The organism is Pseudomonas sp. D47, assembly GCF_045447305.1.
Lineage (GTDB): Bacteria > Pseudomonadota > Gammaproteobacteria > Pseudomonadales > Pseudomonadaceae > Aquipseudomonas.
The window spans coordinates 1-48,175 of sequence record NZ_JBJGXU010000044.1 but is presented as its reverse complement, the minus strand read 5'-3'; the positions used below and the strand labels follow the sequence as shown (position 1 = coordinate 48,175).

General features: G+C 60.4%; 45 protein-coding genes. 24 read left to right on the top strand and 21 right to left on the bottom strand.

Features of this window, described 5'->3' with window-relative positions; translation table 11 throughout:
• Positions 1–171: 171 nt before the first annotated feature.
• On the bottom strand, positions 172–975 hold the full coding sequence (locus ACI77I_RS23415; RefSeq protein WP_263274558.1) for a SirB1 family protein: 804 nt from the start codon (positions 973–975) through the stop codon (positions 172–174).
• Between the two features lie 187 nt (positions 976–1,162).
• Here ACI77I_RS23415 and ACI77I_RS23410 point away from each other — a divergent pair, with 187 nt between their 5' ends.
• Positions 1,163–2,182: a Glu/Leu/Phe/Val dehydrogenase dimerization domain-containing protein gene (locus tag ACI77I_RS23410; RefSeq protein ID WP_094951396.1), complete on the top strand. Its 1,020-nt coding sequence runs from the start codon at positions 1,163–1,165 to the stop codon at positions 2,180–2,182.
• 55 nt (positions 2,183–2,237) lie between these two features.
• On the opposite strand, the gene ACI77I_RS23405 is transcribed toward ACI77I_RS23410, so the two are convergent.
• Positions 2,238–2,498 carry a YebG family protein gene (locus tag ACI77I_RS23405; protein WP_003188807.1) on the bottom strand — a complete coding sequence of 87 codons (261 nt, stop codon included), beginning with the start codon at positions 2,496–2,498 and terminating at the stop codon, positions 2,238–2,240.
• 273 nt (positions 2,499–2,771) lie between these two features.
• Here ACI77I_RS23405 and ACI77I_RS23400 point away from each other — a divergent pair, with 273 nt between their 5' ends.
• Together ACI77I_RS23400 and ACI77I_RS23395 are read left to right on the top strand one after the other, a co-directional pair.
• A complete protein-coding gene (locus tag ACI77I_RS23400; RefSeq protein ID WP_242154578.1) occupies positions 2,772–3,032 on the top strand; it encodes a DUF6124 family protein in 261 nt (86 codons plus the stop codon).
• 284 nt (positions 3,033–3,316) lie between these two features.
• The gene (locus tag ACI77I_RS23395; protein WP_094951395.1) at positions 3,317–3,805 is read left to right on the top strand and encodes a phosphate-starvation-inducible protein PsiE; all 489 of its coding nucleotides are present in this window, start codon (positions 3,317–3,319) and stop codon (positions 3,803–3,805) included.
• On the opposite strand, the gene ACI77I_RS23390 is transcribed toward ACI77I_RS23395, so the two are convergent.
• From ACI77I_RS23390 to ACI77I_RS23380, 3 genes are all read right to left on the bottom strand, one after another.
• A complete protein-coding gene (locus ACI77I_RS23390; protein WP_094951394.1) occupies positions 3,802–4,116 on the bottom strand; it encodes a DUF3509 domain-containing protein in 315 nt (104 codons plus the stop codon). The two genes, ACI77I_RS23395 and ACI77I_RS23390, sit on opposite strands and share 4 nt — an antisense overlap.
• A 286-nt stretch (positions 4,117–4,402) precedes the next feature.
• The gene (locus ACI77I_RS23385) at positions 4,403–5,689 is read right to left on the bottom strand and encodes a serine/threonine transporter (protein ID WP_406998524.1); all 1,287 of its coding nucleotides are present in this window, start codon (positions 5,687–5,689) and stop codon (positions 4,403–4,405) included.
• A 61-nt stretch (positions 5,690–5,750) separates the two neighbouring features.
• Positions 5,751–7,127, bottom strand: coding sequence for an L-serine ammonia-lyase (locus tag ACI77I_RS23380; protein WP_094951392.1), 1,377 nt, complete (start codon positions 7,125–7,127; stop codon positions 5,751–5,753).
• Positions 7,128–7,264: 137 nt separating this feature from the next.
• Here ACI77I_RS23380 and ACI77I_RS23375 point away from each other — a divergent pair, with 137 nt between their 5' ends.
• Complete coding sequence (locus ACI77I_RS23375) at positions 7,265–8,212, top strand: LysR substrate-binding domain-containing protein (RefSeq protein WP_094951391.1); 948 nt, start codon at positions 7,265–7,267, stop codon at positions 8,210–8,212.
• 213 nt (positions 8,213–8,425) lie between these two features.
• Positions 8,426–8,836 carry an HPF/RaiA family ribosome-associated protein gene (locus ACI77I_RS23370; RefSeq protein ID WP_406998523.1) on the top strand — a complete coding sequence of 137 codons (411 nt, stop codon included), beginning with the start codon at positions 8,426–8,428 and terminating at the stop codon, positions 8,834–8,836.
• 59 nt (positions 8,837–8,895) lie between these two features.
• On the opposite strand, the gene ACI77I_RS23365 is transcribed toward ACI77I_RS23370, so the two are convergent.
• Positions 8,896–10,407 (bottom strand): MFS transporter, encoded by a 1,512-nt coding sequence (locus ACI77I_RS23365; RefSeq protein ID WP_406998522.1) that lies wholly within the window; start codon positions 10,405–10,407, stop codon positions 8,896–8,898.
• 106 nt (positions 10,408–10,513) lie between these two features.
• Between ACI77I_RS23365 and ACI77I_RS23360 the strand changes: the two genes are divergently transcribed.
• Complete coding sequence (locus tag ACI77I_RS23360) at positions 10,514–11,386, top strand: LysR family transcriptional regulator (protein ID WP_094951388.1); 873 nt, start codon at positions 10,514–10,516, stop codon at positions 11,384–11,386.
• A gap of 110 nt (positions 11,387–11,496) precedes the next feature.
• Here the strand turns inward: ACI77I_RS23360 and fecA are convergent, their stop codons facing one another.
• The 3 genes from fecA to ACI77I_RS23345 form a co-directional block, all read right to left on the bottom strand.
• The gene (fecA, locus tag ACI77I_RS23355; protein WP_406998521.1) at positions 11,497–13,833 is read right to left on the bottom strand and encodes a TonB-dependent Fe(3+) dicitrate receptor FecA; all 2,337 of its coding nucleotides are present in this window, start codon (positions 13,831–13,833) and stop codon (positions 11,497–11,499) included.
• 90 nt (positions 13,834–13,923) lie between these two features.
• Positions 13,924–14,865 (bottom strand): FecR domain-containing protein, encoded by a 942-nt coding sequence (locus tag ACI77I_RS23350; protein ID WP_406998520.1) that lies wholly within the window; start codon positions 14,863–14,865, stop codon positions 13,924–13,926.
• Positions 14,862–15,350, bottom strand: coding sequence for a sigma-70 family RNA polymerase sigma factor (locus ACI77I_RS23345; protein WP_406998519.1), 489 nt, complete (start codon positions 15,348–15,350; stop codon positions 14,862–14,864). The genes ACI77I_RS23350 and ACI77I_RS23345 overlap by 4 nt, the downstream gene beginning before the upstream one ends.
• 170 nt (positions 15,351–15,520) lie before the next feature.
• Between ACI77I_RS23345 and ACI77I_RS23340 the strand changes: the two genes are divergently transcribed.
• The 6 genes from ACI77I_RS23340 to ACI77I_RS23315 all read left to right on the top strand — a co-directional run bounded on the left by ACI77I_RS23340 (position 15,521) and on the right by ACI77I_RS23315 (position 21,772).
• Entirely contained in the window at positions 15,521–15,823 is a 303-nt protein-coding gene (locus ACI77I_RS23340; RefSeq protein ID WP_094951384.1) for a DUF3649 domain-containing protein, read from the top strand.
• Entirely contained in the window at positions 15,820–17,394 is a 1,575-nt protein-coding gene (locus tag ACI77I_RS23335; RefSeq protein ID WP_406998518.1) for a PepSY-associated TM helix domain-containing protein, read from the top strand. Before ACI77I_RS23340 ends, ACI77I_RS23335 begins: the two co-directional genes overlap by 4 nt.
• The gene (locus ACI77I_RS23330; RefSeq protein ID WP_094951382.1) at positions 17,395–17,721 is read left to right on the top strand and encodes a DUF3325 domain-containing protein; all 327 of its coding nucleotides are present in this window, start codon (positions 17,395–17,397) and stop codon (positions 17,719–17,721) included. It begins immediately after the preceding gene.
• Positions 17,722–17,728: 7 nt separating this feature from the next.
• Complete coding sequence (locus ACI77I_RS23325) at positions 17,729–18,307, top strand: RNA polymerase sigma factor (RefSeq protein ID WP_094951381.1); 579 nt, start codon at positions 17,729–17,731, stop codon at positions 18,305–18,307.
• Complete coding sequence (locus ACI77I_RS23320; protein ID WP_406998517.1) at positions 18,304–19,281, top strand: FecR family protein; 978 nt, start codon at positions 18,304–18,306, stop codon at positions 19,279–19,281. Before ACI77I_RS23325 ends, ACI77I_RS23320 begins: the two co-directional genes overlap by 4 nt.
• Positions 19,282–19,531: 250 nt before the next feature.
• Positions 19,532–21,772, top strand: a complete 2,241-nt coding sequence (locus ACI77I_RS23315) for a TonB-dependent receptor (RefSeq protein WP_406998516.1) — start codon at positions 19,532–19,534, stop codon at positions 21,770–21,772.
• Positions 21,773–21,846: 74 nt separating this feature from the next.
• On the opposite strand, the gene ACI77I_RS23310 is transcribed toward ACI77I_RS23315, so the two are convergent.
• Together ACI77I_RS23310 and yejK are read right to left on the bottom strand one after the other, a co-directional pair.
• On the bottom strand, positions 21,847–22,197 hold the full coding sequence (locus tag ACI77I_RS23310) for a glutaredoxin family protein (protein ID WP_064450852.1): 351 nt from the start codon (positions 22,195–22,197) through the stop codon (positions 21,847–21,849).
• Complete coding sequence (yejK, locus tag ACI77I_RS23305; RefSeq protein ID WP_048720332.1) at positions 22,197–23,201, bottom strand: nucleoid-associated protein YejK; 1,005 nt, start codon at positions 23,199–23,201, stop codon at positions 22,197–22,199. Before yejK ends, ACI77I_RS23310 begins: the two co-directional genes overlap by 1 nt.
• Positions 23,202–23,597: 396 nt before the next feature.
• Here yejK and ACI77I_RS23300 point away from each other — a divergent pair, with 396 nt between their 5' ends.
• On the top strand, positions 23,598–23,879 hold the full coding sequence (locus ACI77I_RS23300; RefSeq protein ID WP_003188840.1) for an HU family DNA-binding protein: 282 nt from the start codon (positions 23,598–23,600) through the stop codon (positions 23,877–23,879).
• A gap of 116 nt (positions 23,880–23,995) precedes the next feature.
• On the opposite strand, the gene rlmF is transcribed toward ACI77I_RS23300, so the two are convergent.
• Positions 23,996–25,015, bottom strand: a complete 1,020-nt coding sequence (gene rlmF, locus ACI77I_RS23295; RefSeq protein ID WP_094951378.1) for a 23S rRNA (adenine(1618)-N(6))-methyltransferase RlmF — start codon at positions 25,013–25,015, stop codon at positions 23,996–23,998.
• A 249-nt stretch (positions 25,016–25,264) separates the two neighbouring features.
• Here rlmF and ACI77I_RS23290 point away from each other — a divergent pair, with 249 nt between their 5' ends.
• Complete coding sequence (locus ACI77I_RS23290; protein WP_406998515.1) at positions 25,265–25,696, top strand: hypothetical protein; 432 nt, start codon at positions 25,265–25,267, stop codon at positions 25,694–25,696.
• 617 nt (positions 25,697–26,313) lie between these two features.
• Here the strand turns inward: ACI77I_RS23290 and ACI77I_RS23285 are convergent.
• The 4 genes from ACI77I_RS23285 to ACI77I_RS23270 form a co-directional block, all read right to left on the bottom strand.
• Positions 26,314–29,160, bottom strand: coding sequence for a valine--tRNA ligase (locus ACI77I_RS23285; RefSeq protein ID WP_094951377.1), 2,847 nt, complete (start codon positions 29,158–29,160; stop codon positions 26,314–26,316).
• 211 nt (positions 29,161–29,371) lie between these two features.
• Positions 29,372–29,767: a DNA polymerase III subunit chi gene (locus ACI77I_RS23280; RefSeq protein ID WP_406998514.1), complete on the bottom strand. Its 396-nt coding sequence runs from the start codon at positions 29,765–29,767 to the stop codon at positions 29,372–29,374.
• Positions 29,768–29,774: 7 nt separating this feature from the next.
• Entirely contained in the window at positions 29,775–30,203 is a 429-nt protein-coding gene (locus tag ACI77I_RS23275) for a DNA polymerase III subunit chi (protein WP_094951375.1), read from the bottom strand.
• A 51-nt stretch (positions 30,204–30,254) separates the two neighbouring features.
• Positions 30,255–31,745 carry a leucyl aminopeptidase gene (locus ACI77I_RS23270; protein WP_094951374.1) on the bottom strand — a complete coding sequence of 497 codons (1,491 nt, stop codon included), beginning with the start codon at positions 31,743–31,745 and terminating at the stop codon, positions 30,255–30,257.
• Between the two features lie 282 nt (positions 31,746–32,027).
• On the opposite strand from ACI77I_RS23270, the gene lptF reads away from it, so the two are divergent.
• The 10 genes from lptF to tadA all read left to right on the top strand — a co-directional run bounded on the left by lptF (position 32,028) and on the right by tadA (position 42,465).
• Entirely contained in the window at positions 32,028–33,146 is a 1,119-nt protein-coding gene (gene lptF / locus ACI77I_RS23265; protein WP_094951373.1) for an LPS export ABC transporter permease LptF, read from the top strand.
• Positions 33,139–34,218 carry an LPS export ABC transporter permease LptG gene (gene lptG / locus ACI77I_RS23260; RefSeq protein WP_094951372.1) on the top strand — a complete coding sequence of 360 codons (1,080 nt, stop codon included), beginning with the start codon at positions 33,139–33,141 and terminating at the stop codon, positions 34,216–34,218. The genes lptF and lptG overlap by 8 nt, the downstream gene beginning before the upstream one ends.
• Positions 34,219–34,369: 151 nt before the next feature.
• Positions 34,370–36,169: a translation elongation factor 4 gene (gene lepA, locus ACI77I_RS23255; RefSeq protein ID WP_094951371.1), complete on the top strand. Its 1,800-nt coding sequence runs from the start codon at positions 34,370–34,372 to the stop codon at positions 36,167–36,169.
• 5 nt (positions 36,170–36,174) lie between these two features.
• Positions 36,175–37,029 (top strand): signal peptidase I, encoded by an 855-nt coding sequence (gene lepB / locus ACI77I_RS23250; protein WP_094951370.1) that lies wholly within the window; start codon positions 36,175–36,177, stop codon positions 37,027–37,029.
• A gap of 152 nt (positions 37,030–37,181) precedes the next feature.
• Entirely contained in the window at positions 37,182–37,871 is a 690-nt protein-coding gene (gene rnc, locus ACI77I_RS23245) for a ribonuclease III (protein ID WP_094951369.1), read from the top strand.
• Positions 37,864–38,766 carry a GTPase Era gene (gene era / locus ACI77I_RS23240; RefSeq protein ID WP_032886448.1) on the top strand — a complete coding sequence of 301 codons (903 nt, stop codon included), beginning with the start codon at positions 37,864–37,866 and terminating at the stop codon, positions 38,764–38,766. Before rnc ends, era begins: the two co-directional genes overlap by 8 nt.
• 194 nt (positions 38,767–38,960) lie before the next feature.
• A complete protein-coding gene (recO, locus tag ACI77I_RS23235; RefSeq protein ID WP_094951366.1) occupies positions 38,961–39,650 on the top strand; it encodes a DNA repair protein RecO in 690 nt (229 codons plus the stop codon).
• Between the two features lie 51 nt (positions 39,651–39,701).
• Positions 39,702–40,445: a pyridoxine 5'-phosphate synthase gene (gene pdxJ, locus ACI77I_RS23230; RefSeq protein ID WP_094951365.1), complete on the top strand. Its 744-nt coding sequence runs from the start codon at positions 39,702–39,704 to the stop codon at positions 40,443–40,445.
• Positions 40,446–40,591: 146 nt separating this feature from the next.
• Positions 40,592–41,968, top strand: coding sequence for a multicopper oxidase family protein (locus ACI77I_RS23225; RefSeq protein ID WP_406998513.1), 1,377 nt, complete (start codon positions 40,592–40,594; stop codon positions 41,966–41,968).
• Positions 41,968–42,465, top strand: a complete 498-nt coding sequence (gene tadA, locus ACI77I_RS23220; RefSeq protein ID WP_406998512.1) for a tRNA adenosine(34) deaminase TadA — start codon at positions 41,968–41,970, stop codon at positions 42,463–42,465. Before ACI77I_RS23225 ends, tadA begins: the two co-directional genes overlap by 1 nt.
• 138 nt (positions 42,466–42,603) lie before the next feature.
• On the opposite strand, the gene cmoB is transcribed toward tadA, so the two are convergent.
• From cmoB to lon, 5 genes are all read right to left on the bottom strand, one after another.
• Positions 42,604–43,560 carry a tRNA 5-methoxyuridine(34)/uridine 5-oxyacetic acid(34) synthase CmoB gene (gene cmoB / locus ACI77I_RS23215; RefSeq protein WP_094951362.1) on the bottom strand — a complete coding sequence of 319 codons (957 nt, stop codon included), beginning with the start codon at positions 43,558–43,560 and terminating at the stop codon, positions 42,604–42,606.
• A complete protein-coding gene (gene cmoA, locus ACI77I_RS23210) occupies positions 43,557–44,300 on the bottom strand; it encodes a carboxy-S-adenosyl-L-methionine synthase CmoA (RefSeq protein WP_094951361.1) in 744 nt (247 codons plus the stop codon). The genes cmoB and cmoA overlap by 4 nt, the downstream gene beginning before the upstream one ends.
• A 36-nt stretch (positions 44,301–44,336) precedes the next feature.
• On the bottom strand, positions 44,337–44,993 hold the full coding sequence (locus tag ACI77I_RS23205) for a lysoplasmalogenase (RefSeq protein ID WP_094951360.1): 657 nt from the start codon (positions 44,991–44,993) through the stop codon (positions 44,337–44,339).
• 1 nt (position 44,994) lies between these two features.
• Positions 44,995–45,384 (bottom strand): protease inhibitor I42 family protein, encoded by a 390-nt coding sequence (locus ACI77I_RS23200; protein WP_094951359.1) that lies wholly within the window; start codon positions 45,382–45,384, stop codon positions 44,995–44,997.
• A gap of 181 nt (positions 45,385–45,565) precedes the next feature.
• Positions 45,566–47,989: an endopeptidase La gene (lon, locus tag ACI77I_RS23195; RefSeq protein ID WP_406998511.1), complete on the bottom strand. Its 2,424-nt coding sequence runs from the start codon at positions 47,987–47,989 to the stop codon at positions 45,566–45,568.
• Positions 47,990–48,175 lie beyond the last annotated feature (186 nt).

Genomic DNA, 48,175 nt, shown 5'->3' with positions numbered 1-48,175 from the left:
ACTTTTGGGGCTCTTTTCCAAAAGTGACCCGCTGTAAGAGCGGAACCAATAGCAGCCGTTACCCAAATAACGGATATGTACCCAGCGCCCCCGCGACAACCAAAGAATTCAACCCATAAAAAGATGTGTAGATACCTATGCTGCAATGGCGGTGCATCAGCCACTGATGTGTTAATGCACCACTGAGTTGGGCGGCAGGTGCCCCAGCCGCTCGGTCAGGCGCAGGCGTTGAATCGGGTCTTCGCTGAGCAACAAGGCGTGTTCCAGGTCAAAGCGCTCGGCGCTTGGGCAATCCAGGCGCTGGTACAGACTGGCCCGCGCCAGGTAGTCGGCGGCGCTGGCATTGCCCAGCTCCAACACACGTTCGGCATCGACCAGAGCGGCCAATGGGTTATCGTTGGAGAGGTGCAACTGGCGCAGGTTGCGTGACAAACGTTGCAGGATCGAGCGTGGTTCGGCGCTGAGCAGATGGTCGGCCTGCAACTTCAGATTCGGTCCGTACTGACGGTGCAGCAACTCGCGGCAGTCATTGGGGTACAAACGCCGCCCACCGCACGGGTCCAGCAGGTGATCGGCACCGGGCACCCGCAGCAGGAAATGCCCCGGGAAGTTCACGCCCGCCATCGGGATATCCAGGCGCCGCGCCATCTCCAGCGCGATCAGCCCCATCGCCAGCGGCTGCCCGCGTTTGCGCTGCAGCACCTTGTCGAGCAGGGCGGCGGCGGGGCGCAGGGGGGTGAAGTCGTCCTGGGCGAACCCCAGGTCATTCAGGCGCCGCAGCAGCGGCTGGCCGAGTTCATCCGCCGGCAACATGGGCATGCCCACGCTGACCTGTTGCTGCAGCACGGCGAGGTCTTGCAGGATCACCTGCGGCTGCACGGCCGGGTCATGCTCGGCAGCAATCCACAGCGCCGCTTCAAACAGCGCAGGGGGTGAACGGTCCAGGCAGGCGAAAAAGGCTGTGCGGGGATTCATTGCATTCTCCGACGGATGCCCCTGTTTTAGCCTTGCGGTGAATTTTCGTCCAGTGACTTAAGCAATATCCGACCTGCTTATGTCGCTGGGGCTGTGAAATCGGGCGGCTTATTCCAGCGCACTTCGGCAGTTTCCTGGCGTAAGCCTATACTTGGGCCTCTACCAGAAGTGATTCGGGAGCCCGACGATGTTTGCTCTCATGCACAGCACCCGCCTTGAATCGCTGCACCTGAGCATCGACCCGGCGACCGGGCTGAAGGCGGTCATCGCCATCCACAACAGCCGCCTGGGACCTGCCTTGGGCGGTTGCCGTTACCTCGCCTACCCCGACGATGAAAGTGCCGTGGCCGATGCCGCGCGCCTGGCCCAAGGCATGAGCTACAAAGCCGCCCTGGCCGGTTTGCCGGTGGGTGGCGGCACGGCAGTGATCATCCGCCCCGTGCATGTGGAGAGCCGTGCGGCACTGTTTGAAGCGTTTGGCCGCTGCATCGAAAAACTCGACGGCCGTTTCATCACCGCCATCGACAGTGGCACCTCGGTCGCCGACATGGACTGCATCGCCCAGCACACCCGCTTCGTCACCAGCACCACCGCCGCCGGCGACCCGGCGCCCCATGCCGCCATGGGCGTGTTCACCGGCATCCGCGCCGCTGCCATGGCGCGCCTGGGCAGTGACAACCTCGAAGGCTTGCGCGTGGCCGTCCAGGGCCTGGGCAATGTCGGTTACGCCCTGGCCGAGCAACTGCACGCCGCTGGCGCCGAACTGCTGGTCAGCGACATTGACCACGGCAAAGTGCAATTGGCCATGGAGCAATTCGGCGCGCACCCCATCGCCAACGACGCCTTGCTCAGCACCCCGTGCGACATCCTCGCGCCTTGCGGCGTCGGCGCCGTGTTCAATCGCCACAGCGTCGGCCAACTGCGCTGCGCCGCCGTGGCCGGTTCCGCCAGCGCGCAACTGACCAACCTGGACATCGCCGACCAGTTGGAGGGGCGCGGCATCCTTTACGCCCCGGACTACGTGATCAACTCCGGCGGCCTGATCTACGTCGCCCTCAAACACAGCGGCGCGGAGTTGGCAGGTATCACCGCCCATCTGTCCAACATCGGCACACGCCTGACGGAAATCTTCGCCCACGCCCAAGCCGAAAAACGCTCCCCCGCACGGGTGGCGGATGAGCTGGCCGAACGCCTGCTCTACCCATAAGCCAGGCATTAAAAAGGCCCTGAATCAATGATTCAGGGCCTGTTCAATTCGGGCTTTATTCCGCTGCCGGGTTCAGCAACTCGGACAGCGCGTCCGGCTGGCTCTTGAACGCCTTGGCAAATACATCGCGGTTCTTCGCCATGTAGATCCCGGCTTCCTCCACCTGTTGCTCGCTCAGGGACGGCACGGCTTTTTGCAACACTTCTGCCAGCAACTCAGCGAGTTCAAGCATCTTGTCATGACGGTCAGCTTCGGCTTTATCCATGAACAAACGCTCCAGATCTCGGCTGCTGCGGTATACCACTTCGACGGCCATTCACCACCTCACATGCCTTCACGATAGTTGTCTTTTGCGACTACTGTATTTATATACAGCTAAAAGGGTAAGCCAAACCACGGGGTTTGGGTAGCAGTTTTTTAATGTAGCTGGGAAATAGGGGTTTGCTAGAACGGAAATTTCTGACAACACGCTGAGGTTGCCGAGTAATCCTACGGTGGCTTACCTTCTCCGGGCCTTGCATCGCGGGGCCGAGCTTGGCGGCTCGAACACGAAAAAGAGAACTTTCTTGATTAATACCGGAGCCGCACCATGGAAAACAATACTCACCGTACCGCCGATGCTTTGAATTCCGAGCCGCCCGTCACGCTATTCAGCGTCACACCTACAGTGGACACAGAAACCCTTCTGGCAAACGCCAGCGAAACCCTAAGCAGCGCCCGTGAAATGGCCAATATGCTGGCATTCGACCTTGAAGGCCCGCAGCGAAGCCTGGTCTTGGCGATTCACCAACTGGTCGAAATGGGCGGCTTATTAGTCGACCGAGCGCTGGAGCAAGTCGCACCCGCCTGAGGCAAAGCGCGTAACTGTGGCGAGCGAGCTTGCTCGCGTTGGGCTGCGAGGCAGCCCCAATTCAGGCGAAGGTATTCTTCCAGTTAAAACCCATTTGCAGGTTTTAGGGGCGCTACGTGCTGGAGCGTCAGCCCGGCCCAACGGGAGCAAGTTGTGTTGTCACCCTGTGCCTCACGTCACGTCGCCATCATCTTATACCTGCCTCTGGCCTTTTTTCTGCATGCAGAACACCCGTTACGTCCAACCCGCATTATCCGGTCGAGCCGACCTAAGGAAGCATCATCGTGAAATTCAACTGGGCCGAAAAGCTGCGTCAAAATGTCCATGGGCTGGCTGAGTCGCTGGGCAATCTGTTTGTCGAGACGTTCCACTACCTGGCGTTGTTCGCCATTGGTGCGGTGACCGCCTGGGCGGCGGTGATGGAATTTTTGGGAATGCTGGAAACCGGGCACATCAAGATCGATGACATCTTGCTGCTGTTCATCTACTTGGAACTGGGCGCAATGGTCGGGATTTATTTCAAGACCAACCACATGCCGGTGCGCTTCCTGATCTACGTGGCGATCACTGCGCTGACGCGGCTGCTGATCTCCAACGTGTCCCACCACAACCCGCCGGACATCGGCATCATCTACCTGTGCGGCGGCATTCTGCTGTTGGCGTTTGCGATTCTGGTCGTGCGCTACGCTTCGTCGGCGTTCCCCTCGGTGAAAGTCGAAGGCCCGCGTCGCAAAGGCGAGGCGAGCCTGGAGACCGAGAAGGGCGAGCTTTAAAGCCCGACGCTGAAGGGCAGGGTGTGGGCGGGCGGTCGCTGCAGGAGCTTGTGGTCGCCGTCCGTCATCACCGCCAGGATTTCCATGGCGCTGTGGCCCTGCTCGATGGCGATGCCGAACTGAATACTTTGCACCAGCCGTTTGAGCCGTTGCGGGTCGTTGCGTTGTTCGGCGCTGATCATGCGTTTGGCAACCACGCCGTCCTCATTCGAGAGGGTGAGCATGATGCTGCCATCCAGCCGTTGGATGCTTAGGTTGACGCGGTATTTAGGCGTGAAGGTGTCGGTGATGATCTGAAAAGGATTGTCCATGGTGCGTTACCGCCTGATAAGAACATGCATTCATTGACGACCGGTGTCTGGAATAGTTCGCATTGCCTGACCACCGGCCACTCCGTCGCTGAGGGTTCACAAAGTCCGTTTGCCTCATAGGCTGTACAGCAAAGGGCGTGCCGTATAGCGACCTATCTGACTGTTTCTAACCCCTGTGGGGGCGGGCTTGCCCGCGATTGCGGTGGATCAGCTTAATAATTTCTGGCTGACAGACCACTATCGCGGGCAAGCCCGCTCCCACATTGGATTGGTGTTGTGGGCTATTTCAGGGCAACACAGAGAAAACGATCGCAGACAGCGCAATTAGCCCGATCACCACCACAAATACATTCGACACCTGGCCCGAGTACTGGCGCAGAGAGGGCACGCGGCGAATCGCATACATCGGCATCAGGAACAACAGGCACGCAATGATCGGCCCGCCCAGGGTTTCGATCATGCCCTGGATGCTTGGGTTGAAAGTGGCCACGGCCCAGCAGGTCAGCACCATGAACAACGCGGTGCAGCGTTCCAGCCCTTTGGACGACATTGAGCGGTTACGCCCACGCAGGGATTTGACGATCAAACCCTGGAAGCCTTCGCTGGCACCGATGTAGTGGCCGAGGAAGGATTTGGTGATTGCCACCAGCGCAATCAACGGCGCGGCGTAGGCGATCACCGGGGTCTGGAAGTGGTTGGCCAGGTACGACAGGATCGAAATGTTCTGCGCCTTGGCAGCCGCCAAGTCAGCTGGCGACAGGGCCAGCACGCAGCTGAAGCAGAAGAACATCACCGTCAGCACCATCATGCCGTGGGCGGTGGCGAGGATGCCGGTGCTTTTGCGCTCGGCCTGGGCGCCGTATACGCGCTTCTGGTCGACGGCGAAGGCGGAGATGATCGGCGAGTGGTTGAACGAAAACACCATCACCGGGATCGCCAGCCACAAGGTCTTGAAGAAAGCCGGCAGCGGCATGCCTTCGCTGGCGGAGGCGAAGAACGCGCCGTTCCAGTTGGGGATCAGGCTCACGGCCAGCAACAGCAGGGCGGCGACGAACGGGTACACCAGCACGCTCATGGCTTTGACGATCACGCCCTGGCCGCAGCGCACAATGGCCATCAGGCCGAGGATCAGCACCAGCGACAGGATCGCCCGTGGCGGCGGGGCCATGTGCAGTTGGTGTTCCATGAAGCTGCTCAAGGTGTTGGTCAGCGCCACGCTGTACACCAGCAGAATCGGGAAGATGGCGAAGAAGTACAGCAGGGTGATCAGCTTGCCGGCGCCGACGCCGAAGTGTTCTTCGACCACGTCGGTGATGTCGCCGGATTTGCCTGACAGCACAAAGCGCGTCAGCCCACGGTGAGCGAAGAAGGTCATCGGGAAGGCCAGCAGTGCCAGCACGATCAGTGGCCAGAAACCGCCGACGCCGGCATTGATCGGCAGGAACAAGGTGCCTGCGCCGATGGCCGTGCCGTAGAGGCCGAGCATCCAGGTGGTGTCGTGTTTGGTCCAGCCTTTGGTCACGGTTGTTGCTATAGCAGGATTTTCGGCAGCAGGTGTACGTACATCGGTCATCGATATTGCCTCGTTATTATTTTTGCGCGGGCTCACGTTGGGGCGGGTAGAGGTGCTCCGATCAGCACTCCACCCAGCTGACCGCCAGGCCGCCCCGTGAAGTTTCTTTGTATTTGTCATGCATATCGGCGCCGGTATCGCGCATGGTGCGGATCACCCGGTCGAGGGAAATGAAGTGTTTGCCGTCACCGCGCAGGGCCATTTGCGTGGCGTTGATCGCCTTGACCGCAGCGATGGCGTTGCGCTCGATGCACGGCACTTGCACCAAGCCGCCGACCGGGTCACAGGTCAGGCCGAGGTTGTGTTCCAGGCCGATTTCGGCGGCGTTTTCCAGTTGTTCCGGGGTGGCGCCGAGGATATCGGCCAGGCCGGCGGCGGCCATGGCGCAGGCTGAACCCACTTCGCCCTGGCAGCCGACTTCGGCGCCGGAGATCGAGGCGTTTTTCTTGCAGAGGATGCCGACAGCGGCGGCTGCCAGGAAGAAATTGACCACGTCGTCGTCAGACGCGTCCGGGTTGAACTTCATGTAGTAATGCAGCACCGCCGGGATGATGCCTGCCGCACCATTGGTGGGTGCGGTGACCATGCGCCCGCCGGCGGCGTTTTCTTCGTTGACGGCGAGGGCGAACAGGTTGACCCATTCCATCGCCGACAAGGTCGAGGTGATTACGTTGGGCTTGCCGATTTCCAACAGGCTGCGGTGCAATTTCGCCGCTCGGCGTGGTACATCCAGGCCTCCGGGCAAGATGCCTTCATCGCGCAGGCCTTGCTCCACGCATTCGCGCATCACCGACCAGATATGCAGCAAACCGCTGCGGATGTCTTCGTCGCTGCGCCACGCGCGTTCGTTGGCCATCATCAGCTCGGAAACCCGCAAGCCGTGCTTGTTGCACAAGGCCAGCAGTTCGACGGCGCTGGAAAAGTCGTAGGGCAATTCAACATCGCTGGTCGGCGCGATACCGGAAGCTGCTTCGGCCGCCTCGATGATGAAACCGCCGCCTACCGAGTAATAGGTTTGTTCGCTCAGCAACCCATTGTCGCCATAGGCGTGCAGGGACATGGCGTTGGGGTGGTAGGGCAGGCTTTCGTCCAGCAGCAGGAGGTCGGTGTGCCAGTTGAAGGCAATTTCCTGTGTGCCCGCGAGCAACAGTTGGCCGGATTCGCGCAATTGCTGGATACGTGCGTTGATCGAGGTGGGGTCGACTTTGTCTGGCCATTCACCCATCAGGCCCATCACGCAGGCGCGGTCGGTGGCATGGCCCACGCCGGTGGCGGACAGCGAGCCGTACAGGCGCACCTCGACACGGCGCGTGTCACTCAGTAAATCTTGGTCGGTGAGTGCCTGGGCAAAGGTCGCCGCCGCCCGCATCGGGCCGACGGTATGGGAGCTGGAAGGGCCGATGCCCACCTTGAATAGATCGAAAACACTGATAGCCATGCTAAAGCCTTACAAGCAATGGAGTAGAAATCGCTGCCATGTTTTGTAGAGCAGGCGGAATTGGCGCGATACTGAGCCTCTGGATCGGCACTGACCAACGAATTATCCTAAGACACCCTTTAGCAGGACTAAACTCTATGACCCGGCCCCTTCATGGTCAGACCTACGTCTGGCTGCACGTTTTTTCCTGCGCTGCGCGGCATTTGTCGTTCACCCGCTGCGCCGAAGAACTGCACATCACGCCGGGGGCGGTGAGCCAGCAAATCCGCCAGTTGGAGGAGCGTTTGGGTTTCCGGCTGTTCCATCGGCGTGCGCGCGGTGTGGAGTTGAGTGCCGAGGGGCAACGGCTGGCGGCGACGGTGGGGGAGGCTTACGGCAGCATCGATGCGGAGTTGCAGCGGCTGGACGCGGGGATGATCAGCGGCACCTTGCGCCTGCGCTCAATCCCGTCGTTTCTCGGCAAATGGCTGACCCCGCGTTTGCCGCGTTTGCAGCAACGCTTTCCGGATATCCAGCTGCGCATGGTCGCCGAAGACAGCAGCATCGCGCTGCACGAAGGTGACTTCGACTTGGCTATCGACCTCAATGACGGCAGCTACCCCGGCCTGTTATCCACAGCCCTGCTCGATGAGCAGATTTTTCCGGTGTGCGCCCCCAGCCTGTTGCGCGGCCGCCCGCCACTGCATGGCCCGGCCGACCTGGTGCATTTTCCGCTGCTGCACGACATCACCGCCTGGCGTGGGAGTTATGAATACGCCGAGTGGGAGTTTTACCTGAATGCCATCGGCTACCACCAGGCCGACGTACGGCGCGGCCACACCTTCAACCGCAACCACCTGACCATCGAAGCCGCCATCGCCGGCATGGGCGTGGCCATCGCGCGGCGCACTTTGCTCAATGATGAGTTGGAGCGTGGCACCTTGATCGTGCCGTTCGGCCTGGCCGTGCCCAATCACAAACGCTACGTGCTGCTGTATGCGCCGGGCGCACTGAGCCATCCGGGCGTACGCGCGGTACATGACTGGCTGGTGGAGGAAGCGGGGATTTTTCGCGGATTGCACCCGTTGGGAGAGGGGCAATTATGAGGTTCGCTGGGCGTAAGAAGATGTAACTAACTCCCCACCCTAACAGCGTTTTTGCTCGTCGTCAGACTTAATTTGTAATGTGGGATTTATCTTTGCAAAGGGCTTGAAATGTTCTTCTGACTGCTCAATTGTGTAGTCAAGAGGTCATGGTTTCACCACCCCGGTGTTGCAGTTTGTGACCTCCCGCGAGCTAGCTGAAATAAGGGAAGAACTATGCAAATCCAAGTCAATAGCGATAACCATATTGAAAGCAGCATCCGACTGGAGGAGTGGGTACGTACTACCATTGAGAGCACGCTCGAACGTTATAAAGAAGACCTGACCCGCGTCGAGGTCTACCTGAAGGATGAGAATGGCGACAAGCCCGGTCCCCACGATCTAAGTTGCCGCCTGGAAGCGCGGCCAAAAGGCCATCAACCACTGTCGGTCCTGCATAAGGCCGATACCCTGGAACAGGCGATTGATGGCGCAGCTACCAAGCTTGAGCATGCGCTGGAACATCTTTACGGCAAATTACGCGGCAAACCACGCGCCGCCGGGCAAGCATTGCCTAATACCAAGGTCGACGAGGCCGAGCTCGAAGAGGAATTTCTGGAAAACGAACAGGCTGCGCTTAACAGCTGATAGCTGAGTGTTTTTTCAACCCCAATCAAACGGGCCTGCATCTGCAGGCCCGTTTTCGTTTACCGCCCGCGTCGGAAGAAATACCCACTCAACATCGCCAACCCGCCCGCGCCAAGGCCTGCAAAGAGCATGGCCCAACCGGCACCCTGGCGCAGCGCCGCCCGGGCATCTGCGGGGGGCAGCACCAACGCGTCCAGCTTGCCTGCCGCAATGTTCTGGCTGATCGCGGGCCAGTCCAGCGCCGAAGTTTGGGGCAGCAGGCTGGAAAGGTGATGGCTGATGCCCAGCAACAACACCAGGCCCATCAGCGCGATGTTGAGCGCCAAGGTGATCAGCCGTGCGCTGAGGTCAATGCCTGAGGCCATGCCCGCGCGGTCGGCCGAGACGGAGCCGGTGGTGGTGTTGGTGGTCGGTGAGTTGGTCAGCGCCAGCCCGACGCCGGTTATCGCGCAACTGAGCAGTACCCATACGATGGTTGGCTGCTCGGCCGTATTGATCGCCGCCATGACGATAAACCCTGCGCCCATCATGCCCAGGCCCAAAGGAATGATGCGCTCGGCGCCGTAGCGCAGGGCCAGGCGCTCGGCCAGCGGCGGCACCAATAAGGTCGGCAAGGTGTAGGCGAGTAGGGCGCCGCCGGTGGTCAGCGTGTCGTAGCCCAGGCCCGCCTGGAAGTAGAGCGGCAGGTAGATCATGAACGGCCAGAAGCTGAAATTCATGCCGATCGAGCCCATCAGCGCGCCGTTGAAGCGTTGGATGCGGAACACCGAGAAATCGAACATCGGGTGCGCGCTGCGTCGCTCGACAGTGATGAACAACAGCAGCCCGGCCAACGACAAGCCTGCCCAGCCAAGCATGGCCGGCGTGCCAAAGCCGTTCTCGCTGCCCTGGGTGATGAAGTAAACCAGCGCGAACACCGACAGCGTCAGGGTCAGCATGCCGGCGATGTCGAGGCGATGGCCGGCCGGGTCACGGGACTCTTGCACACTGATGCGTAGCAGCACGAGTGTCAGCAAGGTCAGCGGCACATGCACCAGGAACACCCAGCGCCAGTCCGCGACCGCCAGGATCAACGCCCCCACCATCGGCCCAAAGCCCAGGCCCACACCTGCGATCACGCCCCATATCGCAAAGGCCCGAGCCCGCGCTGCAGGCTCACGGAACTGGTGCGACAGAATCGCGAACTGGCAGATCATCATTGCCCCGGCCCCCACGCCCTGGACAAACCGCGCCGCGATCAGCGTGGGCGCATCGTTCGCCAAGCCACACGCCAGCGAGGCCAAGCCAAACAGCCACAGGCACAACACCAGCATGCGCCGCCGCCCAAAGCGATCGGCCAGTGTGCCGGCTGCCATCAGTACGCTGGTGCAGGCCAGGGTGTAGGCATTCATGATCCATTGCGCGTCTTGGAAGCCCGTGCCCAGTTGCTGTTCCAGGGTTGGCAGGATGATCGGCACGCTGGAAATTTCCAGGCCGAACATCAGGGCTACGAGGCAGACGGCGGTGAGGGCCAGGCCATCTTTGGCGGTGCGCGGTGCGCTGACGGCCGATACGGCGGCGGCGGGCGGCATGGGATATTCCTTTCGATTAGGTGAGCGCACTATTCTCGCGGGAACAAGATTCTTTATTCGTGATAAGTTTTCCGTTGATAAGGGAATCAAGAGCGACAATGAAATCATGGCCACACCGCGTTTTGATGGCGTTGAACTCTTTCTGCAAATCGTCGAAAGCGGCAACCTGACCGAGGCCGCCGAACGGCTGAACCTCACGCGTTCGGCCGTGGGTAAAGGGTTGGCGCGACTGGAGGCTCGCCTGGGCACGTGCTTGTTGCAGCGCTCCACGCGCCGCCAACGGCTGACCGAGGACGGGCAGGCCTACTACGAACATTGCCTGCGTGCGCTGGCCGAACTTGAAGCCGCCGAATCGGTGCTGGAGAGTGGCCGGCAACAGCCGCGTGGAAGGTTGAGGGCGAGCCTGCCGTTGGCGTTCGGTCATCACTATGCGGCGCCTGCTTTGTGGGGCTTGATGGACCGTTACCCGGAGCTGGAGATCGAGATTTCGTTCTCTGACCGGCTGATAGACCTGGCTCAGGAAGGTTTCGACGTTGCCGTGCGCATCGGCCCGCTACCGGACACCGACCGCCTGAGCGCACGCCGCCTGGGCGAGCAGTCCGTGTGCCTGGCCGCTTCACCGGCGTACTTGCAGCGTGTCGGGCGGATTGAGTGCATCGATGACCTCGCCGCACACCGAGGCATTGCCTACCGTTGCAATACCTCGCATCGCTCGGGTGTGCCGTCGCCCTTGGTGCTGGACGACCTCCAGGCCGTGGCCGACGCCGCCATTGCGGGCGTCGGCCTGGCCTGGTTGCCGAGCTGGCTGATTGCGCACTATGTACTGCGCGGCCAACTGGAAGCGGTCCTGCCGAGCTACCGCGACCAGCCTGCGCCGATCCATGTGATTTGGCCCACGGCCGCACACATGCCGGCCAAGACTCGCTGCGCCATCGATGCCTTGGTCGCCGGCACGCCGAGTTGCTTGGCAGGTAGTTAGACCCCGTTGCCATCAGGTCAGCCGATCCCCTGTGGGGCTCGACAGCTCCCCCAGGTTTTGCACCGTTTGTAAGGTCCCACTCCTTAACTGGAGCTCTATGACTCAGGCAATCAGAACGCGATAGACGTCTGCACGTACACCGTGCGCGGCTCGCCGACGTATTTGCCCTTGTTGTTATCGTCGAACGAGCGTGTGTAGTACTGCTTGTTGAGGATGTTTTTCACCCCGACTGCCACGTTCAAATCCGACAGCTGTGGGCCGAAGTCATACGCCGCGCGGCTGCTGAACAGCATGTAGCCGGGGATGCGTCCATTGGCACCGTCGGCCGTTTCGGCCTGGGTGTTGGCGTTGTCGGCGAACTGGCTGCTCTGGTAGCTGCTGTCCAGGTTGAGCTTCCAGCGGCCTTCGGTGTAACCGACGCCCAAGGTGCCTTTGTGCTTGGACGAGAAGGGCACACGGTTGCCTTTGTTCGAGCCGTCCTCGCGGATGGTTGCATCGACGTAGGCGTAAGTGGCGTACACATCAAAACCGGCCAGCGCCGGGCTCAAGCCGTCGAGGGCGTAGTTGATGCTCGACTCGATGCCCTGATGGCGGGTCTCCCCACGGGCGATTACCGAATCGTTGGTTTGGTTGCTGTCGTACTGGTTGTCGAAGTTGATCAGGAACGCGCCGATTTCCGCACGCAGGGTGCCGTTGTCGTAGCGCGTGCCGAGTTCCCAGGTGCGGGCTTTTTCCGGTTTCACTTCGCCGCTGGTCACGCGGTTGGGCATCTGGCTGTACTGCACGCTGCCGAACGAGCCTTCGGTGTTGGCGTAGAGGTTCCAGTCTTCGGTGAGGTGGTAAAGCACGTTCAACGCCGGCAACGCGGTGTTGTAGTCGCCCTTGTATTTCACGTTGGTCAGGTTGTTGGTCTGCTGGGACTCGATCATCTCGTAGCGAATGCCCGGGGTGATGGTCCACTTGCCGATATCAATGCGGTCATCGAGGAAAAATGCATTGGCTTCAGTGGCGCCACGCGTATCGCGGTCGTTGCGGCTGTTGGTGTCGGGCAGTTGCTGGTTGGCGCTGATCGGCGTGCGGTAGCGCAACTCGTGGCCGGCTTCGTTGATGTAGCGGTAGCCGACGCCGACTTCGTGGCTGGTCGGGCCGAGGTCGAAGCCTTGGGCGAAGCGGGTTTCCAGGCCGCGTACCCAGTACTCGCGCGGCGACAGCGAGAGGAAGTTGCCCTGATCCAGGTAGCCATTACGCAACGTGGTGGTGAAGAAGGTATTGGCGGTGAATTCGCGACGGTCTTCCTGGTAGCGGTAACCGGCGTTGAACATCGTACGGCGGCCCCAGAATTTGTCGTAGGGGCGCGTGGATTGGTACGGGTCGGCCTTGTAGTCCTTGACGTTCAAACCGCCGGGCATATCGGCCTGGCCTTCGTAGTACTGCGCCATGGCGTTGAAGCTGTTGGCATCGTCGAGCTGGTATTTGCCCTTGAGGATCAAGTCGTCGATGCGCGTGTTGCTGTTTTCGCGCCAGTCGCCGCCACGGGTGCCGGAGTACAGAATCGCGCCGCCCAGGCCGTTATCGGCCGTGCCGCCGGCCAGCAGGTTACCGGTGGTCTTGAAGCCATCGTGGCTGGAAGACGGGCTGGTCTCGGTCTGTAAACCGCCTTTGACGGTCGGTGCATCCGGGATTGCGCGGGTGACGAAGTTGACGATGCCGCCGACGTTCTGCGGGCCGTAGCGCACCGCGCCGCCGCCGCGAACCACGTCCACCGCATCCATATTGCCCATGCTGATCGGCGCGAAGGACAGTTGTGGCTGGCCATACGGCGCGAAGGGCACCGGGATGCCGTCCATCAGCACCGTAGAGCGCGAAGCCAGGCGTGGGTTGAGCCCGCGAATGCCGAAGTTGAGCGCCATGTCATGGCTGCCGGTGCCGTTGTTTTCCGGTGCGTTGACGCCGGGGATGCGGTTGAGCACGTCACGCGCCTGGGTCGCGCCCTGGCGCTCGAATTCCTCGCGGCGGATCACATCACGCGCGCCGGGGTGTTCGAACACGTTAGTTTGCGCCGCGTCGCCGAGCCAGTCGCCGACTACGTTTGAAGTTTGCAATTCGAGCGTGGCAGGGGCGCCCGCCGGTTGCAGGCTGTAGGCGTTTTCGCCCTCCGCGCGGGCTTGCAGGCCGGTGCCTTCGAGCAGTTTTTGCAGGCCTTCGTCGGCGCTGTAGTTGCCCGACAAACCACGGCTTTGCATACCCGCCGTAACGTCGGAGCCAAAGGAAATCAGCACGCCGGCCTCACGGCCGAATTGATTCAGCGCCGCTTCCAGGCTCGCCGGCGCAATGTGATACGGCTTGGCGTCGGCGGCCATGACAGGTGCCAGCACCGTAAGACTCAGGCTGGCGCCCAGTAGGAGTTGGCGCAAGGTACGGGCGAGGAGCGTCGGTTGCTGGGGCATGAAGGGCGGTCCTGAGAAGGAAGGATCAAGGTGGCTTTCCTTCTCTGTCACGCGAGGTGTGGAAAACGGCTCATATTTTTTAAAAATAATTTACGCGCGTGCCTGGACGGTCACCCAGTAGCGGGTAAATCGCCGCACTTTCACCGGCAGGCTGACTTCCAACAGGTCGAGGATGCGTTCGCTGTCATCCAATGGGTAACTGCCGGACAGCAGCAAGTTAGCCACTTGCGGGTCGCAATTAACCTGGCCGCGGCGATAACGGCCCAGCTCGGCGAGGAATTCTTCCAGGCGCATGTGCGCAGCCACCAGCATGCCGTCTGCCCAGGCGCCGCTGTTGGCATCGTTAGAGCGCGGGGTGTCCCAGCCTTTGCGGGTGACGTTGACTTGGCGCGAGGCCTCGACCGTCAGAGCTAGGCCGCTGTAGCGGTTGGGCATCACGTCGACATGGCCATCGAACACCGCCAGTTGGGTATGGTCGTTGAACTGGCGCACGTTCAGCCGTGCAGCCTGGCTGCTCAGCAGGCCTTGCCCGGTCAGCACGTGCAGCGGCGTATCGCCGGGGCGGGCGGTCAGCAGGATTTCGCCTTCAAGCAGGCGGACCAACCGTTGGCGGCCATCAAAATGCACATCCACCGCGCTGCCGGTGTTGAGCTGCAATTGGCTGCCATCGGCCAATTGCACCTTGCGACGCTGGCCGACGGGGCTGCGGTAGTCGGCGCTCAGCGGCGGCAGAATCTGCTGTTGGCGCAGGCTCCAGGCCGCAGCCGAACCGGCGCCGAGGATCAGCAGCAGCTTGAGGGCCTGGCGCCGGCTGCTGGATTTCGGCGCGTTCAACGCCGCGTGCGCCAGCGGCGAGGGCATGCCGCGCAGGCGTTGGTTGACGCGCTGGATATGGTCCCAGGCGCGTTGATGTTCGCTGTGGGCCTGGAGCCATTGCTGCCACGCAGCTTGCTGGCGTGGGTTGAGCGCGCCTTGCTGCATTTCCATCAGCCAGTGCACGGCTTGCTCGGCGACTTGCGTGGAGAAGTTCATAGGGCGAAGTAGCAGCGCATGGCGGCTTTGTTCAGGTGGCGTTTGACGGTGGCGATGGAGATGCCCAGTTCGGCGCCGACTTGCGCGTAGGTCAGGCCGTCGAGCTGGGCCAGCAGGAAGGCGCGTTTGGCCTGCATGGGCAGGCCGTCGAGCAGTTGGTCCAGCTCCAGCAGCGTCTGCAGGATGATTGCGCGTGCTTCTTCCGACGGCGCCACGTGTTCGGGCATTTGCGCCAAGGCGTCGAGGTAGGCGCGCTCCAGGTCCTGGCGGCGGTAGAAGTTGAACAGTACGCGCTTGGCCACGGTGGTGAGAAAGGCGCGGGGTTCGATCAGCGTCGGTATTTCCCGCGCGGTGAGCACGCGGATAAAAGTGTCCTGGGCCAGGTCGGCGGCGCTTTGCGGGCAGCCGAGCTTGCGTCGCAACCAGCCGGTGAGCCAGTGATGATGGTCGTTGTACAGAACTTCGACGGTATTGGACGGCTGCAACGCAATCACTCCACAAGCATCGGCATGCTTTAGAGAACAAGAATTGTTCGCATTGTAGGGTGCGTGACAAGGTTCGGCAATCCGGTAAGGCCGGTGATTCATCCGTTCTCTTTTGCTTATGAGAATATTTATCATTAATATTGCGCGCTGATGAACCTGGCGCCTCCTGCATGAAAAGCAAACGCACACTTCCCGTTACCTACCGTCTAGCCGTCACCTCGCGGGTGCTGGCTGCCGTGGTGGGCGGTTATCTGATGGCGTCCCTGGCAGCCGTCTGCCTGGCGCTGTGGATGCCGACGTCGCGCGCCGACGCGGTGATCACCGGGATGATGAGTTCGTTTGTGTTCTACCTGTTGGCGGTGCTCTGGTGTTTTGCCTGCCGCACGGCGTGGCGCGCCTGGGCGGGTGTGATGCTGCCGAGCGCGCTGTTTGCGACCCTGGCCGGCGTGGGTTTCTGGATGGCACGCACATGAAAGAGGGCTTTCGCCAGGCGATGGCCTGGTTGCACACCTGGGCCGGATTGATTTTTGGCTGGCTGCTGTTTGCGATTTTCCTGACCGGCACCTTGGCCTATTTCAAAGACGAAATTACCCATTGGATGCAGCCTGAAGTGCAGGCCCACCCACTGGACGATGCGCGCAGCCTGGCCGCCGCGCAAACCTATCTGCAGCACCAGGCGCCCAACGCCGCGCGCTGGTTTATCACCCTGCCTGGCAGCCGCGACCCCGGCCTGTCGGTGATGTGGCAAGACAAAGTCGACCCCGGCAAGCGCGGCAACTTCATCCAGAAAGTCCTCGACCCAGTCACCAGCCAGCCCGTGCAGGCCCGTGAAACTATGGGCGGCGAGTTCTTCTACCGCTTTCACTTCCAACTGCAAATGCCCTACCCGTGGGGCCGCTGGCTGTCGACCATCGCCGCGATGGTGATGTTTGTCGCGTTGATCACCGGCATCATCACCCACAAGAAAATCTTCACGGACTTCTTCACCTTTCGCCCGCGCAAAGGCCAGCGTTCCTGGCTCGACGGGCACAATGCGGTGGGCGTGCTGGTACTGCCGTTTCATTTGATGATCACCTACAGCAGCCTGGTGATCTTCATGAGCATGGTGATGCCCGCGCCGATCGTGGCTTCCTACGGCGACGACAGCCGTGGGTTTTTCAATGAAGTGTTCCCCAACACCAACAATGCGCCGGCGCTCGGCCAGCCGGGTAAATTGCTGCCGTTATTGCCGATGTACCAGCTAGCGCGCGAGCAATGGGCAGGCGGGCATGTTGGCCGTTTAGTGGTCAACAACCCGGGCGATGTGAACGCCTCGGTCAATGTGGTTCGGTCCGGTTCCGACCGCGTGGCGCATGATTTTGGCAGCAGTGTGTCGTTCAACGGCACCACCGGCGAGTTGTTGCGGGTCAGTGGCGAGCAGTCGCTGCCGGCGGCGATTAGTGGCAGTTTCTACGGCCTGCACATGGGCCATTTCGCCGGCCCGGTGCTGCGCTGGCTGTACTTTATCTGCGGCTTGGCGGGCACAGCCATGATCGGCACCGGCTTGGTGATCTGGCTCGGCAAGCGCCAGCTCAGGCACGCCAAAACCGGTGTGATGCCGTTTGAGCTGCGGCTGGTGGAAGTGCTGAATATCGCCAGCATGTCTGGGCTGATGATCGCCATTGCGGCGTTTTTCTGGGCCAACCGTTTGTTGCCGATGAGCTTCGCCGAGCGCTCCGACTGGGAAGTGCAGGCCTTCTTTATCGCCTGGGGCTTGAGCCTGCTGCACGCCGTGCTGCGTCGAGGCCGCCAAGGCTGGGTTGAGCAACTGAGCGTCGGCGCGTTGCTGTTTGTGGCGATTCCCCTACTCAACGCGCTGACCACCTCGCAGCATTTGGGTGTGTCACTGCTCAGCGGTGACTGGGCCATGGCCGGCTTCGACCTGACGTGCCTGGCCAGCGGCCTGTTCCTGGCCTGGGCGGCCTGGAAGATGCAGCGCCGCATGGCGCCGCAGCCCAAGGCCGAACGCGCGCAGGCATTGACGCTCAAGCAGGAGGCGAACTGAATGCTGCTCGCCCTGTTGATGTGCTACGCCGGGTTTGCCGCGTTGTGCCTGTCTACCGATCGCCATCACGGTGAATTGCTGCACAGCAAACCATCGCCCAGTCGGCGCTTGAGCCTGCGCGCCTGCGGTTGGCTGCTGCTGATGCTGGCGATCTGGCCGGCCGTCGCTGGCTCGGGTTGGGCCCAGGGTTTGGTGCAGTGGTGCGCCGTCTTGATGCTCAGTGCACTGCTGCTGGTGTTGCTGCTGCCGTATCGGCCAAGGCTGGCCTTGACCCTGGCGGGCGTCGGCCTGCTGGCCAGCCCGGTTGCGGCGTTCGCCTTATTCTGAGCCTTCCATGATGATCAGCACTCCGCCGGAATCCCAAGACAGCCCGCACACCGATGCGGCCGGTGGACGTGCGCATTTCCTGCAGGTGTTTTTGTCCCAGCGCTCGCAAATGGAAGCGCTGGTCAGCCGACGCGTGGGCTGCCGCGCCACCGCGGCCGACTTGGTGCAAGACCTGTTCCTGCGCTTCTGGCGCCGGCCACTGGTGCAGGTCGAAGAGCTCAGCACTTACCTGTTGCGCTGCGCCGGCAACATCGCCATCGACCACCTGCGCAGCGAAGGTGCACGCGCACGCAGCAGCGAAGGCTGGTTGCCGGAACAGCAGGACAATCAGGGCTCCGAACCCCAGGCCGCCCTCGAAGCGGGCAATGACCTGCGCCATGTCGAGGCCGCCTTGCGCAGCTTGCCGGAACGCACCCGGCAGATTTTCCTGCTCAACCGCATTCACGGGCGCAAATACGCGCAAATCGCCAAGGCCATGGGGCTGTCCCAAAGTGCCGTGGAAAAACATATGATGCGTGCCCTCGAAGCCTGCAAAGCCAGCCTTCGCGAACCCTCTTGCCCACGTACGCCAGGGAAAGCACCGTGACCGTCACCCCCACGCCCGCCCAGGAGCAGGCCGCACTTGACTGGCTGAGCCTGCTGCACGATCAGCCCAGCAGTGGCGACCAAGCCACCTTCAGCCGCTGGCTGCGTGCCGACCCTGCGCACGTCGAGGCCTATGCCCAGGCCCAGGTGTTGTGGGAGTTGAGCGAGGTGCCGGCGCGCGCACTGGCGGACGAGGACGCCTTGGCCTTGCAGGGCTACCTCAATGCGATGAACACCTCCAAGCGCTCACGTGTTGTGCGCAGGTGCAGCGCCTTGGCCATGGCTGCGTGCCTGCTGGTGATGGTCGCGATGGGCGCCGGTTGGCAGCCGTCACGCTGGGTCGATGACTTCGGCGCCGATTATGTGACGGCGCCGGGGCAGGTGAAGACCGTGACCTTGGCCGATCAATCCCAAGTCACCCTGGATGCCGACAGCGCGATCGCCGTGGATTTCAGCCAGGGCGAGCGTCACATTCAGTTGCGTCGCGGGGCGGGCTTTTTCAATGTGACCCACACCGGCCAACCGTTTGTGGTCGAGGCCGGCAGCGGTGAAGCGCGAGTGCTGGGTACCCAGTTCGAAGTGCGCCTGCAACCGGCGGGCGCCCAGGTGACGGTGCTGTCCGGTCGGGTGGGTGTGACGCCGTCCAAGCAGGGCTCGCAGCAAGTTCTGACGGCAGGCCAGCAAGTGGCCTACGCCGAAGGTGTGGCTGAGCCCTTGCATGCCGTCGACAGCGAATCACGCCTGGCCTGGCGTGACGGCTGGCTCAATTACTACAAGGCGCCGCTCGCCGAAGTGGTCCAGGACCTGGGCCGTTATTACCCGGGCCGCATCCTGCTGCTTAACGACGAGATGGCCGCCAAACGCGTCAGTGGCAGCTTTCCGAGCAACGACCCGCAGGCGGTGTTGAATGCCTTGCAGGCGGTGTTGGGGTTTGAGCAGCACAGCTTGTTAGGCCGGATGATTGTGTTGCGTTAGCGATACATCAGGCTTCAATTTCCCTTTCGCAATTCTCCGCCAGGTCTGCGCAGGCCGCGCCTCGCGGTGCCTGCGGACCTTTCACCGAACCTTCATCGCAATCACCCCAACCTGTCACCAAACCGTTACACGTGGCGCGGATCATCGCCGGGTTCCTGAGTGAGTGGTCAGGAACCTCGGCGTCGTCAGCCAACCAAGTTCCGGCGCGACTGCTCCATACCACAGAGCAACGTCAGTAAGGGATCTACAGGTGAACTACAACAATCTTTATGCCCTGCTTTTAGCCTCGGGCCTGGGTGGCTTTGCGCCGCTGGTTTTGGCGGACGACGCGCAGGATGTGGGTTCGGTGAATATCGCCGGCAAACAAACCCTGGGCAACGGGCACATGATTCGCGAAGAAAGTGCCAAGGCGCGGTCGACGGTGACCAAGGAAGCCATGGACCAAATGTCGGCGACCGCCAACGCCATCGACAAGCTCAAATACACGCCAGGCATCAACGTTTCCAGCGATGACGCCAGCGGCACCAGTGGCACCAACTTCACCATGCGTGGCATGAGCTCCGACCAGGTCGGGGTGTCCGTCGACGGCGTGCCAATCAACGACTCGGGCAACTACAGCGTCTATTCAAACCAGCTGGGCGACCCGGAAAACCTCGCCGAAGTGTTTGCCACCCAAGGCTCCTCCGAGGCCGACGGCCCGCACATCGGCTCCAGCGGCGGCAACATCGGCATGATCACGATTCGGCCAACCAAAGAGTCCGGGTTGTTTGCCAAACAGACCGTCGGGTCCAATGACTTGCGCAAGACTTTCGTGCGTTTGAACACTGGCGATTTCGGCGGCCTAAGGACCTGGGTGTCGGCATCGCACCTGGAAGGTGACAAGTGGCGCGGCAAAGGCACGCTGCGTAGCGACAAAGTCGAGTGGAGCAGCCTGTTTGAAGACGGCAACGGCAACTCCACGCAGGCGACAGTCAAGTACAACAACCAGGAAAACTACAACTACAACACCCTGAGCAAAGCGCAATTTGAGAACGAAGGGCGACGCAAGGACTACGCGCAAACGCCGGTGTACAAGTCGGGTTTGCTGTCGTCGTCCTACAAGCTCAACCGCAACCCGTTCGAAAGCGTCAACGCCACGCTCACGCAGCGCTGGCAGTTGCAAGACAACCTGGCGCTGACGGTCACCCCGTATTACTACTGGGCCAACGGTGGCAGCTTCAGCGGCCAGACCGCGTCGAACCTGGGGCCCAAATCCGACAAGGCCGGCAATTACGACCTGAGCAACCTGAAATCGGCCAACTACTACCGCCCTTCGTGGACCGAAACCTGGCGCCCTGGCGTCACCGCGAAAATGAAGTGGGACATCAACGAAGAACACAGCCTGGACTACGGCTACTGGTATGAACGCGCACGCCAGCGCCAGACCCAGCCCTTTATCGGGATCAACAGTGAAGGCGCGCCCAGTGATGTGTGGGGCGACTACAACGGCGGCGGTCAGGTGGTCGACAAGAACGGCGCCACCGTCCAAGGCCGCCACTACTACACGGTCACCCCGTCGCAGAAACTCTGGGTGCAGGACAGCTGGCAAGCCACGCCGGACCTGAGTTTCGTCGGTACCCTGGCCTACCAATACGTCGAGCGTGACGGCAACAACCTCGGCAGCCTGTACGACAAAGCGGAAAAACGTAACACCCGCTACCACCAGTTCCTGCCCAGCTTCAGCGCCAAGTACCAGGTCGACGAAAGCAACCAGACGTTCTACAACGTCACCCGCAACATGCGCACGCCGCCGAACTACGTGCTGTACAACAAGGGCGACTCGGTGAGCCTGAAGTCCGAGTTGAGCTGGAACCAGGAACTCGGCTGGCGCTACAACGAAGACGACATGGCGTTGAGCGCGACCTTGTTCTACATCAGCTTCAAGGATCGCCAAGTGTCGACCACCGACTCCGCCGGTGACTACATGGTGCTTAACGTCGGCAGCGTCGAGAACAAAGGCCTGGAATTGGAGTGGAGCGGTTTGTTGCCGCACAACTTCAACTACTACGCCTCGTACACCTATACGAAGTCGGAGCAGCAAGACAATTTGCTCAGCAAGAATGTGTTGTTGCCAACGGCGGGCAAGCAACTGGCCAACGTGCCGGAAAACATGTTCAACCTGGTGTTCGGGTATGACGACTCGCGCTTCTACGGCAACATCGCGGGCAAGTACGTCGGCAGCTTTTATGGTGATTTGACCAACAAAGAAAAAATCGACGGCCGTACGGTGTTTGATTTGAACGCGGGTATTTACTTGCCGGTGGACAAGAAGGTCATCAAGTCAGCGACCTTGCGGTTTTCAATGCTTAACGTGTTCGATAAAGAATACTTGAGCTCGGCACGCACCGTGGCGTTCAACTCGGCACCGGTGAATGGCTTGGCGCCGAGTACGGCGTATTACAACGTGGGGGAAGAGCGTACGGCGATGGTGTCGTTGGAAGCTAACTTCTAATAAGGCCACCGCTGGGCTAAATGTGGGAGCAGGCAAGCCAGCTCCCACATCAGTTGGCTCTCATACCGATTGGGTTACTTCAACGCGGCCATGATCGCTTCAGGGTTGAACTCGCGAATCAGCGTGCCATTCACGTCCACAAACGGAATCCCGCCTCCGCCCAACGCCTCATACGCCTTGCGCGCCTGGGCGTCCTTCTCGATATCCAGGGCCTGGTACGGAATGCCTTTCTGGTCCAGAAAGCGCCGGATCTGCTTGCAGTAGCCACACCACTCGGTGGAATAGAGCACCACGCGCGCCGAGGCGCGTACCTGCTCCGAAACCACCTGTGAGGGGTTGAACAGCCGCTCGATCTTGCCCCAGTTCTGGATCACCACCACGACCAGCAACACCAACAGGACTTTCTTGAGAACCCCGCCGAGCATCAGTTACGGCGCTTGAGCTGGTCGGTCAGTTGGGTTGGCAGGCCCTTGATGATCAAGGTGCCGGCGGCTTCGTCGTATTCGATCTTGTCGCCCAACAGGTGCGCTTCAAAGCTGATGGACAAGCCTTCGGCGCGGCCGGTGAAGCGGCGGAACTGGTTGAGGGTGCGTTTGTCGGCCGGGATTTCCGGCGACAGGCCGTAATCTTTGTTGCGGATGTGGTCGTAGAACGCTTTTGGTCGATCTTCATCGATCAGGCCTGAGAGTTCTTCCAGGCCCATCGGCTCGCCGAGCTTGGCTTGGCTGCTGGCGTAATCCACCAGGGTTTTGGTTTTTTCGCGGGCGGATTCGTCGGGCAGGTCTTCGCTTTCGACGAAGTCGCTGAACGCCTTGAGCAAGGTGCGGGTCTCGCCCGGGCCGTCGACGCCTTCCTGGCAGCCAATGAAGTCGCGGAAGTACTCCGAGACTTTCTTGCCGTTCTTGCCCTTGATAAAGGAGATGTACTGCTTGGACTGTTTGTTGTTCTGCCACTCGGAGACGTTGATGCGCGCCGCCAGGTGCAGTTGGCCCAGGTCCAGGTGGCGCGAGGCGGTCACATCCAGGTCCTCGGTCACCGCCACGCCTTCGCTGTGGTGCAGCAGGGCGATGGCCAGGTAGTCGGTCATGCCTTGTTGATAGTGGGCAAACAGCACATGGCCGCCGGTGGAGAGGTTGGACTCCTCCATCAGCTTTTGCAGGTGCTCGACCGCCGTGCGGCTGAAGGTGGTGAAATCCTGGCCACCGTCGAAATATTCCTTCAACCAGCCGCTGAACGGGTGCGCGCCGGACTCGGCATGGAAGAAACCCCAGGCCTTGCCTTGTTTGGCGTTGTAGCTCTCGTTGAGGTCGGCAAGCATGTTCTCGATGGCGGCCGACTCGGCAAGTTCGGAGTCGCGGGCGTGGAGAACTGCAGGTGTGCCGTCGGGTTTTTTGTCGATCAGGTGGACGATGCAATGACGGATCGGCATGGGCTTCTCGGCTGGTTGAAGGGGAGCGGTTGGCCTCCCCGAAAAGTCGCCCAGTGTACCGCACCCGTTGGGCATGACGCGCTCCGAAGGGTGTTTTGGCTACCCTCCGACGCCCTATATGCCCTTTTTTCACGGTTTAGAGCGATAAAGCTGACCAAATGGGTATGTTGAAGCGGATATTTCCCCGTCTCTGTGCTAGTTTTGCCCCGTCTTACGCCAAGACTCGGCGTTAAGCGTGCATTCAGCATCTGTCAGGTCGAACCAATCCCCGTTTCAAGCATCTATAACCCCGATCTCCGTGGTTATGGCCGGGGGTGCCAGGCCATGACGGTCGGGCTCGACGGCTGACACTGCACTCTGCAATCCATATGAATTTGATAGGGAAGGAACACCACAATGGCTATTACTAAAGACCAACTGATCGCTGACCTGGCTGAAGCAGTAGACGCACCGAAAACTACCGTGCGCGCTCTGCTGGACCAACTGAGCCAAGTTGTTGCTGATCAGCTGGAAAACGGCGGCGAAATCACTCTGCCAGGCGTTGGCAAACTGAAAGTGACCGAGCGTCCAGCCCGTACTGGCCGTAACCCTTCGACTGGCGCTGCCATCGAAATCGCTGCCAAGAAAGTTATCAAGCTGGTTGTGGCCAAAGGCCTGACCGACGCTGTTAACAAGTAAGACGCAGCAAAAAAAACCGTGCTCCGGAGAGATCCGGGCACGGTTTTTTGTTGCCTGCGATTTGGCGGTAGTGGCGGATTTATTGTGGCGAGGGAGCAAGCTCCCTCGCCGCACGTTTAGTCGCGCACCCAGCGCTGGCGCCACAACTGCTGTTCGTTCTTGGTCTGGAAGGTCCAGGCCACAAAACGGCTTTGCTTCTGGCCCTGGGACATCTCCACCACCTGGCTTTCCAGCACGCCGGCTTTTCTCAGGGCGGTCTCGATCGCGGGCAAGTTCGACGCTTTTGACACCAGGGTGCTGAACCACAGCACCTTGTGGGCAAAGTGCGCACTCTCAGCGATAAGCTGCGTTACAAAGCGCGCTTCACCGCCTTCACACCACAACTCCGCCGATTGGCCACCGAAGTTCAGTACCGGCAGCTTGCGCTTGGGATCGGCCTTGCCCAAGGCGCGCCACTTACGCTCGCTGCCCTTGGTGGCTTCGTCCATGGACGCATGGAACGGCGGGTTGCACATGGTCAGGTCAAAACGCTCACCTGGCTCCAGCAGGCCCAGCAAGATCTGCTTGGGATTGGATTGCTGACGCAGTTGAATAACCTTGCTCAGGTCATTGGACTGCACGATGGCCTTGGCGGCAGCCACGGCAATAGGGTCGACCTCCGAGCCGAGGAAGTTCCAGCGGTATTCCATGTAGCCAATCAGCGGATAGACGCAGTTGGCGCCCATGCCGATGTCCAGCACCTTGACGATGGAGCCGCGCGGAATCTTGCCGTCGTTGACGCTGGCCAGCAGGTCGGCGAGGAAATGCACGTAATCCGCACGCCCCGGCACCGGTGGGCACAGGTAATCCGCCGGGATATCCCAATGCTGGATGCCATAAAAGGACTTCAGCAATGCCCGGTTGAACACCCGCACCGCGTCCGGGCTGGCGAAGTCGATACTTTCCTTGCCATAAGGGTTGATGATCACGAATTTCGCCAGTTCCGGCGTGGTCTTGATCAGCGCCGGGAAGTCGTAACGGCCCGTGTGGCGGTTGCGCGGGTGCAAGGTGGCCTCTTTGCGCGGCGCGACGGGTTTGGCCGTGGCTGCGGTTTTAGGCTTCTTGCGCGGTGGTTTAGGTGTGCTGGGGGCGGTCATGTTGACTCTGGAGTAGGCTCAAAAATGGCGGGTATTATCCCACATTCATGAGGGAAAACAGGAATATCTACCGGTGGAGCAAAACCAGAGTGGGCAGCCTATTCGAAATAATAGAAAGCCTAGTTATTCCTTAAGGGTTAGCTGACCTGTGATTTCTGACAGTAGATTGCCGCCGTTTGAGCGTGTAAGTTTTTTTAGTTGCAACGCAAAAGAAACTGACTTTAATTTACTTAAAGGAATAAGTACTCTGTGATGACGTTGGCGGGAGCGATGTTGCTGGCGATGAACGCATGGGCGGCTGGCACGAGCCCTTCGCAAAATAAGATGCAGGGTGTGGCTGAGGGGAGCATCATTGTAGAAAGCGCAGGCGCTAGTTCTTTTTATGTCAGCGACACTGATCCAACCGTTGGCTATGCCAGCCCTCTTAGTATTGATGTGGCCGGGTCTGCTATTCGAGTGGGCAAGGAACTCGAAATTAAAAATCAAGGTTCAAAGGCAACGACAATTGGTACTAAAAATACCACGCTGGCTGCACCGCTCACTCTTCCAGCAAAAAGCGGTGTTTTATTTATTAATACGGCTGGCGGGTGGGTGTCCCATGGTGTCATGTCGGATAACACACCTCCACCACCGGGGGCTCCCGCGTCAGGTCAGGTAAATGTTCCGCCTGTGTCGAATTAGGGGGGAGGCGGTGAGGGGTTAACACCTTAAGTCTAGGGTGGTCGGTCGCAGATATTAACGATCTGCGATCGATTTAGAGTGATCGATGCGATCATAGTGAAAGCCTTGTTGCGTCAATTCATTAATCAAATCGCTTAACAGTACGTTGCTGGCTGATCTGATCGTGGCATTGTTGGGAGGGCATGTCGAGTACAGTTAAATTGGACGCTGCAGTTTCCAGCTGCGTCCCATCTGCGGAGTAAGGTGTGTAATAAAGCTTCAAGTCTGGGTTCGGGGCTGAACCATTATCTCCAACTAATTATGCTATAGGGGATAATGAAAAAATCCCCCTGTAAAGTGATTGGCTCTGTGGAAGCTTAGACTGCATTCATTAATATATGTTCACCACTCTTTGATTCGGTTATTTGGGATCTCCTGAAAAAAAGATTGCCCTGGCCAAAAACAATTAAAGGTGCAGAGGCTTTATCCCAGAGTAATACGGCTTTCCAGTGCGCCAATACTGTCAATGTTGACAGTTATTTATAATGTTTGCGATGGCCCTTGTTTGTGCTTTGATGCCGTTAATTTTGAGCAAAAAAAAGAGACCCGAAGGTCTCTCTTTTTAATCCAGTATTTATTTACAAGCTGGAAATCCGTGCATGTTGCTCCGCCAACTTGCCCAGCGCCTGTTCAGCCTCGGCCAACTTGGCGCGCTCCTTATCGATCACCTCAGCCGGTGCCTTGTCGACGAACGCCGCGTTGGACAGCTTGCCGCCAACCCGCTGCACTTCGCCTTGCAGGCGCAGGATTTCCTTATCGAGACGGGCCAGTTCCGCACCCTTGTCGATCAGGCCGGCCATCGGCACCAGCACTTCCATGTCGCCGACCAGCGCGGTCGCGGACAATGGTGCTTCAGCGCCGTCAGCCAATACGGTGATCGACTCCAGCTTCGCCAGCTTTTTGAGCAGCGCATCGTTCTCGGTGAGGCGGCGCTGATCTTCGCTACTGGCGTTCTTCACAAACACGGCCAGTGGCTTGCCCGGCCCGATGTTCATCTCGGCGCGGATGTTGCGCGTGCCGAGCATCAGGGTCTTGAGCCATTCGATATCGCTTTCGGCGGCCTCATCAATGCGTGCTTCGTTGGCCACTGGCCACGGTTGCAGCATGATGGTCTTGCCTTCGATACCGGCCAGCGGCGCGAGGCGCTGCCAGATTTCTTCGGTGATGAACGGCATGAACGGGTGCGCCAGGCGCAGCGCCACTTCGAGCACGCGTACCAAGGTGCGACGTGTGCCACGCTGGCGTTCGACCGGCGCGTTTTCGTCCCACAGCACTGGCTTGGACAGTTCCAGGTACCAGTCGCAATACTGGTTCCAGATGAACTCGTACAGGGCTTGTGCGGCCAGGTCGAAACGGAACTGATCGAGTTGGCGGGTCACTTCGGCTTCGGTGCGCTGCAGTTGCGAGATGATCCAGCGGTCGGCCAGGGACAGCTCATAGGCTTCGCCGTTCTGGCCGCAGTCTTCGCCTTTGTCCAGCACGTAGCGCGCGGCGTTCCAGATCTTGTTGCAGAAGTTGCGATAGCCTTCGACGCGGCCCATGTCGAACTTGATGTCGCGACCGGTGGAGGCCAGCGAGCAGAAGGTGAAGCGCAGGGCGTCGGTGCCATAGCTGGCGATGCCGTCGGCGAACTCGTCGCGGGTCTGCTTCTCGATCTTCTTCGCCAGTTTCGGCTGCATCAGGCCCGAGGTGCGTTTCTGCACCAGGGTTTCCAGGTCGATACCGTCAATGATGTCCAGCGGGTCGAGGACGTTGCCCTTGGACTTGGACATCTTCTGGCCTTGGCCATCACGTACCAGGCCGTGCACGTAAACGGTCTTGAACGGCACCTGCGGCGTGCCGTCTTCGTTTTTCACCAAGTGCATGGTCAGCATGATCATCCGGGCAACCCAGAAGAAGATGATGTCGAAGCCGGTGACCAGCACGTCGGTGGAGTGGAATTTTTTCAGGAACTCGGTCTGCTGCGGCCAGCCCAGGGTAGAGAACGTCCACAGGCCCGAGCTGAACCAGGTGTCGAGTACGTCGTTATCCTGTTGCAGCGCAACGTCCGGGCCGAGGTTGTGCTTGGCACGTACTTCGGCCTCATCGCGGCCCACATAGACCTTGCCCGACTCGTCGTACCAGGCCGGAATACGGTGGCCCCACCACAGCTGACGGCTGATGCACCAGTCCTGGATGTCACGCATCCACGAGAAGTACATGTTTTCGTACTGTTTAGGCACGAACTGGATACGGCCATCTTCCACGGCAGCAATCGCAGGTTCAGCCAACGGCTTGGTCGACACGTACCACTGGTCGGTCAGCCAAGGCTCAATGATGGTGCCAGAACGGTCGCCCTTCGGCACTTTCAGGCCGTGGTCGTCGACGCTCACCAGCAAGCCGGCGGCGTCGAAGGCTGCAACGATCTGCTTACGTGCTTCAAAACGGTCGAGGCCGGCGTATTCGGCCGGGATCTTGCCGTCGATGCTCTCGTTCAGCGTGCCGTCCAGGTTGAACACCTGGCAGGCTGACAGTACGGCGGCGTTCTTGTCGAAGATGTTCAGCAGCGGCAGGTTGTGGCGCTTGCCGACTTCGTAGTCGTTGAAATCGTGGGCCGGGGTGATTTTCACGCAGCCGGTGCCGAATTCAGGGTCGCAGTAGTCGTCCGCGATGATCGGGATGCGACGCCCCACCAACGGCAGCTCAACGAACTTGCCGATCAGCGCCTGGTAGCGCTCGTCGTTCGGGTTAACCGCGACGGCAGCATCGCCAAGCATGGTTTCCGGACGGGTGGTGGCGACGATCAGGTAGTCGTTGCCCTCGGCGGTCTTGGCGCCGTCGGCCAACGGGTACTTGAGGTTCCACAGGAAACCTTTCTCGTCGTGGTTTTCCACTTCGAGGTCGGAAATCGCCGTGTGCAACTTGGTGTCCCAGTTGACCAGGCGCTTGCCGCGGTAGATCAGGCCGTCTTCATGCAGGCGCACGAAGGCTTCTTTCACCGATTCCGACAGACCGTCGTCCATGGTGAAGCGCTCGCGGCTCCAGTCGACGGACGAACCCAGGCGACGGATCTGACGGCTGATGTTGCCGCCGGACTGATCCTTCCATTCCCAGATCTTTTCCAGGAATTTCTCGCGGCCCAGGTCGTGACGGCTCTGGCCGGTGGCTTCGAGTTGGCGTTCCACCAGCATCTGGGTGGCAATGCCAGCGTGGTCGGTGCCCGGTTGCCACAGGGTGTTACGGCCCTGCATGCGGCGGAAGCGGATCAACGCATCCATGATCGCATTGTTGAAGCCATGGCCCATGTGCAGGCTGCCAGTGACGTTCGGTGGCGGAATCATGATGGTGTAGGAATCGCCGGCACCTTGTGGGGCGAAATAATTCTCGGACTCCCAGGTGTTGTACCAGGAAGTTTCAATGGCGTGCGGCTGGTAGGTCTTATCCATGCGCGGCGGGACCCTATTGGCATTTATTCAGGAAAGCCGGCAAGTATAACGGGGGATAGGGCGCAGGGCGAGGTGAAGACAGGCTTGAGATGTACGCAGTGCAAATGTGGGAGGGGGCTTGCTCCCGATAGCAGTGGGTCAGTGACTGATAAGCTGGCTGACCCAGCGCTATCGGGGGCAAGCCCCCTCCCACAGTAGATCCAGGTGTGGCTCAGGACTGGTATTGGCTGAGCAACCGCTCCATCCGCGCATCCAACCTGCGTTTGATCTCGGTTTCGATATGCGGCGCAAAGTCGTCGATCACATCCTGCATGATCAGTTGCGCAGCGGCGCGCAGCTCGTTGTCCAGGTGCAGCAGCAGGGCGTCTGGCGCCTTTTCGGTAGCCGCCGCAGCCGGCGCGGGCTCTACAATCGGGGCTTTGGCGACAGGCTGCGGTACGGCGGGCTTGCCACCGACCATGTCGAACAACAGCGGAATCTGTACCTCACCGTCGACCGTTTCGGTCAGCAGCGGCGGTTGCAAGCCATCATCACCGAGCAACTGTCGGATGGACTCAAGGTCGTCCAGCAGGTGGTCGTCTTTTTTTGTAGGTTTTGGCGTGTCCATCATGTACTCAAAGTCGTTGTAGCCGGTGATCTTGCAGAGAATAGCCCTGTTCGCGGTAGAAACGGAAACTCTCCCGCGCGGCTTGACGAATAGCCGGGTCTTCCACCACCACTTCCGCCACACGGGCAAACGCTTTGGCAAAAGCCGGTACTTTCAGGTCCAGGTTGACCAGCAGGTCATGGTGGTCGCCGCAGCTGTCGCCTAGACCCAACACAATCAGGCCTTCGGGTTCGGACTCGGCAGGGCCGTGGGGCACAAAACTTTCGCCCTTGAAGCGCCACAGACGGGCGTCGAGGTCGTCACGTTGGGCGGCATCGCTGCAATGCAGGTAGATGCGGTGGCCCATGCGCCAGGCTTTTTCGGTGAGTTTGCAGGCAAAGTCCAGGCGCGCAGAGGGATCGGCGCTGGGCAATATATAGAAGTCGACTTGGGTCATTGCGGTTCCTGAGACCGGGGCGCCATGGGGGCCGCCCCGGAATCTTCAGTTTCAGGCTTTGGCGCGATCCAGCAGGTATTGGGTCAGCAGTGGCACCGGACGGCCAGTGGCGCCCTTGTCCTTGCCGCCGCTGGTCCAGGCCGTGCCGGCAATGTCCAAGTGCGCCCAGTTGAAGTTCTTGGCAAAACGCGACAGGAAGCAGGCAGCGGTGATGGTGCCGGCTTTCGGCCCGCCGATGTTGGCGATGTCAGCGAACGGGCTGTCCAGCTGTTCCTGGTACTCATCGAACAGCGGCAGTTGCCAGGCGCGGTCGTCGGCAGCCTTGCCGGCGCTGAGCAGTTGCTCGATCAGCTCATCGTTGTTACCCAGCAGGCCCGAGGTGTGGGCGCCCAGGGCAACCACGCAGGCACCGGTCAGGGTGGCGATGTCGATCACGGCTTGCGGCTTGAAGCGCTCGGCGTAGGTCAGCGCATCACACAGCACCAGACGGCCTTCGGCGTCGGTGTTGAGGATTTCCACCGTCTGGCCGCTCATGGTGGTGACGATATCGCCCGGACGGGCTGCGCCGCCGCTCGGCATGTTCTCGGCACACGCCAGGATGCACACCAGGTTGATCGGCAGCTTGAGTTCCAGCACGGCACGCAGGGTACCGAACACGCTGGCGGCGCCGCCCATGTCGTATTTCATCTCATCCATGCCTGCGCCCGGCTTGAGGCTGATGCCGCCGGTGTCGAAGGTGATGCCTTTGCCGACCAGGGCGTAAGGCTTCTCGGACTTCTTGCCGCCGTTATATTGCATCACAATCAGGCGGGGTGGCTGGTCGCTGCCCTGGCCTACGGCATAGAACGAGCCCATGCCCAGTTCCTTGATCTTCTTCTCGTCCAGCACTTCAACCTTCAGGCCCTTGAACTCTTTGCCCAGTGCCTTGGCTTGCTCGCCCAGGTAGGTTGGGTGGCAGATGTTTGGTGGCAGGTTGCCCAGGTCGCGGGTGAACGACATGCCTGCAGCGATGGCCTGAGCGTGGGTCACGGCGCGCTCGACTTCAGCCTGGGCGGCCTTGATAGTCAGCAGGGTGATTTTCTTCAGGGCGCGCGGTTCGGCTTTCTGGCTCTTGAACTGGTCGAAAATGTAACCGCCATCCACCAGGGTTTCGGCCAGCAGGCGGGTCTTGCCGTAGCTGTCGCGGCCTTTTACGACGATTTCATCAAGTGCCAATGCTGCATCGCTGCCGCCCAAGCCCTTGAGGGTGGTGAGGATACCGCTGATGATCTTGCGGAACGGGCGGTCGCCCAGTTCGGCTTCCTTGCCCACGCCCACCAGCAACACGCGGTCGGCTTTGAGGTTAGGCAGGCTTTGCAGCAGCAGGCTCTGGCCGACTTTGCCGGCCAGGTCGCCGCGCTTGAGCACGGCGCTGATGGCGCCACCGCTCAGTTCATCCAGTTGCTTGGCGGCGACGCTGAGCTTGCGGCCTTCGCCGACGGCGACCACGAGGGTGGCGGTTTTCAACGTTTCGGGGCTAACGCTTTTTACAACCAATTCCATTTTCGGGTCCCTTATAAAGGTCTGTGAGCCTGAGTCTGTACGCAGGCTTTCAAGCGTGGCAGCTCTGTAAACCGCCCGCGACAAAGGCCGCAGTTTGAACCTCGCCGGCGGAACCTGACAACCCTTGGCGCACGCTTTGTGTGCGCGCATGAGGTTGCGCAGTGACAGGCGCGGTCAATCACAGGATAATGCGCCATCTTTTTAGCCGGCCTGTGTAAACGGGTCGACTCGGTATGCTTGCTTGTTTGGCCGCCTTAGCCTGACAACCCTGGAGTGTCTGGTTTGATCGTCTTCCGTTATCTATCCCGCGAAGTCCTGTTGACCCTGAGTGCCGTGAGTGCGGTGCTGTTGGTCATCACCATGAGTGGTCGTTTCGTCAAATTTCTCGCCCAGGCCGCTTCCGGCGCCCTGGATCCGGGCTCGTTATTCCTGATCATGGGCTTTCGTCTGCCGGGCTTTTTGCAGCTGATCCTGCCACTTGGCCTGTTTCTCGGCATTCTGCTGGCCTATGGCCGGTTGTACCTTGAAAGTGAAATGACCGTGCTTTCCGCCACCGGCATGAGCCAGCAGCGTTTGCTTGCCATGACCATGGTGCCGGCCACCGGCGTCGCCCTGGTGGTGGCGTGGTTGAGCATGAGCCTGGCGCCTCAGGGGGCCATGCAGTTCCAGCTGCTGCTGAACAAGCAGGATGCGATGACCGAGTTCGACACCCTCGAGCCAGGGCGCTTTCAGGCGCTCAACGATGGTTCGCGGGTGACCTACACCGAAACCATGACCAATGACCGTGCCAACCTCGGTGGTGTGTTTATTTCGCAGAAAAACCTCGGGGAGAACCAGAAAGATCGCGGTATTTCGATTCTGGTGGCCAACAGTGGGCGCCAGGAAGTACGCCCTGACGGTTCCCGCTACCTGATCCTGGAAAATGGCTATCGCTACGACGGCAGCCCCGGCTTCGCGGATTATCGAGCGATCAAGTACGACCTCTATGGCGTCATGCTCGCCAAGCCTGAGATCAGTGAAGAAGTTACCGACCGCGACGCGCTCCCGACGGCGTCACTGTTCGGCAGCCAGGAACTGCGCTCCATCGCCGAGCTGCAATGGCGCATTTCCCTGCCGCTGTTGGTGTTTATCGTGACCTTGATGGCCGTGCCGCTGTCCCGGGTAAACCCGCGTCAGGGCCGTTTCCTCAAGCTGTTGCCGGCGATCCTGCTGTACATGGCCTACCTGACCATCCTGATTTCCGCCCGCGGCTCCCTGGAAAAAGGCAAGTTGTCGCCGGTCCTGGGGCTGTGGTGGGTACACGGGATTTTCCTGATGATCGGCCTTGGGCTGCTCTACTGGGAACCTATCCGTTTGAAAATGAAGAGCCGTCGTGGCCTGAAGGAGTTGGCTCGTGACTAAGCTCGACCGCTACATTGGTAGCAGCGTACTGATCGCCATCCTGGCGGTATTGGGCATCATTCTCGGCTTGGCCTCGTTGTTCGCCTTTATTGATGAAGTGAGCAACGTCACCGACACCTACACGGTCACCGACGTGCTGAGCTACGTGGCGCTGACCGCTCCACGTCGTCTGTACGACATGATGCCGATGGCCGGCTTGATCGGCTGCCTGATCGGCCTGGGCAGCCTGGCCAGCAACAGTGAACTGACCATCATGCGCGCCGCCGGTGTTTCCATCGGTCGCATCGTTTGGGCGGTCATGAAACCCATGCTGCTGCTGATGGCCTGCAGCGTGCTGATCGGCGAGTACGTGGCGCCGCCGTCCGAAGCCACGGCCCAGGCCAATCGTGCCCTGGCCCAGGGTTCGGGCGATGCGCAAAGCGCCAAGCACGGCCTGTGGCACCGCCAAGGTGATGAGTTCATCCACATCAACGCCGTGCAGCCGGGCGGCCTGTTGATTGGTGTGACGCGCTACACGTTCGACAAAGAACGCCACATGCTGACCTCCAGTTTCGCCAAGCGCGCGCAGTATGATGCCGAGAAGTGGACGCTCAGCGACGTCAGCACCACTCACTTCCGCAATGTGGGCCAAGGCAACAATGCCAGCACCGAAGTGATCAATGTGCCGACCGAGCCATGGGATATCGCCCTGAAGCCGGAACTGCTCAATACCGTGGTGATGATCCCGGAAAGCCTGCCTATCTCCGGTTTGTGGAGCTATATCCACTACCTTAAGGATCAGGGCCTGAATAACGGCCGCTATTGGTTGGCATTTTGGGTCAAGGTGTTACAGCCGGTTGTGACTGCTGCGCTGGTGTTGATGGCGATCTCGTTCATCTTCGGCCCGCTGCGTTCCGTGACCCTTGGCCAGCGGGTGTTTACCGGCGTGCTGGTGGGCTTCACCTTCCGCATCGCCCAGGACCTGCTCGGCCCGTCTAGCCTGGTATTCGGTTTCTCGCCGCTGTTTGCGGTGCTGGTACCGACGGCTATCTGCGCCCTGGCCGGGTTCTGGCTGTTGCGCCGAGCCGGTTGATACCGCGCTTATGAACAAAAAATGCCCCGTTCGAGAGATCGGGGCATTTTTGTTCTGGTCAGCAAAGATGACGTTTGGCCTGAGCATCAGGTACAATTCCCGGCTATTTTTCAGCGGGCAATCTGCCTGCAGCCTTTTTGAGTGTTGATCCGTGAGTGATTTGAGTCATATCCGCAATTTCTCCATCATCGCCCACATTGACCATGGCAAGTCGACGCTGGCCGATCGATTCATCCAGATGTGCGGTGGCCTTGCCGAGCGTGAAATGGAAGCCCAGGTACTGGACTCCATGGACCTCGAGCGTGAACGCGGCATCACCATCAAGGCCCACAGCGTTACCCTGTACTACACCGCCAAAGACGGTATCAGGTACCAGCTGAACTTCATTGACACCCCCGGCCACGTTGACTTCACCTACGAAGTCAGCCGCTCGCTGGCAGCCTGTGAAGGCGCCTTGCTGGTGGTCGACGCGGGCCAGGGCGTTGAAGCCCAGTCCGTAGCCAACTGCTACACCGCGATCGAGCAGGGCCTTGAGGTCATGCCGGTACTGAACAAGATCGACCTGCCTCAGGCCGATCCGGACCGCGTCAAAGAAGAAATCGAAAAAATCATCGGCATTGACGCCACCGACGCCGTCGAGTGCAGCGCCAAGACCGGCCTGGGCGTTGACGAAGTGCTCGAGCGCCTGGTCAAGACCATTCCTGCGCCAACCGGCAACTACGAAGATCCGCTGCAAGCGTTGATCATCGACTCCTGGTTCGACAACTACCTGGGCGTTGTTTCCCTGGTACGTGTACGCCACGGCCGGGTGAAGAAGGGCGACAAGATCCTGGTTAAATCCACCGGCAAGATCCACCTGGTGGACAGCGTCGGCGTATTCAACCCCAAGCACACCGCCACCACTGACCTTAAGGCCGGTGAAGTAGGCTTCATCATCGCCGGTATCAAGGACATTCACGGTGCACCGGTTGGTGACACCCTGACCTTGAGCTCCACCCCTGACGTCGACGTGCTGCCGGGCTTCAAACGCATCCAGCCGCAGGTTTACGCCGGCCTGTTCCCGGTCAGCTCCGACGACTTCGAGGACTTCCGCGAAGCCCTGCAAAAGCTGACCCTCAACGACTCGTCGTTGCAGTACACCCCGGAAAGCTCCGACGCGCTGGGCTTCGGCTTCCGTTGCGGGTTCTTGGGCATGCTGCACATGGAGATCATCCAGGAGCGCCTGGAGCGCGAATACGACCTGGACCTGATCACCACCGCGCCAACGGTTATTTTTGAACTGTTGCTGAAAACCGGTGAAACGATTTACGTCGACAACCCGTCCAAGCTTCCAGATCTGTCCTCCATTGAAGACATGCGCGAGCCGATCGTGCGGGCCAATATCCTGGTACCGCAGGAACACCTGGGCAACGTGATTACCCTGTGTATCGAAAAACGTGGCGTACAACACGACATGTTGTTCCTCGGTACCCAAGTGCAAGTGACCTACGATTTGCCGATGAACGAAGTGGTCCTGGACTTCTTCGACCGTCTCAAATCCACCAGTCGCGGCTATGCTTCGCTGGATTACCATTTCGATCGCTACCAATCGGCTAATCTGGTGAAACTGGACGTGCTGATCAATGGCGACAAGGTCGATGCCCTGGCACTGATCGTGCACAAGGACAACGCCCATTACAAAGGTCGGCAGTTGACCGAAAAGATGAAAGAACTGATTCCGCGCCAGATGTTCGACGTCGCGATCCAGGCCGCCATTGGCGGGCAGATCATTGCACGGACCTCCGTCAAGGCACTCAGAAAGAACGTACTGGCCAAATGCTACGGCGGTGACGTAAGCCGTAAGCGCAAGCTGCTTGAGAAGCAAAAGGCCGGTAAAAAACGCATGAAGCAAGTGGGTAACGTGGAAATTCCACAAGAAGCCTTCCTTGCGGTGCTCAGGTTGGATAGTTAGGTCCTATGTCGCTAAATTTCCCGCTGTTGCTGGTCATCGCCGTTGCCGTTTGCGGTCTCCTGGCGTTGCTCGATCTGGTGTTCTTCGCCCCGCGTCGTCGGGCGGCTATCGCTTCCTATCAGGGCAGCGTCAGCCAGCCTGATGCGGTGGTGGTCGAGAAGCTGAACAAAGAGCCTTTGCTGGTTGAATACGGCAAGTCGTTCTTCCCGGTGTTGTTCATCGTGCTGGTACTGCGTTCGTTCCTGGTGGAGCCGTTTCAGATCCCTTCGGGGTCGATGAAACCTACCTTGGACGTGGGCGACTTCATCCTGGTGAACAAGTTTTCCTACGGGATCCGCTTGCCGGTGATCGACAAGAAAGTCATACCGGTCGGTGATCCGCAGCGCGGCGATGTGATGGTGTTCCGCTACCCAAGCGACCCGAACGTCAATTACATCAAGCGCGTCGTGGGCCTGCCGGGTGATGTGGTTCGCTACACCAGCGACAAGCGCCTGCTCATCAACGGTGAGTCGGTGGCCGAGAAGCTGATTGGCGCTGAGCCGAACACCTTGGGCAGCGCTGAGCTGTACCAGGAAAAACTCGGTACGGTAGAGCACGAAATCCGCAAGGAAATGAGCCGCTACCGCGCGATGCCTGATGGCGAGTGGAAAGTGCCTGCCGGGCACTACTTCATGATGGGCGACAACCGCGACAACTCCAACGACAGCCGTTACTGGGATGACCCTAATATTCCCAAGGACCTGCTGGGCATGGTTCCCGACGAGAACATTGTCGGCAAGGCCTTTGCGGTTTGGATGAGTTGGCCGGAACCCAAACTCAGCCACCTGCCGAACTTCTCGCGGGTCGGGCTGATCAAGTAATACAGGCGGCGCTGTGAACACAGCGCCGAATGCTTTTCTGGGGTTGGGACAATGCATCGTCCGGCCTCATGCGGCACCCACCAGGACTTGAATTTGAACACTGCGTCAATCTTCGATGGCCGCCGGTGCCACCAACTAGATATGGATAAACCGTGACCGTTTCTCTCAGTCGTCTCGAGCGCCAGCTCGGCTACACCTTCAAGGATCAGGAATTGATGGTCCTTGCCCTCACACACCGCAGTTTCGCGGGGCGTAATAACGAACGCCTCGAATTCCTCGGTGATGCCATTCTCAACTTTGCCGCCGGTGAGGCGCTGTTCGAGCGTTTCCCTCAAGCGCGCGAAGGCCAGCTGTCGCGCCTGCGTGCACGCCTGGTGAAAGGCGAGACCCTGGCCGTGCTGGCCCGTGGTTTCGGCCTGGGCGAATACTTGCGCCTGGGTTCCGGTGAGTTGAAAAGCGGCGGTTTCCGTCGTGAGTCGATCCTGGCCGATGCGCTCGAAGCATTGATCGGTGCGATCTACCTGGATGCCGGCATGGAGACGGCCAAGGAGCGCGTGGTCGCCTGGCTGGCTTCGGAGATCGAAAGCCTGACGCTGGTCGACACCAACAAAGATCCCAAGACCCGCCTGCAGGAATTCCTACAGTCGCGCGGTTGCGAACTGCCACGCTACGAAGTGGTGGATATCCAGGGAGAGCCGCATTGCCGCGTGTTCTTCGTGGAATGTGAAATCACCTTATTGAATGAAAAAAGCCGAGGTCAGGGTGTGAGCCGTCGTATTGCCGAACAGGTAGCGGCGGCTGCAGCACTGATTGCCCTGGGCGTGGAGAATGGCCATGACTGATTCAACCGCAACACGCTGTGGCTATGTTGCCATCGTCGGCCGCCCGAACGTGGGCAAGTCCACGCTGCTGAACCACATCTTGGGCCAGAAGCTGGCGATCACCTCGCGCAAGCCGCAGACCACCCGTCACAACATGCTGGGCATCAAGACCGAAGGCGCCGTGCAAGCGGTCTACGTCGACACCCCGGGCATGCACAAAGGTGGCGAGAAGGCGCTTAATCGCTACATGAACAAGACCGCTTCGGCGGCGTTGAAAGACGTCGACGTGGTGATCTTCGTGGTCGACCGCACCAAGTGGACCGACGAAGACCAGATGGTTCTCGAGCGTGTGCAGTACGTCACCGGCCCGTTGATCGTCGCGCTGAACAAGACCGACCGCATCGAAGACAAAGCCGAGCTGATGCCGCACCTGACGTGGTTGCAGGAACAACTGCCGAACGCCCAGATCATGCCGATCTCGGCCCAGCACGGTCACAACCTTGAGGCGCTGGAACGCGTGATCGCCGGTTACCTGCCGGAGAACGAGCACTTCTTCCCGGAAGACCAGATCACCGACCGCAGCAGCCGTTTCCTCGCCGCCGAACTGGTACGCGAGAAAATCATGCGCCAGATGGGCGCCGAGCTGCCGTACCAGATCACCGTTGAAATCGAAGAGTTCAAGCAGCAGGGCAAAACCCTGCATATTCATGCGCTGATCCTCGTTGAACGTGACGGCCAGAAGAAAATCATCATTGGCGACAAGGGCGAGCGCATCAAGCGCATCGGCACCGAAGCGCGCAAGGACATGGAATTGCTGTTTGATTCCAAGATCATGCTTAACCTGTGGGTGAAGGTTAAGGGTGGTTGGTCCGATGACGAGCGCGCGCTGCGCTCCCTCGGCTACGGCGACCTGTAATAGGCCTCCAGTAACACCGCAAGACAAATGTGGGAGCGGGCTTGTGTGGGAGCTGGCTTGCCTGCGATAGCATCACCTCGGTACAACTCAAGGACCGAGGTGCCTGCATCGCGGGCAAGCCCGGCTCCCACACAAGCCCGCTCCCACATTGGATAGTCGCAGTTTTCAAGGCCGTGCTTGTCAGCGAGAACCCCATGTCCCAAACCCCACCTCCCAGTCAACTCGCCTACGTGCTGCACAGCCGCGCCTACCGCGAGACCAGCGCCTTGGTGGACTTCCTCACGCCCCAAGGCCGCCTGCGCGCAGTCTTGCGTAGCGCCCGAGGCAAGGCCGGCACGCTGGCCCGGCCATTCGTGGCCTTGGATGTGGAGTTTCGTGGCAAGGGCGAGCTGAAGAACGTCGGTCGCCTGGAAAGCGTCGGCACCTCCGCTTGGCTCAATGGCGAAGCACTCTTCAGCGGCCTCTACCTCAATGAACTGCTGATTCGCCTGCTGCCCGCCGAAGACCCGCACCCGGCGGTGTTCGATCACTACGCCGCCACGTTGTTAGCCCTGGCCGAAGGCCGCCCCCTGGAGCCGCTGCTGCGCGCTTTCGAATGGCGCCTGCTCGACGACTTGGGCTACGGCTTTGAACTGAGCAACGACCTGCACGGCGATCCCATCGCCGCAGACGGCATGTACCGCCTGCAAGTCGACGCTGGCCTTGAGCGTGTGTACCTGCTGCAACCGGGCCTGTTCCGCGGCACTGAGTTGCTGGCCATGAGCGAAGCCGACTGGACCGCTCCGGGCGCTTTGTCTGCCGCCAAGCGCTTGATGCGCCAGGCGCTGGCCGTGCACTTGGGTGGCCGGCCGCTGGTCAGTCGCGAGTTGTTTCGAAAGCCCTGACAACCCCGTGTATGCTGTGCAGCGTTTCTTTCCCTTTTCAGGAGCGCTTCCGTGACCACCAGCAATCGCATTCTTCTTGGCGTGAACATCGACCACGTCGCTACCCTGCGCCAGGCCCGGGGCACCCGTTACCCTGACCCGGTCAAGGCCGCGCTGGACGCCGAAGAAGCGGGTGCCGACGGCATCACCGTGCACCTGCGCGAAGACCGCCGCCACATCCAGGAGCGCGACGTGTTGCTGCTCAAGGACGTGCTGCAAACCCGCATGAACTTCGAAATGGGCGTCACCGAAGAAATGATGGCGTTCGCCGAGCGCATCCGCCCGGCGCATATCTGCCTGGTGCCGGAAACCCGCCAGGAACTGACCACCGAAGGCGGCCTCGACGTGGCCGGCCAGGAAGCGCGGATCAAAGCTGCCGTGGAACGCCTGTCGAAGATCGGCAGCGAAGTCTCGCTGTTCATCGACGCCGACGAGCGCCAGATCGAAGCCTCGCGTCGCGTAGGCGCGCCGGCCATCGAACTGCACACCGGCCGTTACGCCGATGCCACCACGCCCACCGAAGTGGCTGACGAGCTGCAACGCATCATCGACGGTGTAAAGTGCGGCCTGAATGAAGGCCTGATCGTCAACGCCGGCCATGGCCTGCACTACCACAACGTCGAAGCCGTGGCGGCGATCAAAGGTATCAACGAACTGAACATCGGCCACGCGCTGGTGGCGCATGCGCTGTTCGTCGGTTTCAAAGGCGCGGTCGCCGAGATGAAAGCCCTGATTCTGGCTGCCGCCAAGGCCTGATACCACAACCTATGGTCAGCGGGCTTGCCACAAGACCCAATGAAATCGCCAGTGCGGCAATGCGAAGCCTTACTGTTTAGCCGGGTCAGGTGTATCGTATCTGCCCTTTGCGGGCCTATGGCTCGCGGCAGATACGTGAGGTTGTTGTGTCCCAAACTTTTTCCCGTCGACAAATCCTGGGTGGTCTTGCAGGCCTGGCCGTAGTGGGCGTCGGTGCCGGTGGCGCCTACCGCTACTGGCTGGGAAAAGTCGCCGAGGCCGAAGCGGGTCACGATTACGAGCTGATCGCCGCGCCGCTCGACGTGGAACTGGTGCCGGGGCATAAAACCCAAGCCTGGGCGTTCGGCCCATCGGCGCCGGGCACCGAGTTGCGTGTGCGTCAGGGCGAATGGCTGCGGGTGCGCTTTATCAACCACCTGCCGGTCGCCACCACCATCCACTGGCACGGCATCCGCCTGCCGCTGGAAATGGACGGCGTGCCTTACGTCTCGCAATTGCCGGTGCTGCCTGGCGAATACTTCGACTACAAATTCCGCGTGCCGGACGCCGGCAGCTACTGGTATCACCCGCATGTGAACAGCAGCGAAGAACTCGGCCGTGGCCTGGTCGGCCCGTTGATCATCGAAGAGCGTGAACCCACCGGTTTCAAACACGAACGCACCCTGAGCCTGAAAAGCTGGCATGTGGACGAAGAGGGCGCCTTTGTCGCCTTCAGCGTGCCCCGAGAAGCCGCGCGTGGCGGCACGGCGGGGCGGCTGTCGACGATCAATGGCGTGTCCCAGGCGGTCGTCGATTTGCCTGCCGGGCAGATCACCCGCGTGCGCCTGCTCAACCTCGACAACACGCTGACTTATCGCATCAACATTCCCGGCGTCGAAGCGCAGATCTATGCGCTGGACGGCAACCCCATCGAGCCTCGCCCATTGGGCAAGGAATACTGGCTGGGCCCGGGCATGCGCATCTGCCTGGCGATCAAAGCGCCGCTGGCCGGTGAAGAACTGTCGATCCGCAATGGCCCGGTGCGCCTGGGCACCTTTCGCTCGGTGGTCAACACCGACGCGCCCAACGAATGGCCACCGGCGCTGCCGGCCAACCCGATTGCCGAGCCGGACCTGGCCAATGCCGAGAAACTCAACTTCAATTTCGAGTGGGTCGGCACTGTGTCAGTGGACAACGGCAAGCCGCCAAGCCTATGGCAGATCAACGGCCAGGCCTGGGACATCACCGACAAGACCTGCGCCGACCGCCCGATTGCCAAGCTTGAGAAGGGCAAGAGCTACATTTTTGAATTGAAGAACATGACCCAGTACCAACACCCGATCCACCTGCACGGCATGAGCTTCAAGGTGATCGCCTCGAACCGCCACAAGGTGATCCCGTACTTCACCGACACCTACCTGCTGGGCAAGAACGAGCGCGCTCGCGTGGCGTTGGTGGCGGATAACCCAGGGGTGTGGATGTTCCACTGCCACGTGATCGACCACATGGAAACCGGCCTGATGGCCGCCATCGAGGTGGCGTGATGCGCCAGGTTCGCCCTACAGCGATCATCGACCGCAGCCGCGACCAGGACTTCATGCGTGAAGCCCTGGCCCTCGCCGCCCAAGGCGCGGCACTGGGCGAAGTGCCCGTGGGCGCAGTGCTGGTGCAGGACGGTGAAATCATCGGCCGTGGCTTCAACTGCCCGATCAGCGGCAACGACCCCAGCGCCCATGCCGAAATGGTCGCCATCCGCGCCGCCGCGCACGCCATCAGCAACTATCGTCTGGTCGGCAGCACGCTGTATGTGACCCTGGAGCCCTGCAGCATGTGCGCGGGCCTGATCGTGCATTCGCGCATCGCGCGGGTGGTGTACGGTGCGCTGGAGCCCAAGGCTGGGATCGTGCAAAGCCAGGGGCAGTTTTTTACCCAAGGGTTTCTTAACCATCGGGTGCTGTTTGAAGGTGGGGTGTTGGCCGAGGAATGTGGGGCGGTGTTGAGTGAGTTCTTTAAGGCTCGCCGAGCCAAACCCACACTCTAAAGAATACTGAAAACCAATGTGGGAGCTGGCTTGCCTGCGATAGCGGCGTATCAGTCACTGATGAATTGACTGAAAGATAGCTATCGCAGGCAAGCCAGCTCCCACATGTTGATCTCCATTTTTTCAGGGAGATTCGGGCTACTTCTTCGCGATGATCACTGCCCGCATCGGCGCCGGCAGCCCTTCAATGGTCTTGCTGTGATCCTCCGGATCCAGGAAATCACTCAGCGACTGGAACTTCATCCACGGCGTCCCGCGCTGTTCCTCGACCGTGGTCACGCTCACATCCACGCAGCGCACATCACTGAACCCCGCACGTCGCAGCCACAGCATCAGCGCCGGCACCGATGGCAGGAACCACACGTTGCGCATCTGCGCGTAGCGGTCTTCCGGCACCAGTACTTGCTGCTGATCGCCTTCCACCACCAAGGTTTCCAGGACCAGCTCGCCGCCTTTGACCAAGCAATCTTTCAGTGCCAGCAAGTGCTCGATGGGTGAGCGACGGTGATAGAACACGCCCATGGAAAACACCGTGTCGAAGCCTTCCATGTTTGGCGGCAAGTCTTCAAACGGGAACGGCAGGTGCCAGGCGTTCGGCGCCGACAGGTAGCGCTGCACGGCCTGGAACTGGCAAAAGAACAGCCAGTTCGGGTCTACGCCAATCACGCTGTCAGCCCCGGCGCCGAGCATGCGCCACATGTAGTAGCCGTTGCCGCAGCCCACATCGAGGATGCGCTTGCCGTTCAAATCCAGGTGCGGCGCAACGCGCGACCACTTCCAGTCCGAACGCCATTCGGTGTCCACATGCACGCCGAACAGGTGGAACGGGCCTTTGCGCCACGGGCTCAAGCCCATCAACGCGGTGTGCATTTGTGCACGGGTGGCGTCGTCGCAATCGGTATCCAGCGTCAAGCCGTTGAGCAAGTCGACTTCGCTGGGCTGGATGTTCGGCAACGCATCCAGCGCACTCTGCCAACGCTCCAGGTCGCCGTGACCCTTTTCCATCTTGCTATCGAGTTGCGCTTGCAGGCCCTGGGCCCAAACGGCCAAAGGAGTGCCGACCAAGTGGCGGGCGAGGGGAGACAAATCAATCATGGCAAGGCAATCAACGAGGCAAAGTTAAGACACTGGAACCACGGCACGACTTTCGAGAACCCGGCGGCCAGCAGGCGTTCGCGGTGTTCTTCGAGGCTGTCGGGCTTCATGACGTTTTCGATGGCGCTGCGCTTCTGGGCGATTTCCAGTTCGCTGTAGCCGTTGGCGCGTTTGAACGCGATGTGCAAATCGGTGAGCAGCGCATGCTCTTGTGGGTCATTGAAACGCAGCTTTTCCGAGAGGATCAACGCACCGCCCGGCAACAGTGACTGGCGGATGCGCCCGAGCAACGCCAGGCGCTCATCGGGGGCGATAAATTGCAGGGTAAAGTTCAGCGCCACCACCGAGGCCGGCTGGAACTGCAACGCGAGGATATCGCCCTCAATCACCTCCACCGGCAACAGCTCCTGGAACATCGAGTCCTGGCCATTGAGGTATTGGCGGCAACGCTCGACCATCGCCGCCGAGTTATCCACCGCGATCACCCGGCAGCCGTCGGTACGCACATGGCGGCGCAGCGCTTGAGTGACTGCGCCCAGAGACGAGCCCAGGTCGTAGAGCACGCTGTTGGGTTGGGCAAATTGCGCCGCCAGCACGCCGAGGTTCTCGACGATGGTCGGATAACCGGGCACCGAGCGCTTGATCATGTCCGGGAACACCCGCACCACGTCCTCGTTAAAGGCGAAGTCTGGCACCTGGGGCAGGGGCTGGGCGAATAGGCGATCGGGTTCTTTGCTCACGGCTGTTCCGGCGACGAAGGGGGAAAGGCCGGCATTTTAGCCAAATTGGCCCTCGGATGCGCGGGTTGTCTGATGGAAAGCCGAGGCGGTGATGCCCCACTGACCGAGCCAATACGTGGTAATCAACAAATACGGTGCCGCTTCAAAGGCGACCACAAACCGATTGATGCCGATGAGTGTGTCGGAAAACACAAACGACACCGCACCCGCCGCCGCCAGCAGGGCCGATTGCTTGGGTACGTTACTGCCCAGCCGTGCCAATGCACGCCAGAGCATGGCGCTGATCACCAGTGCATAAACCACGACGGGTATCAGCAAATCGCCCAGGCCATGGGAAATCAGGATGCCCAGCAAGATAGCGCCCACGCCCAGCGCCAATACCAGTGGCAACACCGCCAGGCGGCGGCAATCGCTGAAGTAGGCTTTCAAGTACGCCAAGTGCGCAAACAGAAAGGCGCCGAGGCCAAAGATAAACAGGTCGCCCGGCCATGCGAGCAACACATCGCCCACCAGGGAAAAAATCAGCCCCAGGCTGATCCAGCGTCGATAGTCGGTGGGCGGCGCATCATGCAGCCAGCCCAGCAGCGCCAATACCGGCAGCGGTTTAACCAGCAGGCACAACAGCGCTGCATGAGTGGCCAAACCGTAGAAAAAGGTGCCAGCGCCCATTAACGCAAGAATCAACCAAGGCATATCAGTTCACCGTAATGGCGCAGTCGAAGGTTTCGGCGGGTTCGGCTTCCGGTTCCCAGGGTTGCTGGGAGGTCAGGCGCAGACGGCCTTGGCCGGCAGCAAACGCCTGGAAGCGCCAGGTCGACTGGCCACCGCCACCGATCACACCGGATTCTGTGCTGCTGTAAACCTCAGGGCTGAGCGCGCGCAGCACGCCGCCGGCGGAATCCTGGATGGCCCAGCGGTAGCCGGTGGTGGGGTTACTTGGCAAGGTGAGGGTCAGGTTTTGCCCTGTTTTAAGCTGGAGCGGGCAGGCGCTCTGGTTTTCCACTGTGACGTTTTGCTTCGGTGCGCTGGCGCACGCGGCCAGCAGGGTAAGGCTCAAGGGGAGAAGCAGGCGGGCAGCGGTCATAGGGGCTCCGTTGTTTGGCGACGAAGGGCGAGCATAACCGAAGATGAGACAAGGTGTGACAGCAGGGGATTTGATTGTTCCCACGCTCTGCGTGGGAATGCAGCCCGGGACGTTCCGCGTCCCAAGAGCGGACGCAGAGCGCCCAGAGAGGCATTCCCACGCAGAGCGTGGGAACGATCGATCAGAAAAGCACCTTCGCCACATCCGCAAAGCGCTTGGCAAAGTGCACGGTCATGCCTTCTTTCAGGTACTCCGGCAGTTCTTCAAAACTACCGCGGTTCGGCTCCGGCAAGATCAGCTCATGAATCTTCTGGCGCCGCGCCGCGATGACCTTCTCACGCACCCCGCCAATCGGCAGTACATGCCCTGTCAGCGTCAGCTCGCCGGTCATGGCCACGCCTTTTTTCGGCGGCTGGTTACGCGCCAGCGACAGCAGCGCACTGGCCATGGTCACGCCCGCGCTCGGGCCGTCTTTCGGTGTGGCACCTTCCGGCACGTGCAAGTGCACGAAGGCTTCGTCGAAGAACTTCGGGTCACCGCCAAATGACTTCAGGTTCGAACTGATGTAGCTGTAGGCAATCTCGGCGGACTCCTTCATCACCTCACCCAACTGCCCGGTGAGCTTGAAGCCGCGATTGAGCGTATGGATGCGCGTCGCCTCGATCGGCAAGGTCGCGCCGCCCATGCTGGTCCAGGCCAGGCCTGTGATCACGCCAGTGCCGGACAACACTTGTTCATTGCGGAACACCGGCATGCCCAAGGAGCTTTCCAGGTCTTTGTTGCCGATCTTGATCACCGAGTCCGGCTCATCCAGTAGCTTGACCACGGCTTTACGCACCAGTTTGCCCAGCTGTTTCTCCAGCTGGCGCACCCCGGCTTCGCGTGCATAGCCGTCAATCAACGCGCGCAGGGCGCCGTCGCTGATGCTCAGGCTCTTTTTCGACACGCCGGCTTTTTCCAGCTGTTTGGGCCATAGGTGGCGCTTGGCGATGGCAACTTTTTCTTCAGTGATGTAGCCCGACAGGCGAATCACTTCCATCCGGTCGAGCAGCGGGCCGGGGATTGAGTCCAAGGTGTTCGCCGTGCATACGAACAGCACTTTGGACAGGTCCAGGCGCAGGTCCAGGTAGTGGTCGAGGAATTCGACGTTCTGTTCCGGGTCGAGGGTCTCCAGCAGCGCCGACGCCGGGTCGCCCTGGTAGCTCTGGCCCATCTTGTCGATCTCGTCGAGCATGATCACCGGGTTCATCACTTCCACATCTTTGAGCGCCTGCACCAGCTTGCCCGGCAGGGCGCCGATGTAGGTACGGCGATGGCCCTTGATCTCGGCCTCGTCGCGCATGCCGCCGACGCTGAAGCGGTAGAACGGCCGGCCCAGGGACTCGGCGATGGATTTACCGACGCTGGTCTTGCCCACGCCCGGCGGGCCTACCAGCAACACGATGGAGCCGGCGACTTCGCCTTTATAGGCGCCCACCGCGAGGAACTCGAGGATGCGGCTCTTAATGTCATCCAGGCCCGCATGGTGTTTATCCAGCACCTTGCTCGCGTGTTTCAGGTCGAGCTTGTCTTCGCCATACACGCCCCACGGCACTGAGGTGGCCCAGTCCAAGTAGTTGCGGGTTACGGCGTATTCCGGCGAACCCGTTTCCAGGATCGACAGTTTGTTCATTTCTTCGCTGATGCGCTTTTGCGCCTGGGTCGGCAGCACTTTGCCCACCAGGCGTTGTTCGAACTGCTCGACGTCTGCGCTGCGGTCGTCCTTGGTCAGGCCCAGCTCTTGCTGGATGACCTTGAGCTGTTCCTTGAGGAAGAACTCGCGCTGGTGCTCGCCGATCTTGCGGTTCACCTCGGCAGAGATTTCCTTTTGCAGGCGCGCGACTTCGACTTCCTTGCGCAGCATCGGCAGCACTTTTTCCATGCGCTTGAGCATGGGCACGCAGTCCAGCACTTCCTGCAACTCGTTACCGGTGGCCGAGGTCAGCGCGGCGGCGAAGTCGGTAAGCGGCGACGGGTCGTTGGGGCTGAAGCGGTTGAGGTAGTTCTTCAACTCTTCGCTGTACAGCGGGTTGAGCGGCAGCAGTTCCTTGATCGCATTGATCAGCGCCATGCCGTAGGCCTTGACCTCGTCGGTCGGCTCGGTCGGCTGGTGCGGGTATTCGACCTCCACCAGGTACGGTGGGCGGTGGTGCTTGAGCCAGGTCTTGATGCGCACACGGGTCAGGCCTTGGGCGACAAATTGCAGCTTGCCGTTCTCGCGGCTGGCGTGGTGCACCTTCACCAGCGTGCCGTACAGCGGCAGGCTGGAGGTGTCGAAGTGGCGTGGATCTTCTGGCGGGGTGTCCATGAAGAACAGCGCCAGGGAATGGTGGTCGGATTTGCTCACCAGCTCCAGGGTCTCGGCCCACGGTTCTTCATTGACGATCACCGGCAGCACTTGCGCCGGGAAGAATGGCCGATTGTGGATCGGGATGATGTAAACCTTGTCCGGCAGATTTTGCCCGGGCAGGGCCAGGCCGGTGTTGGACGATGTTTCGTGTTCAGCGTTTTCCGGATCGGCGTAATCGTTCAGGTCGATGTCCGGGAATTCTTGCTGGTCGCTCATGGGGCACCTGCATAAGGAAGTATGCAAGTTAGATGGGGCGGTGCAGCGGTGGTTTCAATGGCCGGGCGCAGTTAGCAACATATTGCATAATATTTTCGACAGCGGCGCTTTACGCCTGTGGGAGCTGGCTTGCCTGGGTTTAGGTAGATTGGGTACATATCCGTTGCTGCGGTAACGGCTTCGTAT

What these genes read in the sequence shown, in the direction of transcription:
- ACI77I_RS23415 (WP_263274558.1), bottom strand. Translation starts at nt 975, where the DNA reads ATGAATCCCCGCACAGCCTTTTTCGCCTGCCTGGACCGTTCACCCCCT.
- ACI77I_RS23410 (WP_094951396.1), top strand. Translation starts at nt 1,163, where the DNA reads ATGTTTGCTCTCATGCACAGCACCCGCCTTGAATCGCTGCACCTGAGC.
- ACI77I_RS23405 (WP_003188807.1), bottom strand. Translation starts at nt 2,498, where the DNA reads ATGGCCGTCGAAGTGGTATACCGCAGCAGCCGAGATCTGGAGCGTTTG.
- ACI77I_RS23400 (WP_242154578.1), top strand. Translation starts at nt 2,772, where the DNA reads ATGGAAAACAATACTCACCGTACCGCCGATGCTTTGAATTCCGAGCCG.
- ACI77I_RS23390 (WP_094951394.1), bottom strand. Translation starts at nt 4,116, where the DNA reads ATGGACAATCCTTTTCAGATCATCACCGACACCTTCACGCCTAAATAC.
- ACI77I_RS23385 (WP_406998524.1), bottom strand. Translation starts at nt 5,689, where the DNA reads ATGACCGATGTACGTACACCTGCTGCCGAAAATCCTGCTATAGCAACA.
- ACI77I_RS23380 (WP_094951392.1), bottom strand. Translation starts at nt 7,127, where the DNA reads ATGGCTATCAGTGTTTTCGATCTATTCAAGGTGGGCATCGGCCCTTCC.
- ACI77I_RS23375 (WP_094951391.1), top strand. Translation starts at nt 7,265, where the DNA reads ATGACCCGGCCCCTTCATGGTCAGACCTACGTCTGGCTGCACGTTTTT.
- ACI77I_RS23370 (WP_406998523.1), top strand. Translation starts at nt 8,426, where the DNA reads ATGCAAATCCAAGTCAATAGCGATAACCATATTGAAAGCAGCATCCGA.
- ACI77I_RS23365 (WP_406998522.1), bottom strand. Translation starts at nt 10,407, where the DNA reads ATGCCGCCCGCCGCCGCCGTATCGGCCGTCAGCGCACCGCGCACCGCC.
- ACI77I_RS23360 (WP_094951388.1), top strand. Translation starts at nt 10,514, where the DNA reads ATGGCCACACCGCGTTTTGATGGCGTTGAACTCTTTCTGCAAATCGTC.
- fecA (WP_406998521.1), bottom strand. Translation starts at nt 13,833, where the DNA reads ATGCCCCAGCAACCGACGCTCCTCGCCCGTACCTTGCGCCAACTCCTA.
- ACI77I_RS23350 (WP_406998520.1), bottom strand. Translation starts at nt 14,865, where the DNA reads ATGAACTTCTCCACGCAAGTCGCCGAGCAAGCCGTGCACTGGCTGATG.
- ACI77I_RS23340 (WP_094951384.1), top strand. Translation starts at nt 15,521, where the DNA reads ATGAAAAGCAAACGCACACTTCCCGTTACCTACCGTCTAGCCGTCACC.
- ACI77I_RS23335 (WP_406998518.1), top strand. Translation starts at nt 15,820, where the DNA reads ATGAAAGAGGGCTTTCGCCAGGCGATGGCCTGGTTGCACACCTGGGCC.
- ACI77I_RS23330 (WP_094951382.1), top strand. Translation starts at nt 17,395, where the DNA reads ATGCTGCTCGCCCTGTTGATGTGCTACGCCGGGTTTGCCGCGTTGTGC.
- ACI77I_RS23325 (WP_094951381.1), top strand. Translation starts at nt 17,729, where the DNA reads ATGATGATCAGCACTCCGCCGGAATCCCAAGACAGCCCGCACACCGAT.
- ACI77I_RS23310 (WP_064450852.1), bottom strand. Translation starts at nt 22,197, where the DNA reads ATGCTCGGCGGGGTTCTCAAGAAAGTCCTGTTGGTGTTGCTGGTCGTG.
- yejK (WP_048720332.1), bottom strand. Translation starts at nt 23,201, where the DNA reads ATGCCGATCCGTCATTGCATCGTCCACCTGATCGACAAAAAACCCGAC.
- ACI77I_RS23300 (WP_003188840.1), top strand. Translation starts at nt 23,598, where the DNA reads ATGGCTATTACTAAAGACCAACTGATCGCTGACCTGGCTGAAGCAGTA.
- rlmF (WP_094951378.1), bottom strand. Translation starts at nt 25,015, where the DNA reads ATGACCGCCCCCAGCACACCTAAACCACCGCGCAAGAAGCCTAAAACC.
- ACI77I_RS23285 (WP_094951377.1), bottom strand. Translation starts at nt 29,160, where the DNA reads ATGGATAAGACCTACCAGCCGCACGCCATTGAAACTTCCTGGTACAAC.
- ACI77I_RS23280 (WP_406998514.1), bottom strand. Translation starts at nt 29,767, where the DNA reads ATGGACACGCCAAAACCTACAAAAAAAGACGACCACCTGCTGGACGAC.
- ACI77I_RS23275 (WP_094951375.1), bottom strand. Translation starts at nt 30,203, where the DNA reads ATGACCCAAGTCGACTTCTATATATTGCCCAGCGCCGATCCCTCTGCG.
- ACI77I_RS23270 (WP_094951374.1), bottom strand. Translation starts at nt 31,745, where the DNA reads ATGGAATTGGTTGTAAAAAGCGTTAGCCCCGAAACGTTGAAAACCGCC.
- lepB (WP_094951370.1), top strand. Translation starts at nt 36,175, where the DNA reads ATGTCGCTAAATTTCCCGCTGTTGCTGGTCATCGCCGTTGCCGTTTGC.
- era (WP_032886448.1), top strand. Translation starts at nt 37,864, where the DNA reads ATGACTGATTCAACCGCAACACGCTGTGGCTATGTTGCCATCGTCGGC.
- recO (WP_094951366.1), top strand. Translation starts at nt 38,961, where the DNA reads ATGTCCCAAACCCCACCTCCCAGTCAACTCGCCTACGTGCTGCACAGC.
- tadA (WP_406998512.1), top strand. Translation starts at nt 41,968, where the DNA reads ATGCGCCAGGTTCGCCCTACAGCGATCATCGACCGCAGCCGCGACCAG.
- cmoB (WP_094951362.1), bottom strand. Translation starts at nt 43,560, where the DNA reads ATGATTGATTTGTCTCCCCTCGCCCGCCACTTGGTCGGCACTCCTTTG.
- ACI77I_RS23205 (WP_094951360.1), bottom strand. Translation starts at nt 44,993, where the DNA reads ATGCCTTGGTTGATTCTTGCGTTAATGGGCGCTGGCACCTTTTTCTAC.
- ACI77I_RS23200 (WP_094951359.1), bottom strand. Translation starts at nt 45,384, where the DNA reads ATGACCGCTGCCCGCCTGCTTCTCCCCTTGAGCCTTACCCTGCTGGCC.
- lon (WP_406998511.1), bottom strand. Translation starts at nt 47,989, where the DNA reads ATGAGCGACCAGCAAGAATTCCCGGACATCGACCTGAACGATTACGCC.